The sequence below is a fragment of the Priestia sp. KCTC 13724 genome (assembly GCF_056820425.1).
Genome location: NZ_JBXDLD010000045.1, coordinates 1 through 57,671 on the forward strand (window position 1 = coordinate 1; position 57,671 = coordinate 57,671).

The 57,671-nt window shown below is 38.6% G+C and carries 58 protein-coding genes and 1 pseudogene (1 of these 59 running past the window's edge); 52 read left to right on the plus strand and 7 right to left on the minus strand.

Annotated features, from left to right (window positions below):
- Positions 1-65 precede the first annotated feature (65 nt).
- Both AC1UFB_RS06590 and cls read right to left on the minus strand, forming a co-directional pair.
- Positions 66-155: pseudogene (locus AC1UFB_RS06590) on the minus strand (UV damage endonuclease UvsE); the annotation flags it as partial.
- Positions 156-177: 22 nt separating this feature from the next.
- A complete protein-coding gene (cls, locus tag AC1UFB_RS06595) occupies positions 178-1,374 on the minus strand; it encodes a cardiolipin synthase (RefSeq protein WP_100346561.1) in 1,197 nt (398 codons plus the stop codon).
- A gap of 191 nt (positions 1,375-1,565) precedes the next feature.
- Between cls and AC1UFB_RS06600 the strand changes: the two genes are divergently transcribed.
- The 9 genes from AC1UFB_RS06600 to AC1UFB_RS06640 all read left to right on the plus strand — a co-directional run bounded on the left by AC1UFB_RS06600 (position 1,566) and on the right by AC1UFB_RS06640 (position 14,785).
- Entirely contained in the window at positions 1,566-3,680 is a 2,115-nt protein-coding gene (locus AC1UFB_RS06600; protein ID WP_100346562.1) for a heterodisulfide reductase-related iron-sulfur binding cluster, read from the plus strand.
- 142 nt (positions 3,681-3,822) lie between these two features.
- Complete coding sequence (locus tag AC1UFB_RS06605; protein WP_328100945.1) at positions 3,823-5,001, plus strand: acetyl-CoA C-acetyltransferase; 1,179 nt, start codon at positions 3,823-3,825, stop codon at positions 4,999-5,001.
- Between the two features lie 15 nt (positions 5,002-5,016).
- Positions 5,017-5,871: a 3-hydroxybutyryl-CoA dehydrogenase gene (locus tag AC1UFB_RS06610; protein WP_025908725.1), complete on the plus strand. Its 855-nt coding sequence runs from the start codon at positions 5,017-5,019 to the stop codon at positions 5,869-5,871.
- Between the two features lie 11 nt (positions 5,872-5,882).
- Positions 5,883-6,995, plus strand: coding sequence for an acyl-CoA dehydrogenase family protein (locus tag AC1UFB_RS06615; protein WP_482588821.1), 1,113 nt, complete (start codon positions 5,883-5,885; stop codon positions 6,993-6,995).
- A gap of 16 nt (positions 6,996-7,011) precedes the next feature.
- Entirely contained in the window at positions 7,012-8,151 is a 1,140-nt protein-coding gene (locus AC1UFB_RS06620; protein ID WP_025908727.1) for an acyl-CoA dehydrogenase, read from the plus strand.
- A 22-nt stretch (positions 8,152-8,173) separates the two neighbouring features.
- Entirely contained in the window at positions 8,174-8,803 is a 630-nt protein-coding gene (locus AC1UFB_RS06625; protein ID WP_025908728.1) for a TetR/AcrR family transcriptional regulator, read from the plus strand.
- Positions 8,804-8,821: 18 nt separating this feature from the next.
- The gene (icmF, locus tag AC1UFB_RS06630) at positions 8,822-12,049 is read left to right on the plus strand and encodes a fused isobutyryl-CoA mutase/GTPase IcmF (RefSeq protein ID WP_328100942.1); all 3,228 of its coding nucleotides are present in this window, start codon (positions 8,822-8,824) and stop codon (positions 12,047-12,049) included.
- A 210-nt stretch (positions 12,050-12,259) separates the two neighbouring features.
- Positions 12,260-12,790: a DNA-directed RNA polymerase subunit delta gene (rpoE, locus tag AC1UFB_RS06635; RefSeq protein ID WP_482588824.1), complete on the plus strand. Its 531-nt coding sequence runs from the start codon at positions 12,260-12,262 to the stop codon at positions 12,788-12,790.
- A 387-nt stretch (positions 12,791-13,177) separates the two neighbouring features.
- On the plus strand, positions 13,178-14,785 hold the full coding sequence (locus AC1UFB_RS06640) for a CTP synthase (protein WP_025908731.1): 1,608 nt from the start codon (positions 13,178-13,180) through the stop codon (positions 14,783-14,785).
- Positions 14,786-14,830: 45 nt separating this feature from the next.
- Here AC1UFB_RS06640 and AC1UFB_RS06645 read toward each other — a convergent pair whose 3' ends face one another.
- Positions 14,831-15,361, minus strand: coding sequence for a DUF2529 domain-containing protein (locus AC1UFB_RS06645; RefSeq protein WP_061785348.1), 531 nt, complete (start codon positions 15,359-15,361; stop codon positions 14,831-14,833).
- 237 nt (positions 15,362-15,598) lie between these two features.
- Between AC1UFB_RS06645 and AC1UFB_RS06650 the strand changes: the two genes are divergently transcribed.
- From AC1UFB_RS06650 to AC1UFB_RS06855, 42 genes are all read left to right on the plus strand, one after another.
- Complete coding sequence (locus AC1UFB_RS06650; protein ID WP_100346566.1) at positions 15,599-15,973, plus strand: response regulator; 375 nt, start codon at positions 15,599-15,601, stop codon at positions 15,971-15,973.
- Positions 15,974-16,199: 226 nt separating this feature from the next.
- Complete coding sequence (locus tag AC1UFB_RS06655; protein WP_025908734.1) at positions 16,200-17,057, plus strand: class II fructose-bisphosphate aldolase; 858 nt, start codon at positions 16,200-16,202, stop codon at positions 17,055-17,057.
- 122 nt (positions 17,058-17,179) lie between these two features.
- Positions 17,180-17,824 carry a fructose-6-phosphate aldolase gene (fsa, locus tag AC1UFB_RS06660; protein ID WP_025908735.1) on the plus strand — a complete coding sequence of 215 codons (645 nt, stop codon included), beginning with the start codon at positions 17,180-17,182 and terminating at the stop codon, positions 17,822-17,824.
- A gap of 204 nt (positions 17,825-18,028) precedes the next feature.
- Positions 18,029-19,315: a UDP-N-acetylglucosamine 1-carboxyvinyltransferase gene (locus AC1UFB_RS06665; protein ID WP_025908736.1), complete on the plus strand. Its 1,287-nt coding sequence runs from the start codon at positions 18,029-18,031 to the stop codon at positions 19,313-19,315.
- Between the two features lie 494 nt (positions 19,316-19,809).
- Positions 19,810-21,084, plus strand: a complete 1,275-nt coding sequence (gene rho, locus AC1UFB_RS06670) for a transcription termination factor Rho (RefSeq protein ID WP_025908737.1) — start codon at positions 19,810-19,812, stop codon at positions 21,082-21,084.
- 216 nt (positions 21,085-21,300) lie between these two features.
- Positions 21,301-21,501 carry a 50S ribosomal protein L31 gene (rpmE, locus tag AC1UFB_RS06675; protein WP_025908738.1) on the plus strand — a complete coding sequence of 67 codons (201 nt, stop codon included), beginning with the start codon at positions 21,301-21,303 and terminating at the stop codon, positions 21,499-21,501.
- A 200-nt stretch (positions 21,502-21,701) separates the two neighbouring features.
- On the plus strand, positions 21,702-22,313 hold the full coding sequence (locus AC1UFB_RS06680) for a thymidine kinase (protein ID WP_100348135.1): 612 nt from the start codon (positions 21,702-21,704) through the stop codon (positions 22,311-22,313).
- Positions 22,314-22,429: 116 nt separating this feature from the next.
- On the plus strand, positions 22,430-22,657 hold the full coding sequence (locus AC1UFB_RS06685; RefSeq protein ID WP_482588828.1) for a hypothetical protein: 228 nt from the start codon (positions 22,430-22,432) through the stop codon (positions 22,655-22,657).
- A 44-nt stretch (positions 22,658-22,701) separates the two neighbouring features.
- A complete protein-coding gene (locus AC1UFB_RS06690) occupies positions 22,702-23,088 on the plus strand; it encodes a hypothetical protein (protein ID WP_100346567.1) in 387 nt (128 codons plus the stop codon).
- 86 nt (positions 23,089-23,174) lie between these two features.
- Positions 23,175-24,242: a peptide chain release factor 1 gene (gene prfA / locus AC1UFB_RS06695; RefSeq protein ID WP_482588830.1), complete on the plus strand. Its 1,068-nt coding sequence runs from the start codon at positions 23,175-23,177 to the stop codon at positions 24,240-24,242.
- Between the two features lie 2 nt (positions 24,243-24,244).
- Positions 24,245-25,087: a peptide chain release factor N(5)-glutamine methyltransferase gene (gene prmC, locus AC1UFB_RS06700; protein WP_061785825.1), complete on the plus strand. Its 843-nt coding sequence runs from the start codon at positions 24,245-24,247 to the stop codon at positions 25,085-25,087.
- 80 nt (positions 25,088-25,167) lie between these two features.
- A complete protein-coding gene (spoIIR, locus tag AC1UFB_RS06705; protein WP_061785826.1) occupies positions 25,168-25,935 on the plus strand; it encodes a stage II sporulation protein R in 768 nt (255 codons plus the stop codon).
- Positions 25,936-26,016: 81 nt separating this feature from the next.
- The gene (locus AC1UFB_RS06710; RefSeq protein ID WP_061785827.1) at positions 26,017-26,460 is read left to right on the plus strand and encodes a GNAT family N-acetyltransferase; all 444 of its coding nucleotides are present in this window, start codon (positions 26,017-26,019) and stop codon (positions 26,458-26,460) included.
- A gap of 187 nt (positions 26,461-26,647) precedes the next feature.
- Positions 26,648-27,688, plus strand: a complete 1,041-nt coding sequence (locus AC1UFB_RS06715) for an L-threonylcarbamoyladenylate synthase (protein ID WP_061785828.1) — start codon at positions 26,648-26,650, stop codon at positions 27,686-27,688.
- Between the two features lie 70 nt (positions 27,689-27,758).
- Positions 27,759-28,319, plus strand: a complete 561-nt coding sequence (locus AC1UFB_RS06720) for a manganese efflux pump MntP (protein WP_076512295.1) — start codon at positions 27,759-27,761, stop codon at positions 28,317-28,319.
- Positions 28,320-28,501: 182 nt separating this feature from the next.
- A complete protein-coding gene (locus tag AC1UFB_RS06725) occupies positions 28,502-28,936 on the plus strand; it encodes a low molecular weight protein arginine phosphatase (RefSeq protein WP_076512296.1) in 435 nt (144 codons plus the stop codon).
- Positions 28,937-28,986: 50 nt separating this feature from the next.
- Entirely contained in the window at positions 28,987-29,424 is a 438-nt protein-coding gene (gene rpiB, locus AC1UFB_RS06730) for a ribose 5-phosphate isomerase B (protein ID WP_061785830.1), read from the plus strand.
- 24 nt (positions 29,425-29,448) lie between these two features.
- On the plus strand, positions 29,449-30,000 hold the full coding sequence (locus AC1UFB_RS06735; protein WP_025908749.1) for a TIGR01440 family protein: 552 nt from the start codon (positions 29,449-29,451) through the stop codon (positions 29,998-30,000).
- 122 nt (positions 30,001-30,122) lie between these two features.
- Positions 30,123-31,367 carry a serine hydroxymethyltransferase gene (locus tag AC1UFB_RS06740; protein ID WP_025908750.1) on the plus strand — a complete coding sequence of 415 codons (1,245 nt, stop codon included), beginning with the start codon at positions 30,123-30,125 and terminating at the stop codon, positions 31,365-31,367.
- A gap of 275 nt (positions 31,368-31,642) precedes the next feature.
- Positions 31,643-32,272 (plus strand): uracil phosphoribosyltransferase, encoded by a 630-nt coding sequence (gene upp / locus AC1UFB_RS06745; RefSeq protein ID WP_025908751.1) that lies wholly within the window; start codon positions 31,643-31,645, stop codon positions 32,270-32,272.
- A 24-nt stretch (positions 32,273-32,296) separates the two neighbouring features.
- Positions 32,297-33,445 carry a non-hydrolyzing UDP-N-acetylglucosamine 2-epimerase gene (gene wecB, locus AC1UFB_RS06750; RefSeq protein ID WP_025908752.1) on the plus strand — a complete coding sequence of 383 codons (1,149 nt, stop codon included), beginning with the start codon at positions 32,297-32,299 and terminating at the stop codon, positions 33,443-33,445.
- Positions 33,446-33,513: 68 nt separating this feature from the next.
- Positions 33,514-35,709 carry a S8 family serine peptidase gene (locus AC1UFB_RS06755; RefSeq protein ID WP_482588835.1) on the plus strand — a complete coding sequence of 732 codons (2,196 nt, stop codon included), beginning with the start codon at positions 33,514-33,516 and terminating at the stop codon, positions 35,707-35,709.
- A 319-nt stretch (positions 35,710-36,028) separates the two neighbouring features.
- On the plus strand, positions 36,029-36,250 hold the full coding sequence (locus AC1UFB_RS06760; RefSeq protein WP_025908754.1) for an AtpZ/AtpI family protein: 222 nt from the start codon (positions 36,029-36,031) through the stop codon (positions 36,248-36,250).
- 6 nt (positions 36,251-36,256) lie between these two features.
- The gene (locus AC1UFB_RS06765) at positions 36,257-36,640 is read left to right on the plus strand and encodes an ATP synthase subunit I (protein ID WP_025908755.1); all 384 of its coding nucleotides are present in this window, start codon (positions 36,257-36,259) and stop codon (positions 36,638-36,640) included.
- 6 nt (positions 36,641-36,646) lie between these two features.
- The gene (gene atpB, locus AC1UFB_RS06770) at positions 36,647-37,360 is read left to right on the plus strand and encodes a F0F1 ATP synthase subunit A (protein ID WP_025908756.1); all 714 of its coding nucleotides are present in this window, start codon (positions 36,647-36,649) and stop codon (positions 37,358-37,360) included.
- Positions 37,361-37,451: 91 nt separating this feature from the next.
- Positions 37,452-37,664, plus strand: a complete 213-nt coding sequence (atpE, locus tag AC1UFB_RS06775) for a F0F1 ATP synthase subunit C (RefSeq protein WP_025908757.1) — start codon at positions 37,452-37,454, stop codon at positions 37,662-37,664.
- A 119-nt stretch (positions 37,665-37,783) separates the two neighbouring features.
- The gene (gene atpF / locus AC1UFB_RS06780; RefSeq protein ID WP_482588837.1) at positions 37,784-38,296 is read left to right on the plus strand and encodes a F0F1 ATP synthase subunit B; all 513 of its coding nucleotides are present in this window, start codon (positions 37,784-37,786) and stop codon (positions 38,294-38,296) included.
- On the plus strand, positions 38,293-38,838 hold the full coding sequence (locus AC1UFB_RS06785) for a F0F1 ATP synthase subunit delta (protein WP_025908759.1): 546 nt from the start codon (positions 38,293-38,295) through the stop codon (positions 38,836-38,838). Before atpF ends, AC1UFB_RS06785 begins: the two co-directional genes overlap by 4 nt.
- Positions 38,839-38,853: 15 nt before the next feature.
- Entirely contained in the window at positions 38,854-40,362 is a 1,509-nt protein-coding gene (gene atpA / locus AC1UFB_RS06790) for a F0F1 ATP synthase subunit alpha (RefSeq protein ID WP_025908760.1), read from the plus strand.
- Positions 40,363-40,472: 110 nt separating this feature from the next.
- Positions 40,473-41,330: a F0F1 ATP synthase subunit gamma gene (locus AC1UFB_RS06795; RefSeq protein ID WP_061785834.1), complete on the plus strand. Its 858-nt coding sequence runs from the start codon at positions 40,473-40,475 to the stop codon at positions 41,328-41,330.
- 36 nt (positions 41,331-41,366) lie between these two features.
- Entirely contained in the window at positions 41,367-42,788 is a 1,422-nt protein-coding gene (atpD, locus tag AC1UFB_RS06800) for a F0F1 ATP synthase subunit beta (RefSeq protein ID WP_100346571.1), read from the plus strand.
- A 25-nt stretch (positions 42,789-42,813) separates the two neighbouring features.
- Entirely contained in the window at positions 42,814-43,221 is a 408-nt protein-coding gene (locus AC1UFB_RS06805; RefSeq protein ID WP_100346572.1) for a F0F1 ATP synthase subunit epsilon, read from the plus strand.
- A gap of 479 nt (positions 43,222-43,700) precedes the next feature.
- Positions 43,701-43,940: a DUF1146 family protein gene (locus AC1UFB_RS06810; RefSeq protein WP_025908764.1), complete on the plus strand. Its 240-nt coding sequence runs from the start codon at positions 43,701-43,703 to the stop codon at positions 43,938-43,940.
- Positions 43,941-44,045: 105 nt separating this feature from the next.
- Complete coding sequence (locus AC1UFB_RS06815) at positions 44,046-44,789, plus strand: YwmB family TATA-box binding protein (RefSeq protein WP_100346573.1); 744 nt, start codon at positions 44,046-44,048, stop codon at positions 44,787-44,789.
- Positions 44,790-44,820: 31 nt separating this feature from the next.
- Positions 44,821-46,128, plus strand: coding sequence for a UDP-N-acetylglucosamine 1-carboxyvinyltransferase (murA, locus tag AC1UFB_RS06820; RefSeq protein WP_025908766.1), 1,308 nt, complete (start codon positions 44,821-44,823; stop codon positions 46,126-46,128).
- Between the two features lie 154 nt (positions 46,129-46,282).
- Positions 46,283-47,314 carry a stage II sporulation protein D gene (gene spoIID / locus AC1UFB_RS06825; RefSeq protein ID WP_100346574.1) on the plus strand — a complete coding sequence of 344 codons (1,032 nt, stop codon included), beginning with the start codon at positions 46,283-46,285 and terminating at the stop codon, positions 47,312-47,314.
- A gap of 169 nt (positions 47,315-47,483) precedes the next feature.
- On the plus strand, positions 47,484-48,350 hold the full coding sequence (gene spoIIQ / locus AC1UFB_RS06830; RefSeq protein WP_061785671.1) for a stage II sporulation protein SpoIIQ: 867 nt from the start codon (positions 47,484-47,486) through the stop codon (positions 48,348-48,350).
- Between the two features lie 247 nt (positions 48,351-48,597).
- Positions 48,598-48,861: a sporulation transcriptional regulator SpoIIID gene (gene spoIIID, locus AC1UFB_RS06835; RefSeq protein ID WP_025908769.1), complete on the plus strand. Its 264-nt coding sequence runs from the start codon at positions 48,598-48,600 to the stop codon at positions 48,859-48,861.
- Positions 48,862-49,045: 184 nt separating this feature from the next.
- Positions 49,046-50,047 carry a rod shape-determining protein MreB gene (gene mreB / locus AC1UFB_RS06840; protein WP_482588844.1) on the plus strand — a complete coding sequence of 334 codons (1,002 nt, stop codon included), beginning with the start codon at positions 49,046-49,048 and terminating at the stop codon, positions 50,045-50,047.
- A gap of 114 nt (positions 50,048-50,161) precedes the next feature.
- Complete coding sequence (locus AC1UFB_RS06845; RefSeq protein ID WP_061785672.1) at positions 50,162-50,977, plus strand: flagellar hook-basal body protein; 816 nt, start codon at positions 50,162-50,164, stop codon at positions 50,975-50,977.
- A gap of 31 nt (positions 50,978-51,008) precedes the next feature.
- Positions 51,009-51,833 (plus strand): flagellar hook-basal body protein, encoded by an 825-nt coding sequence (locus tag AC1UFB_RS06850; protein ID WP_100346576.1) that lies wholly within the window; start codon positions 51,009-51,011, stop codon positions 51,831-51,833.
- A 125-nt stretch (positions 51,834-51,958) separates the two neighbouring features.
- Positions 51,959-52,213, plus strand: coding sequence for a hypothetical protein (locus tag AC1UFB_RS06855; protein ID WP_025908773.1), 255 nt, complete (start codon positions 51,959-51,961; stop codon positions 52,211-52,213).
- Positions 52,214-52,246: 33 nt separating this feature from the next.
- Here AC1UFB_RS06855 and AC1UFB_RS06860 read toward each other — a convergent pair whose 3' ends face one another.
- Complete coding sequence (locus AC1UFB_RS06860; protein WP_198511858.1) at positions 52,247-52,669, minus strand: helix-turn-helix domain-containing protein; 423 nt, start codon at positions 52,667-52,669, stop codon at positions 52,247-52,249.
- A gap of 468 nt (positions 52,670-53,137) precedes the next feature.
- Positions 53,138-53,605 carry a YwpF family protein gene (locus AC1UFB_RS06865; protein ID WP_025908775.1) on the minus strand — a complete coding sequence of 156 codons (468 nt, stop codon included), beginning with the start codon at positions 53,603-53,605 and terminating at the stop codon, positions 53,138-53,140.
- A 121-nt stretch (positions 53,606-53,726) separates the two neighbouring features.
- Here AC1UFB_RS06865 and ssb point away from each other — a divergent pair, with 121 nt between their 5' ends.
- Positions 53,727-54,071: a single-stranded DNA-binding protein gene (gene ssb, locus AC1UFB_RS06870; protein WP_025908776.1), complete on the plus strand. Its 345-nt coding sequence runs from the start codon at positions 53,727-53,729 to the stop codon at positions 54,069-54,071.
- A gap of 179 nt (positions 54,072-54,250) precedes the next feature.
- Here the strand turns inward: ssb and AC1UFB_RS06875 are convergent, their stop codons facing one another.
- Together AC1UFB_RS06875 and AC1UFB_RS06880 are read right to left on the minus strand one after the other, a co-directional pair.
- Positions 54,251-55,306 carry a C40 family peptidase gene (locus AC1UFB_RS06875; RefSeq protein WP_482588848.1) on the minus strand — a complete coding sequence of 352 codons (1,056 nt, stop codon included), beginning with the start codon at positions 55,304-55,306 and terminating at the stop codon, positions 54,251-54,253.
- 165 nt (positions 55,307-55,471) lie between these two features.
- Positions 55,472-57,671: the 3' portion of a DEAD/DEAH box helicase gene (locus AC1UFB_RS06880; RefSeq protein ID WP_482588850.1), read on the minus strand. The gene runs 416 nt beyond the window's last position; 2,200 of the gene's 2,616 nt are visible here — the last part of the coding sequence; its start codon lies beyond the right edge, outside the window — the gene reads right to left on this strand; it ends in the stop codon at positions 55,472-55,474.

Here is a 57,671-nt window from a genome sequence, read left to right on the forward strand (position 1 = left end):
AAATCAGTTAACTACGCCAGTTTTGTGGTAATCCTGCGATTACTTTTGTCTAGCAACAAGTCGCACTTACTCCAGCGTGCAAACGTTAACGTTTTTGCAGGTGAGCAGTCCCACAAGGACAAAGCGTGGGAAACATAGCCAAATCTGACATTCATGTCTGTTAACTCCTTTTCATAGCTATAAAAGTGGGGATATAAACGTAGCTACCCCTTGTTTAAATTTATCAAACCAAGTCCGCTTTTTTATATCAGATAAAGAAAGAAGAGGACAGTCGTGTAAACAGGTGTGGAACGTTTCTTTTACATGCTTAATAAAAACAGGGTCAAAGATAAAGCAATTGATTTCTCCGTTTAAAAACAAGCTTCTTTTATCAAAGTTAGCAGTTCCCACATCACAAATTCGCTCATCAGCAATCATCACTTTTCCGTGATAGAAACCATAATAAAATTGATGAATCTGGCACCCCGCTTCGACTAAAGCAGGAAGATAAGAGAAGGCTGCATCGCGAACGAGTGGGTGATCTGCTCTCATTGGGATAAGGATATACACCGTTACGCCTCGTTTACGCGCTTTTAAAATAGCCGCCATTAAAGATTCTGTTGGGATAAAATAAGGAGTTCCAATACAAAGTTCATTTTTTGCTTCATTGATGATGTGCAAGAAATGATCTTCTAAGGAAACACCTTCCGTTGAGCGAAATTGCACGATTTGCATAGAGGGGTCTTTTATTTGTCTGTCAATTACCTCTTCGTGCTGCTCTTCATCGTTCATAGATGAGCTCCAATCTCTTAAAAACTGCGTTTGCAAATCATTTACTGCTTCTCCCGTTACTTTTAAGTGATAATCTTTCCACGTCCCTAATGTGGGATCTAAGCCTAAATATTCTTGGCCAATATTAAACCCTCCAATGTAGCCGATGGACTGGTCGATAATAGTCATTTTTCGATGATTCCTTGCGTTTATTGTATAAAATAAATAAGGGAATTTTAGCCGACGACTAAATGAAAACTTCACTCCGCAAGCCAGAAGGTGTTTTCTCATCTTCCGATTGAGCTTTATGCTACCGATGCGGTCAACGAGTAGCCGAACGTCAACTTGCTGACTTGCCTTTTCGCAGAGAAGATCCAAAAATTTTTTGCTAACCTCATCGTTTTTGACAATATAAAAAGAAATGTGAATGGAATGTTTTGCTTGTTCGATTGATTTAAACAAGTCATTGTAAAACTTCGTTCCATCAGTGAAAAGTTTGAGAGATGCTTGACGCATTGGAAATGTACGCTCTTTTTGCATGAGTTCCTTTTTGCCAACACCTAAATCAATGGCAAACCATGCGACAATCAAAATAACGATTAAAATAATTACAGTAGCCAACATTTCCTTTCCCACCCTCCATTAACCGAATAATTCACGATAATCATCTTATTTCTGTTCTTAGTTTCACCTCGTTTAAATAGAATATGAACAAAAAAGAAAGAAAATATGTTGACTGAATGTTCATTCATTATATAAAATGAAGAAAAGTTCATTATTTTCTAAATTTTCATCAGGGAGAAGGAGGGAATTATGTGTCAGCTTTATTGTGGGTCAATTTAATTTTATTTCTAATTGTAACCGCTTACGCAGGGTCGTTGTTTATTTACTTAATTCGAACGAGGTTAATGTACATCCAATTAGGTAAGAAAGTGGAGTTTGATCAAAAACTAAAAGAAAGACTGAACAAAGTATGGGTAAATGTTTTTGGCCAAAAAAAATTATTAAAAGATAAGAAAAGTGGAATCATCCACGTTCTTTTTTTCTACGGATTTATTCTAGTTCAGTTCGGTGCGATTGATTTTATTTTAAAGGGGTTAGTTCCTGGAGCGCATCTGCCATTAGGTCCGCTATATCCAGGCTTTACATTCTTTCAAGAAATTATAACTGTCTTGATTTTAGTTGCGGTTATATGGGCTTTTCACCGCCGTTATGTTGAAAAGCTTGTTCGATTAAAAAGAGGGTTTAAATCAGGTTTGGTTCTTTTGTTTATTGGTAGCTTGATGCTTTCAGTACTAATTGGAAATGGGATGTCACTAATCTGGCACAACCATGACTTAGCGTGGACTGAGCCAATTGCATCATCCGTTGCCTTTCTTTTGAATGGAATTGGCGAAACCGCATCTATTGTCATCTTCTATGTAGCATGGTGGATTCACTTACTTGTTTTATTAGCATTTTTAGTTTACGTACCGCAGTCTAAGCATGCCCATTTAATTGCAGGTCCAGCGAACGTGTTTTTCAATCGCGTTTCTAAGCCAGGGAAGTTAGAGAAAATCGATTTTGAAGACGAGTCTCAAGAAACATTTGGTGTAGGGAAAATTGAAGATTTTACACAAAACCAACTCATCGACTTATATGCATGCGTAGAGTGTGGACGATGTACAAACATGTGTCCAGCGACTGGGACAGGGAAAATGCTTTCACCGATGGATTTAATTTTGAAACTACGTGATCACTTGACTGAAAAGGGTGCTGTCGTAACGTCCAGAGCGCCTTGGGTGCCTACGTATGCTTTTGCCAATACAAAAGGAAACCAGCTTGCGGTCATGGGAGCAAGCCAAAGCAGCAGCGAAGTAGCAGCTACTTTGGAATACAACCCGTCTTTAATAGGAGAAGTCATTACAGAGGAAGAGATTTGGGCGTGTACGACCTGTCGTAATTGTGAAGATCAGTGTCCAGTAATGAACGAACATGTGGATAAAATCATTGATCTTCGTCGCTTTTTAGTTTTAACAGAAGGGAAAATGGATCCGGATGCTCAAAGAGCGATGACGAACATCGAGCGTCAAGGAAATCCATGGGGATTAAATCGTAAAGAAAAAGAAACTTGGAGAGAAATGCGAGAAGATATTCATGTACCGACGGTTAAAGAAATGAAGAAGAGTGGAGAAGAATTTGAATATTTATTTTGGGTCGGTTCGATGGGAGCTTACGATAATCGAAGTCAAAAGATTGCGCTTGCTTTTGCAAAACTGCTAAATGAAGCAGGAGTTAAGTTCGCTATCTTAGGAAACAAAGAGAAAAACTCTGGAGATACGCCGCGTCGATTAGGAAACGAGTTCTTATTCCAAGAGTTAGCTTCTAAGAACATTGAGGAATTTGAAAAGAACGAAGTGAAAAAGATTGTCACGATTGATCCTCATGCATATAACATTTTCAAAAATGAATATCCAGACTTTGGGTTAGAAGCAGAAGTGTATCATCATACGGAGCTTTTAGCACAGCTTGTGAAAGAAGGAAAGTTAAAGCCCAAATTTCCAATTGAAGAAACCGTTACGTTTCATGATTCCTGCTATTTAGGCAGATATAACGAAGTATATGACCCGCCGCGTGAAATTTTAAAAGCAATTCCAGGAGTGAAAATGGTTGAGATGGCTCGAAATCGTGAAAGCGGAATGTGTTGTGGTGCAGGAGGAGGGCTCATGTGGGCAGAAGAGACCTCTGGTCAACGAATCAACGTCGCGCGTACAGAACAAGCCCTGGAAGTAAACCCAGGCATTATTAGCTCTGGCTGTCCGTACTGTTTAACGATGATTAGCGATGGTACAAAAGCGAAAGAAGTTGAAGAAAAAGTAGGAACATATGATGTAGCAGAGCTCTTAGAAAAATCAATTTTTGGCATAAACGAAGCAAAACAACCTGTATGATAAGGGAGTTTATTACAGAAGGATGAAGGTTTAAAGCCCCCAAATGCTACTAAAAGAACGGGGGCTACAACCTTGTAAGAGATAGAGATTTTGTTTGTCATCAAATTGAGCAAACGTTCAATAGGAAAAGGGGGAGTTATAGATGAGGAGATCTGTCATTGTCAGTGCTGTGCGTACGCCTTTTGGTAAATTAGGAGGAGCTTTAAGCTCACTAACTGCCTCAGAGCTCGGTGGCCACGCTATAAAATCCGCGGTTCAGCATGCTGGTGTAGAAGCGGAAAACATTGATTCGGTTATTATGGGCTGTGTGCTTCAAGGGGGGCAAGGACAATTGCCATCTCGTCAAGCGTTGCATCATGCTGGTTTACCTTGGAGTGTGCAAACAGAAACCATTAACAAAGTATGTGCATCAGGAATGAGAAGCGTGATGTTAGCAGATCAGTATATTCGTTTAGGAGAAGCTTCAGCGGTTGTGGCCGGAGGAATGGAGTCTATGAGCAATGCACCATATCTGTTACCAAAAGCAAGATGGGGCTTTCGAATGGGAGATGGCCAAGCGAAAGATTTGATGATTCATGATGGCTTAACATGTAGCTTTACAGGAGTTCATATGGGGACTTACGGAAATCGATTGGCAAGTGAACTGAATATTTCCCGGGAAAAGCAAGATGAATGGGCATTGCGTAGTCATCAGCTGGCCGTTCAAGCTGAGAAAGAGGGGAAGTGGCAGGATGAGCTTGTGGCCATTGGTGTAAAGACGCGTAAAGGAACAGAAGTAGTTAAGCAAGATGAAGGGCCTCGTCATGATACTTCATATGAGAGACTTAGCACACTGCGACCAGTATTCAATCATGACGGAACAATTACTGCGGGAAACGCACCTGGTGTAAATGATGGCGCAGCAGCTCTACTTGTAATGGACGAAGAAGAAGCAAAGAAAAATGGTTATCAACAAATGGCAACAATTGTAGGTCATACATCATTAGCTGTTGAGCCACAAAACTTCCCTATTACGCCAGGGTTAGTAATAGAGAAGTTGTTAAAGCGTTGCAATAAAACCGTTCAAGATATTGATTTATTTGAGATTAATGAGGCTTTTGCAGCCGTAGCGCTTATGAGTATGCAGGTAGCGAACTTACCCGCTGATAAAGTGAACGTAAACGGAGGAGCTATCGCACTTGGCCATCCAATTGGAGCAAGCGGAGCGAGGATTCTAGTTACTCTTATTCACGAACTAAAGCGCCGTGGGGGTGGCTTAGGAATTGCGGCAATTTGTAGTGGCGGTGGCCAAGGGGACGCTGTGATGGTAGAAGTACATTAAAAAGGGGAGAAGGTCATGGATATTAAGAACGTACTTGTAATCGGAGCAGGACAAATGGGACTAGGAATTGCTCAAGTTTTTATGACGTCAAATTACCACGTTTCACTTTACGATATGTCAGAAGAACAGATCAAAAAAGGAATCGCATTTATCGATAAGCAATTAAATCGTCAAGTAGAAAAAGCAGCTATGACAAAAGTTGAAAAGGATGAAGTTATGAATAGGCTTTATCCAATTTCGTCTCTTTCTAATGCAGCGCAAGTGGATTTAGTAGTGGAAGCCGTCGTGGAGAAAATGGAGGTTAAGCAATCACTCTTCAAAGAGCTAGATCAACTTATGCCACCTCATACAATCTTGGCTACCAATACATCTTCACTGCCTATTACAGAAATTGCAGCCGCAACGAGCCGACCTCAACAAGTCATTGGAATGCATTTTATGAACCCAGTACCTGTGATGAAGTTAGTTGAAATTATTCGAGGGTTAGCTACAAGCGATGAAGTGTATAAAGTGATTCACGAAACGTCTGAGCGCTTAAATAAAGTTCCCGTAGAAGTAGAAGATTTTCCTGGATTTGTATCAAACCGAATTTTGATGCCGATGGTTAATGAAGCCATTTATACGTTATATGAAGGTGTTGCAAGGAAAGAAGATATTGATGCAGTGATGAAGCTTGGCATGCGCCATCCAATGGGACCGCTGACGCTAGCTGATTTTATTGGCTTAGATACCTGTCTATTTATTATGGAAACACTTCACAAAGGATTTGGAGACGATAAATATCGACCGTGTCCGTTGCTAAGAAAATATGTAAAAGCAGGTTGGCTAGGAAAGAAAGTAGGCCGTGGCTTTTTTACATATGACAAGTAAGGAGTGGTGAGATGCTTGCTTTTACGGATAAACAGCTCAGCTTTCAACACCTCATTCGTAAATTTGTTGCGGATGAAGTGATAAAAGTGGTTCCAAAAATGGAAAACGGAGAGTTTCCAAAAGAGACCTTAAAAGTAATGGGAGATGCAGGCCTACTTGGGATTCCCATTCCAAAGGTTTACGGTGGTCAAGAGCTCGATTTTATTTCATATACCATGGCAATTCATGAAATATCCAAAGTAAGCTCTGCTTTAGGCGTTATTTTATCCGTTCATACGTCCGTTGGTACTAATCCAATCCTTCGTTTTGGAACGGATGAACAAAAGCAGAAGTATGTCACGAAATTATCCCGAGGAATATATTTAGGCGCTTTTGCTTTAACCGAACCAAATGCAGGATCTGATGCATCTAGTCTAAAAACAAATGCTGAGAAACAAGGAAACCACTATATTGTAAACGGTTCCAAAGTTTTTATTACAAACGGCGGAGAAGCAGATACGTACATTATGTTTGCAAAAACTAACAGCAGCTTAGGTTCCAAAGGAATCACGGCTTTTATTGTAGAGAAAAATATGGTTGGGTTTCACGTTGGAAAAGATGAAAAGAAGATGGGCTTGCATGGATCTCGTACTGTGCAGTTGCACTTTGAAAATATGAAAGTGCCAGTTTCTAATCGCCTTGGGAATGAGGGAGAGGGCTTTAAGATTGCGATGGCCAACTTAGATGCAGGGAGAATTGGCATTGCAGCGCAGTCCCTGGGAATTGCAGAAGGAGCCCTTTATGAAGCGAACAAAAATATAGTATTCACGGAAGAAAAGGAGAGTATTCTTCAACAAGGAAAGCTTGCTGATATGGAAACTCAAGTGGAAGCAGCTCGGCTACTCGTTTATCGCGCAGCTTATTTATATCAGCAAGGCATGAAGTGTACAAAACAAGCTTCAATGGCAAAGCTTTTTGCTTCGCAAGCTGCAATGAATCTTACGACGGAAGCCATTCAACTTATTGGAGTTGGAGCAGTGATACAAGGAAATGTTGTAGAACGTTTATTCCGAGATGCAAAGGTATGTGAAATTTATGAGGGAACAAGTGAAATTCAGCGTATCGTAATCAGTAAATCTTTATAAACTGGGGGAGTTTAACATGTATTTTAAATTATCAGAAGAGCATGAAATGATTCGTAAAATGGTTCGAGATTTTGCTAAGAATGAGGTAGGACCTACAGCTGAAGAGAGAGATGAAGAAGAGCGTTTTGACCGAGAGATTTTTCGAAAGATGAGTGAGTTGGGATTAACTGGCATTCCGTGGCCTGAAGAGTATGGGGGAATTGGAAGTGACTATTTAGCGTATTGCATAGCTGTTGAGGAGCTATCACGCGTATGTGCATCAACAGGGGTGACACTGTCAGCCCATACATCTCTTGCTGGGTGGCCAATCTTTAAGTTCGGGAGCGAAGAGCAAAAGCATAAGTACTTAAAGCCCATGGCGCAAGGAGAAAAAATAGGTGCTTACGGACTTACTGAGTCGAGTGCAGGATCTGATGCGGGAGGCATGAAAACGACCGCTGTAAAAGAAGGCGATTTCTATGTATTAAACGGCTCGAAAATCTTTATTACAAACGGTGGAGAAGCGGATATTTATGTCGTATTTGCCCGCACAAATCCGGAAGAAAAACAAAAAGGAACGAGCGCATTCATTGTGGAGAAGGATATGGAAGGATTCTCTGTTGGAAAGAAAGAAAAGAAGCTAGGCATTCGTTCATCGCCCACAACGGAAATTATTTTTGAGAACTGCCGAGTGCCAAAAGAGAACCTACTGGGTAAGGAAGGAGACGGCTTTAAAATTGCCATGATGACGTTGGATGGTGGTCGAAACGGTATTGCTGCTCAAGCGGTAGGGATTGCTCAAGGAGCTCTAGACGCAGCAGTTGCGTACGCAAAAGAGCGTCACCAGTTTGGTAAACCAATTATTGCACAGCAGGGAATTGCGTTTAAGTTAGCTGATATGGCAACCAGTATTGAGGCATCACGCTTATTGACGTATCAAGCAGCTTGGCTAGAAGGAGAGGGGCTACCTTACGGAAAAGAATCAGCCATGTCGAAACTCTATGCAGGTGATACTGCTATGAAAGTCACGACAGAAGCTGTTCAAGTATTTGGTGGATACGGATATACAAAGGATTATCCAGTTGAGCGATATATGCGTGATGCGAAGATTACCCAAATTTATGAAGGGACTCAAGAGATTCAGCGTTTAGTTATTTCTCGTTACCTTTCAAAATAAAGAGCGGAGAAGGTGGATGTTAATGAGCAAAAGGGAAGTGCTTACCTCTATTAAGGATGAGCGGTTAATTGAAGAAAGACGGACGCAGATGGTGAAAGGCGCAGTTAGTCTTTTTAAAGAAAAAGGTTTTCATCGAACGACCACGAGAGAAATCGCAAAATCATCAGGTTTTAGTATCGGTACGCTTTATGAATACATCCAGTCAAAAGAAGATGTTCTTTATTTAGTTTGCGACAGCATTTATGAAGAGGTAAGAGAGCGCTTAGAAGAAGAGATGCACCTCGAAGGCTATACGGTTCAATGCTTAGAAAAGGCAATTACGCATTATTTTAAGGTTATTAACGAACTTCAAGATGAAGTCCTTGTTATGTACCAAGAAGCAAAATCATTATCAAAGGATGCTCTTCCTTATGTATTAAAGAAAGAGCTTGAGATGGTGGGAATGTTTGAGACATTAATCCGTGGTTGCATCCAAAGCGAGCAATTCCTTCTAGATGACAAAGAGATAAAGCTGCTATCCCATCATATTTTTGTCCAGGGGCAGATGTGGGCATTTAGACGTTGGTGGCTGCAGCAACACTATACGCTGGAAGAATACACAAACATACAGCTGAAGTTTTTGCTAAAAGATTTTTCAGTCCAATCTGTTTAATGGGGAGGCATTATTATAATGGAGCAAAAGAAAAGAGTACGTTTTGTAACGGCGGCTAGCTTATTCGATGGCCATGATGCGTCCATTAATATCATGAGGCGTATTTTGCAATCGTTAGGAGTGGAAGTCATTCACTTAGGCCATAACCGATCTGTTGAAGAGATTGTGAACGCGGCCATACAGGAGGATGTTCAGGGAATTGCTGTTTCGTCATACCAAGGAGGTCACGTCGAGTACTTTAAATATATGTATGATTTGCTAAAAGAGAAAGGCGCTTCCCACATTCGTATTTATGGAGGAGGTGGTGGGGTTATCATTCCAAGCGAAAGAGAAGAGCTTCACCATTACGGAATTGCTAAAATTTTCTCTCCAGAGGATGGGCGCTTAATGGGGCTGCAAGGCATGATTCAATATATGGTAGATGAGTGCCAGAAGATAGTTTTGCCTGAAATACCTTCGGTCGATCAGTTGGGAAAAATCAACCATCAAGCCATTGCTCAGTATATTACAGTGGTTGAGAACGCGCTTTTAAATGGGGCTATGCAAGAACAAGCGGCAACCCTAGAAGCTATTAAAAGAGATTTAAAACAGGCGTCCAATATTCCTGTTCTAGGTATAACAGGAACAGGAGGAGCTGGTAAAAGTTCTTTAACGGACGAATTAATTCGTCGCTTTTTAGAAGAAGATGAATCCCTTCATATTGCCGTATTATCAATTGATCCAACCAAGCAAAAAACAGGAGGAGCGCTGTTAGGAGATCGAATTCGAATGAACAGCGTTTCATCCAATCGAGTTTATATGAGAAGCTTGGCAACACGTTCTTCTAAACATGAGCTATCAGCAGCTGTTAAAGATGCAGTTGATATTGTAACGGCAGCTGGTTTCGACATGGTTATTGTCGAAACGAGTGGTATTGGGCAAGCGGATGCGGAAATTAAAAATCTGGCCAACGTATCCATGTACGTCATGACGAGTGAGTTTGGTGCCCCATCGCAGCTTGAAAAGATTGAGATGCTTGATTATGCCGATTTTGTTGTTATTAATAAATTTGAGAAAAAAGGGTCTGAAGATGCGAAGCGCCAAGTTCAAAAGCAATACCAGCGCAACCATGAACGTTTTGAAGACTCACTAGATGATATGCCTGTTTATGGCACAATTGCAAGTCAATTTAACGACCCGGGAACAAATCATTTATATAATGAGTTGATTCGTACGATTAATCAACAGTTCAATATTCAGCTTAAGCCAACCCTATCTACAGATGAAAAACAGTCACATACCATTATTCCTCCAGATAAACAGCAGTATTTACAGGAGATTGTAAATACAGTGCGAGATTACCATAACTATGCAAAACAGCAAGGGAATTTTGCGCATAAAACTCAGCAAGTAAAAGACGTTATCAATAAGGTCAAACATAAAGACAGTCAGCATGAACTGAAGGGACTCTTGCAAAACTATGAAAATCAGCTATCCAAAGAATCAAAAGAGAAGTTAGAAAGGTGGGCAGACTTAAAGAATGATTATCGTCAGCCCGTCTTAAGGACATATGTGCGAGGAAAAGAAATCAAAACAGATTTACAAATTGAGACATTGTCAGGGTTAAAAATTCCAAAGGTAGCGTTGCCTACATTTCGAGATGATGGAGATATCTTACATTGGTTATATCGAGAGAACGTTCCAGGTGAATTTCCATTTACAGCAGGAGTTTTTCCATTTAAGCGAAAAGGTGAAGACCCGAAACGACAATTTGCCGGAGAAGGCACACCAGAAAGAACGAACCGTCGCTTTCATTATTTGTCCAAAGATGATGATGCGAAGCGTTTAAGCACGGCTTTTGATTCGGTGACGCTATACGGTGAAAATCCAGCGGAACGGCCTGATATTTTCGGTAAAATTGGTGAAAGTGGCGTTAGCGTATGTACATTAGATGATATGAAAAAGTTGTATGAAGGCTTTGATTTATGTGCACCTTCTACATCTGTTTCCATGACCATTAACGGGCCGGCTCCTATTATATTAGCGATGTTCATGAACGTAGCGATTGCTCAGCAAGTGAATAAAAGGGAGACAGAACTAAAGCGTCAGCTGAGTCTAGAAGAATATGAAACGGTGAAAAGCAAGGCGTTGAGTACAGTTAGAGGAACTGTCCAAGCAGATATTTTAAAAGAAGATCAAGGGCAGAATACATGCATTTTCTCTACAGAGTTTGCGTTGAAGATGATGGGGGATATCCAAGAGTATTTTACGAAGCATCATGTGCGTAACTACTATTCTGTATCTATTTCTGGCTATCATATTGCAGAGGCAGGAGCTAATCCAATTTCTCAACTTGCGTTTACGCTTGCTAACGGATTTACGTATGTCGAGTACTACTTAAGTCGCGGCATGAATATTAATGATTTTGCACCGAATCTTTCCTTCTTTTTCAGCAATGGACTTGATCCAGAATATACGGTAATTGGTCGCGTAGCTCGTCGTATTTGGGCTATTGTTATGCGTGATAAATATGGAGCAAACGAACGGAGTCAAAAGTTAAAGTACCATGTACAAACGTCTGGTCGCTCACTTCATGCTCAAGAGATTCAGTTTAACGACATTCGTACAACATTACAGGCATTAATGGCTCTTCACGATAATTGTAATTCCCTGCACACGAACGCGTATGATGAAGCTATTACAACACCTACGGAAGAGTCGGTGCGCCGTGCGATGGCTATTCAATTAATTATTACGAAAGAAAATGGATTGACAAAGAATGAAAACCCGCTTCAAGGCTCTTTTATTGTAGAAGAGTTAACAGATTTAGTAGAGGAAGCGGTTTTACAAGAGTTTGAACGTATCAACACACGAGGTGGAGTGTTAGGTGCTATGGAGCTACAATATCAGCGTGGCAAAATTCAAGATGAGTCAATGGAATATGAAATGAGAAAGCATAATGGTTCTTTGCCAATCGTTGGAGTAAATACGTACCGTAATCCCAATGAGCAAGGTGATACAAATGTTAATGATATGCAGCTTGCTCGTGCATCTTGGGAAGAAAAGAACTATCAAATTGAGCAGTTAAAAGCGTTTCAAGAAAAACATGCTGACAATGTAAAGCCAGCGCTTGAAAGGTTAAAAAAAGCTGCCAACAACGGAGAAAACATTTTCGCAGAGCTCATGAATACCGTCCAGTTTGCAAGTTTGGGTGAAATTACACAGGCGCTTTATAAATGTGGTGGACAGTATCGTCGAAATATGTAAATCGGTTTAGAAACAGAAACTATTAGCCATATGGCGCTAGTAGTTTCTGTTTCATTTTGCAATTTCCAAGAGATTTTTAGAATCGAGGCTAGCATAAATGTATTGAATTTGTTTATAATGAATGGTATGTATTTATTCGTGTCCATCATTTGAACTTATGATGAATTGATTTAATAGATTTTAGATATACATAGAAAGGGCGTGTCACCTTTGAGTTTAGAAAAGTACTCAAAAGAAGAATTAAAAGAGATGTCAATGATCGAAATTGCGTATGCGCTGTTAAGTGAGAAAACAGACCGTCAAGCTATTTCATTTCAAGAAATTATTGATGAAATCGTAAAAGCAACAGAGATGTCAGATACAGAATTAAAATCAAGAATTGCGCAGTTCTATACAGATATTAATATCGATGGTCGATTCCTAACGGTTGGTGAAAACTATTGGGGGTTAAGGGGTTGGTATCCTTTTGATCAGGCAGAAGAAGATATTGTGCCAGCAGCTAAGCCGAAGAAGAAGAAAGCGAAAAAAGCTGTTGTAGACGAGCTGGATGATTTTGATGATTTAGAAGAAGAAGATCTAGATTTCGATGATCTTGATGAATTAGCTGAAGAAGATGACGGTGATTTTGAAGATTTAGATGAAGAAGATGTTATTGAAGAAGAGGAAGAAGACTTTGACGATTTAGATGAAGATCTAGATGAAGAAGAAGCAGATGAAGAAGCCGAAGAAGACCTTGAGTAGAAGACCTTGAGTATGAGGATGAAAAATAATCTATCATAATGGTTCTTGACTTTTGTCATTGAAATATGTAGAATCTTTTTTGGGCTCTTTAAACGAGTATTTAAGAAGTTTAAACATATTATATAGAACATTGCTCCCAATCCTGTTATGGCATTGGGAGCAATTTTTTTTTAAAACTTGGCACCTTGGAGCTAGAAACCATACAGGCTCATCTTGCTGTCGAGTTTTTGCTTTTTCGTACTGAACAGTTGAATTCTTATTCTTCTTCAATAAGCATTCCCAATAATGCTTTTAATAATTTCATGCATGATGATGAATGAATTGTGATTGTTTATGTAAAAACTTTTAGTATTGTACACTTTAACAAATTTAGAGGGGGAAGACCAAATGACAAAATATATTTTCGTAACAGGTGGCGTTGTATCTTCTTTGGGGAAAGGGATCACTGCTGCTTCTCTAGGTAGACTATTAAAAAATCGTGGATTAAACGTAACTATTCAAAAGTTCGATCCATACATTAACGTAGACCCAGGAACAATGAGCCCATACCAACATGGTGAAGTATTCGTTACGGATGATGGTGCAGAAACAGATTTAGATTTAGGGCACTATGAGCGTTTTATCGATATTAACTTAAATCGCTATAGTAACGTAACAACAGGGAAAGTTTACTCAACTGTATTGAAAAAAGAGCGTCGCGGTGACTACTTAGGTGGAACAGTTCAGGTAATCCCTCATATTACAAATGAAATTAAAGAAAAAGTATTCCGTGCAGGTAAAGAGACAAACGCAGACGTTGTTATTACGGAAATCGGAGGAACGGTAGGAGATATCGAATCTCTGCCATTCTTAGAAGCTATTCGTCAAATTAAAAGCGATATCGGTCGCGATAATGTAATGTACATTCATTGTACATTAGTGCCATACTTAAAGGCTGCAGGCGAGATGAAAACAAAGCCAACACAGCATAGCGTTAAAGAACTTCGTAGTTTAGGAATTCAACCAAACGTTATTGTTGTACGTACAGAAATGCCAATTTCTGAAGATATGAAAGAAAAGCTAGCTCTATTCTGTGATATCGATAAAAAAGCAGTTATTGAATGTGCAGATGCGGAGACATTATACGAAATTCCACTATCGCTACAAGACCAGCACTTAGATCAAATCACGTGCGATCACTTAAAATTAGATTGTAAAGAAGCCGATATGACGGAGTGGAAAGAGCTTGTAGCTAAAGTAAAAGGCTTATCTAAAACAACGAAAATTGCTCTTGTTGGTAAATATGTAGAGCTTCAAGATGCTTACATCTCAGTTGTTGAAGCAATGCGCCATGCTGGTTATGCATTTGATGCAGATGTAAACATTCAATGGGTTAACTCAGAGCACGTTACGCAAGAAAACGTAAGTGAACTATTAGGTAATGTTGACGGTATCTTAGTACCAGGTGGATTTGGTGACCGCGGTATCGAAGGTAAGATTGTAGCTACTCAATATGCTCGTGAGCAAAAAGTTCCATTCTTAGGTATTTGCTTAGGTATGCAACTTGCATCTGTAGAGTTTGCTCGCAACGTATTAGGTTTAGACGGAGCGCACTCTGCTGAAATTGCTCCAAGCACAAACTATCCAATCATTGACCTATTACCAGAACAAAAGGATGTTGAAGATTTAGGTGGAACACTTCGCTTAGGATTGTATCCTTGTAAGTTAACAGAAGGTACATTAGCTCATCAAGCATACCAAGATGAAGTTGTTTACGAGCGCCATCGTCACCGTTACGAGTTCAACAACGAATATCGTCAAGAGATGGAGAAGAAAGGCTTTATCTTCTCAGGTACAAGCCCAGACGGTCGTTTAGTGGAAATCGTTGAGTTAAAAGACCATCCATGGTTCTTAGCAGCTCAATTCCACCCAGAGTTCACGTCTCGTCCAAATCGTCCACAACCTCTATTTAGAGAATTTATTCGTGCATCAATTGAATTAGGACAACAACAATAAAAAACAACAAAAAAGACGCGGTGACAGACAGCGTCTTTTTTGTTGTTACTCATTTTCATCCATGATTTCTTTTAATGTAAAGGATAAGCCATAATACGCATAAAGAGTAGTCATAAGAGCTGGAAAGCCAAAGCGTTCCCCGCTATCATCAGGGATAAGTGGCTGTAAAAGATACGTATTAATATGCACATCTGCTAGTTCATGAATACTGTCACCTTGAACCTCTTTGGGAATAGCTCCAATGCTAACAAACGGAATTCCTTGTTCCAGTAGAGTATGTGCTACTTGAACTGCTTTTTCGTCTGTAGAAAACCTTGTAACAATGAGTACTCGATCTACGGATGTTAAGCTGCTAATGTCATTGAGCTCTAGAGATTTTGCATGAGCTAACGGCTCTGCACTCTGCGTCGCTTCGTACATCACGGCTTGCATTTCATTTACTCCATAAATATAAATGTTTCCTTCTCCAATGGCTGCTTGAGCTAAAATACGAGCACCATCTTCCAAGTTGAATTCTTCTTTTTCGCCTATGCGTTTAAAATAGCTAGACAATTGTGTTGTGAAAATTTTAAGCATGATAAAGTCACCTTTCTCTTTCTCAAGAGTGTTTGCTAATCATTATATCGAAAAAATATATCCATATTCTAGTGTAAAACAAGTTATAATAAAAAAGTATGGAAAAACAAAGTAAGAATAATGACTAAAATTCCTGTATTTTGTAAGATTTCCTTAAATGAGCAGGGATTTGTCGCTTTATAACGAAATACATATGTTAGTTTTGTCTCAACAAGAGGCTGTATAGAAGGTGGGATTATGTTGACTGAAAAAATCTTAATTGTAGATGACCAGTACGGAATTCGTATTTTACTAACAGAAGTATTGCAAAAGGAAGGGTATCACACTTTTCAAGCAGCGAATGGGTTTCAAGCGATTGACATTGCAAAAGAACAACAACTTGATCTTGTCTTGCTTGATATGAAGATTCCAGGGATGGACGGAATTGAAATTTTAAAACGATTAAAAGGGTATGATAAGACAATAAAAGTAATTATAATGACTGCTTATGGTGAATTAGATATGATCCAAGAAGCAAAAGATTTAGGTGCGTTAACGCATTTTGCAAAACCGTTTGATATTGATGAAATTAGACAGGCTGTTAGGGAATATATACCATTAAAGTCTAAGTAAGTGCTTACAATTAGGCGTGTTTCTAAGAAATTTTCAATATTAACCTAAAAATCTTGCTGTTTTGTTTTTAAGTTGGTATCCTAATTACTGTATTAATCATTCGACAACATATTGTGTGCAGATACACCGCATTTCTACATGGAATGTCAGATTCAAGAGCATACTACTTTTAGGTAGGCTTTTGGTTAGTATCTAACTCACATAGATTATTAAGGAGGATTTCAACATGCCTTTAGTATCAATGAAAGACATGCTTATCAAAGCAAAAGAGGAAGGCTACGCAGTAGGCCAATTTAACCTAAACAACTTAGAGTTCACTCAAGCTATCTTAAAAGCAGCTCAAGAAGAAAACTCTCCAGTTATCCTAGGTGTATCTGAAGGTGCAGCACGTTACATGGGCGGTTTCAAAACTGTAGTATCAATGGTTAAAGGTTTAATCGAAGACTACAACGTAACAGTGCCAGTTGCAATTCACTTAGACCATGGTTCAAGCTTTGAATCATGTGCAAAAGCAATTCATGCAGGATTCACTTCTGTAATGATTGATGCTTCTCACCACCCATTTGAAGAAAACATTGCAACTACTGCTAAAGTAGTTGAACTAGCACACTTCCACGGTGTATCTGTAGAAGCTGAGTTAGGAACTGTTGGTGGACAAGAAGATGACGTAATCGCTGATGGTGTTATCTACGCTGATGCAAAAGAGTGTGAAGAGCTTGTTAAACGTACAGGTATCGACTGCCTTGCTCCAGCATTAGGTTCAGTTCATGGTCCTTACAAAGGTGAGCCAAACTTAGGCTTTGCTGAAATGGAAGAAATCGGTCAAATTACTGGTTTACCATTAGTATTACACGGTGGTACTGGTATCCCAACAAAAGACATTCAAAAAGCTGTTTCTTTAGGAACTGCTAAAATTAACGTAAATACAGAAAACCAAATTGCTTCAGCTAAAGCTGTACGCGAAGTACTAGCTGCGCAACCTGAGCAATATGACCCACGTAAATACTTAGGACCAGCTCGCGATGCAATTCAAGCGACAGTTCAAGGGAAAATGCGTGAGTTTGGTTCTTCAAACAAAGCATAATTACCATTCCACATTAAGTGATTAATGATGAGATGGTGCAAAGCCGCCTTGCTCAATAGTTGTAAGGCGGCTTTATTTTAATTATAATTTTCATATAATTAAGAAAAAAGGGGATAGGACAGATGAAATTTTTCATTGATACAGCTAACTTGTCAGAAATAAAGGAAGCGCATTCATTAGGGGTTATTGCTGGTGTTACAACAAATCCAAGTTTGGTAGCAAAAGAGAATATCACATTTGAAGATCGTCTTCGTGAGATTACAGAGCTAGTTGAAGGGTCAGTGAGCGCCGAAGTCATTTCTTTAGATGCAGAAGGAATGATTCGAGAAGGTAAAGAGTTAGCGGCCCTTGCACCAAATATTACGATTAAAGTACCGATGACTCCTGATGGTCTAAAAGCAGTAAACGAATTTACGAGTCTTGGAATCAAAACCAACGTCACGCTTATCTTTTCTGCTAATCAAGCATTATTAGCTGCAAGAGCTGGTGCAACATATGTTTCACCATTTTTAGGTCGCCTTGATGACATTGGATTTAATGGTATGAACTTAATTTCAGATATTGCAGAGATTTTTGCTATTCACGATATTCCAACTGAAATCATTGCTGCTTCTATTCGTCACCCAATGCATGTAACGGAGGCTGCTAAGCAAGGAGCTCATATTGCAACAATTCCTTATAAAGTAATTATGCAGCTTTTCAAGCATCCTTTAACGGAAGCAGGAATCGAACAGTTTCTAGCAGATTGGGAAAAACGACAAAAATAATGTAAATAAGATGGTATGGCATTTGCGAATAAATTGAGTAAATGCCATATTTTCTTTAAAATTGTCGAAATTATACATGATTTTTGGATTTTCGTGTACACTAGTAGATAAGAGGAAAAATACAAGTAGTCTACATAGTTGTAGTTCCAATTTTTTCCTTAACTACAGAGTCGAAAACTTTCTTTCGCTGGAAGGGAGCTATAAATGGAAAAGCTGAAAATACAAGGTGGCTTTACTCTAAGTGGAACAGTTCGTGTAAGCGGTGCTAAAAATAGCGCTGTGGCGCTGATTCCAGCTACGATTTTAGCGGAGTCACCTGTTACAATAGAGGGGCTACCTCGTATATCAGATGTTGAATTGCTGAGTGATTTAATTGAAGAAATTGGTGGCACTGTCACAAGTGATAATGAAGAATTAACGGTAAACCCAACTCATATGACGGCCATGCCTTTACCAAGTGGAAAGGTAAAAAAGCTGCGTGCTTCTTATTATTTGATGGGAGCAATGTTAGGGCGTTTTAAAAAAGCTGTTGTTGGTCTTCCAGGCGGCTGTTATTTGGGACCGCGCCCAATTGATCAGCATATTAAAGGTTTTGAGGCACTAGGTGCTACTGTTACAAATGAACAAGGTGCTATTTATTTACGTGCTGAAGAATTAAGAGGAGCTCGTATTTATTTAGACGTGGTAAGCGTTGGTGCAACCATTAATATCATGCTAGCTGCTGTCAGAGCAAAGGGACGTACTGTTATTGAGAATGCAGCTAAAGAACCTGAGATTATTGATGTTGCGACGTTGCTAACGAGTATGGGAGCAAAAATTAAGGGTGCTGGAACAGACGTTATCCGCATTGATGGCGTAGATACTTTACATGGATGCCGTCATTCAATCATTCCAGATCGTATTGAGGCGGGCACTTACATGGTAATGGGTGCTAGTATGGGGAAAGAAGTGATTGTGGATAATGTGATTCCACAGCACTTGGAATCTTTGACGGCTAAAATGAGAGAAATGGGTATTCATATTGAAACAAGCTCAGACCAAATTTTGGTTGCTACAAGAGAATTATTAAAGCCTGTAGACATCAAAACATTGGTTTATCCAGGATTCCCAACAGATTTGCAGCAACCTTTCACTACTTTATTAACAAAAGCATCTGGTACAAGTGTAGTAACAGATACAATTTATGGAGCTCGGTTTAAGCATATTGATGAGCTAAGACGTATGAATGCTTCGGTTAAAGTAGAGGGTCGCTCTGCAATTATTAATGGGCCAATACAGTTGCAAGGTGCGCGTGTTAAGGCTTCTGATTTACGAGCAGGAGCAGCTCTAGTAACAGCTGGTTTAATGGCTAAAGGAATTACTGAAGTTACTGGATTAGAACATATTGATCGAGGATATAGTCACCTCGTGGACAAACTATCAAGTTTAGGCGCAATGATTTGGCGAGAAGAAATGACTGAAGAAGAAATTGAACAATTCCAAAATTCTTAATCACAAATTTTCTCATCATGTCATCTACTAGACATTACGTGAATTTCGTCTATAATAGAGTAAGTTGAAAATCAGTGAGGGAAATCCCTCACTGATTATTTATTCGTTATAAATAATAAATCGGTGTGTGCAATGCATTTGTAGCTATCATTTCTTATTTAATATGAATTGAAAAGGTTTTCAGTAGAAGCTAGTAAACTATAACATGTTTTTTGTTGAACGCTATGCGTCAAAAAAAGATTGATTAAAAAGATAGAAAAAGGTTAGAATATAAGTTGCTACATTAAACAATTCGTGGTTTTTGCCACTTCGTTATGAAAGTAACCTGTTTTTTCTTCTAATAAGTGTATAATTATAATTGATTCTACTTATGTATACTTCTAGATTACCTTCTCCATCTTTAACACATTGTTCCGACCGTATCATTTTCTAATAGATAGTAACTTAATATGGAAGGAAACTCAAAAATTATTCATTAAAAGCGTGGTGTCCTAATGAACTTAACATTATCCAGTTTAGAAAATATGAAATTAAAAGAGCTATATGAACATGCGAAAGCATATAAAGTTTCTTATTATAGCAAGCTAACGAAAAAAGAGCTTGTTTTTGCAATTTTAAAAGCACAGGCAGAGCAAGACGGTCTGCTTTTCATGGAAGGTGTCCTTGAAATTATTCAATCGGAAGGGTTTGGGTTTTTAAGACCAATCAACTATTCTCCAAGCTCTGAGGATATTTATATTTCCGCGTCTCAAATTCGCCGTTTTGATTTACGAAACGGAGATAAAGTATCTGGTAAAGTTCGTCCCCCTAAAGAAAACGAGCGTTACTATGGCTTACTACATGTAGAAGCAGTTAATGGTGAAGATCCAGAGACATCAAAAGAACGCGTGCATTTCCCAGCGTTAACGCCTATTTATCCAAATGAGCAAATGCGTTTGGAAACACAGCCTAGAAGTTTCTCAACTCGAATTATTGACCTTATCTCACCGATTGGTTTTGGTCAAAGGGGATTAATCGTTGCACCACCTAAAGCTGGTAAAACAATGCTTCTAAAAGAAATTGCAAACAGTATTACAACAAATCATCCAGAAGCAGAGCTCATTGTTCTCTTAATCGATGAGCGTCCTGAAGAAGTAACAGATATTGAAAGATCTGTTGATGGGGATGTTGTAAGTTCAACGTTTGATGAGGTACCAGAAAACCATATTAAAGTCGCTGAGCTTGTGCTCGAGCGTGCAATGAGATTAGTGGAGCATAAAAAAGACGTTGTCATTTTAATGGATAGTATCACTCGTCTAGCTCGTGCTTATAACCTTGTTATTCCGCCAAGTGGAAGAACATTGTCAGGTGGTATTGACCCAGCTGCTTTCCATCGTCCAAAGCGATTCTTTGGTGCTGCCAGAAACATTGAAGATGGCGGAAGCTTAACAATTCTTGCAACAGCTTTAATTGATACAGGCTCTCGTATGGACGATGTAATCTATGAAGAGTTTAAAGGAACTGGAAATATGGAGCTTCACCTTGATCGTTCACTTGCGGAAAAACGTATTTTCCCGGCAATTGATATTCGTCGTTCAGGTACACGTAAAGAGGAGCTTCTTATTCCAAAGGAGCAGCTTGATCATTTATGGGCTATTCGTAAGTCAATGGCTGATGCGCCTGATTTTGCTGAAAAGTTCTTAAAGCGTCTTCGTCAAACAAAATCAAATGAAGAGTTTTTTGCTTTGTTAACTGAAGAGAAGAAAGCTCTATTAGCTAATAAACGATAACAGAAAACATATGTAATTGGTTTTATAAAGATTTTAAATGAAGTGTCAGTTGATGGAAAAAGATGTTTTGAATAGGTGGTTGCAAAACGAAACAACCCTTGTTATAATTTCATCATGTGTGTTGATAAGATACACGATGGTGCGATTATGCTCATCATTTTTTCTTATCAATAAACTCTGTTTCAGAATGATTCAGGGCGGAAGGAGATGAAAAGAATGAAAACAGGAATTCATCCAAAGTACAACAAAATCATGGTGAAATGCAGCTGTGGTAATGAGTTTGAAACTGGTTCTGTAAAAGAAGAGATGCGCGTTGAGACTTGTTCACAATGTCACCCATTCTATACGGGCCGTCAAAAATTCGCTGAAGCTGGTGGCCGTGTTGATCGTTTCAACAAAAAATACGGTCTTAAATAATCAAGATTGTCGAAGCAAACAGGCAAGTAGCTTATCTCTTGCCTGTTTTTTTACTTTTAAAAATACGGAATAAGTAAAATATTTCCACTGTGGGTGGAGAAATCTTTTTATATACATGTTCTACATAATTAAAGGTAGACTAGATAAAGTTAGTAGCGGTTCGCTCATAATGGAGTGATAGGAAGGGAGAGTCCCGCATGGTGTACGTAATGAAACAAAGCGGTTGGATTGAAGTAATTTGTGGAAGTATGTTCTCAGGGAAATCAGAAGAATTAATTCGTCGTGTTCGTCGCACGCAGTTTGCCAAGCAAAATGTGCAGGTGTTTAAGCCAGCAATCGATGATCGATATAGTGAAGAAGCGGTTGTATCACATAATGGAACATCAGTTATTGCCCATCCTATATCTATTTCTACTGACATTTTAGATATAGTTAGCGAAGCTACAGATGTAGTGGCGGTCGATGAGATTCAATTCTTTGATAATCAAATTGTTGAAGTTGTACAAGCTCTTGCAGATAAAGGGTTTCGTGTCATTGTAGCAGGACTTGATCAAGACTTTCGTGGTGAGCCTTTTGGACATGTACCTCAGCTGATGGCAATAGCTGAATCGGTTACAAAACTGCAAGCTGTTTGTGCATCATGTGGATCTCCAGCAAGTCGTACTCAACGTTTAATTAACGGAGAGCCAGCTTCTTATGATGATCCCATTATACTAGTGGGCGCATCAGAATCTTACGAACCTCGCTGTCGCCATTGTCATGTGGTGAAAAGTTCAAAAGCAGCAAGTAACTTTCAAGAACTAACCAAATAAAAAAGAGACTGGGACATAAGTAGTTCAGCCTCTACTATACCTGAACGATTGAGAGTTCATAACTTTTAATCGTTCAGGTTTTTTTGGTTGATTGTGAAAACAATGTTGGAAACAGGGTGGAATGGAGCGTAGGACACTCGACTCCTGCGGGAAAGAGAGGGAAAACGGAGATCCCGCAGCGCAGCGAGGAAGTTCAGGTTCCTCCCCGCGGAAAGCGAGTGACCGTAGCGCAATGGAACGAATGTGTTGAGACAAATCAAAGAGATGGGAACAGCTATTGTTTGTCTTTTAGAAGCCATCATTTTGTTATGTCCCAAACTCTTTTTTTTTATGGAACTGGATGAAAAGGGAGGAATGTGGAAAACTAACAAGATAGGAGGGGGATAGTATGAAACACTTAATTGCAATACTGTTTACCGCTTTTCTTTTAGCCGCATGTAACCAAGGAGACCAGCACCAAGACACTCAATCAAAAAAAGAGCGAGCTGAGCTTGAAAATTATGAAGAATTTACGGATCAAAACCCTAATTTTTTAAATACAACCAATGAACAAACTGCAGTAAAAGATGATGCTACCAAAATTGAAGAAATTATTAACGTCAAAACTCCTTATAAGGCTGGAAATATTGTTATTAGTGGAAAAGATGCGTGGGTGACAGTATACGTTGGAAAAGAATATAGCGCTCGCGAGAAAAACAAGATTATAAAAGATCTCAATGAGGTTTTCTATGAAGGTTTGCCTAGACTTCAATTTCATGTAAACGTCAAGCCATAATCCTTGGTAAAACTCACTTTGTTTTGACTGAATCCATGAGCTATACTATAATTAGAACGTTATGGATAAAAAATGAGGTGAATGACGTGTTTGATCGTTTAGAAGCCGTGGAGGCACGCTATGAGAAGTTGAATGAGCTTCTTAGCGACCCTGAAATCGTAAATGACCCATCTAAATTAAGAGAGTATTCAAAAGAACAATCAGATATACAAGAAACCGTTACGTGTTATCGAGAGTATAAAGAAGTAAAAGAGCAGCTGCAAGATGCAAAAGCAATGCTCGAAGAAAAGCTTGATGCTGATATGCGTGAGATGGTTAAAGAAGAAATTCAAGAGCTAGAGCCGCAAGCAGAAGAATTAGAAGATAAACTTCGCATTCTGTTAATCCCGAAAGATCCGAACGATGACAAAAACGTTATTATGGAGATTCGTGGTGCTGCAGGAGGCGATGAGGCAGCCTTATTTGCGGGTAACCTATACCGCATGTACGCACGCTTTGCCGAGGCTCAAGGCTGGAAAATTGACGTAATGGAAGCTAATACAACAGGTGTTGGTGGATATAAAGAAATTATTTTCATGATTAACGGTAAAGGTGCTTATTCAAAAATGAAGTTTGAAAACGGCGCACACCGTGTTCAACGTGTACCTGAAACGGAATCAGGTGGACGTATTCATACTTCAACAGCAACAGTTGCATGTCTACCGGAAGCTGAAGAGGTAGAGGTAGAAATTCATGAAAAAGATATTCGTGTTGATACGTTCGCATCTAGTGGACCAGGTGGACAAAGCGTAAATACAACCATGTCAGCTGTTCGTTTAACGCATTTACCTACGGGAACAGTTGTATCGTGTCAAGATGAAAAGTCACAGATTAAGAATAAAGAAAAAGCAATGAAGGTATTACGTGCACGTGTTTATGATAAGTTCCAGCAGGAAGCTCAAGCTGAATACGATGCAAATCGTAAGCAAGCAGTAGGTTCTGGGGATCGTTCAGAGCGTATTCGTACGTATAACTTCCCTCAAAACCGTGTAACGGATCATCGTATTGGTTTAACAATTCAAAAGCTTGATCAAATTCTAGAAGGTAAGCTAGATGAAATCATTGATGCATTAATCATGGAAGATCAAGCGAGAAGAATGGAAGATTCGAATTAACAATGAAAGTTTTTGAAGCCCTAAAATGGGCTTCTTCTTGTTTAAAAGAAGCGCAAAGAGATGAAAATGCTGGTGAGATGTTGTTGCTTCATCACCTTGGCATGACTCGAACTTACCTACTTGCTTCATTGCAAGAAGAAGTCCCAACGGAAATCATGCAAAAATTTCAGCATGATGTTAAAAAACATGTAGCTGGGATACCAGTACAATATCTCATTGGTTCGGAAGAGTTCTATGGAAGAACGTTTCAAGTAAATCAGGAAGTGCTTATACCGCGTCCGGAAACTGAAGAGCTTGTATTAGGCTTAATTGATCGTATGAAACAAAAGTTTGGACACGCTCCAATTCAGGCTGTTGATATTGGAACAGGTAGTGGTGCAATAGGTGTTACACTTGCTTTAGAAGTTCCAACGATAAAAATGACGTGCACAGATATTGCAGAAGAATCGCTAGCAGTAGCCAAAGAAAATGCTAAACGCTTGGGTGCGAAGGTTCAATTTTTACATGGAGATTTATTAAAGCCTTTTATTGAGGCATCTCAGCGATTTGATGTTGTCGTGTCTAACCCTCCATACATTCCTGATAGTGACGAACTATCAACCGTTGTGAAGGACTATGAGCCTAATCGAGCTCTTTTTGGTGGTCAAGACGGTTTGAATTTCTATCGACGTTTTATGGAAGAGCTCCCGCTTGTTATTAACAAACAGGGAATTATTGCATTTGAAGTAGGGTTTGGACAAGCTGATGCAGTATCAGATATGTTAAAAAAGCAGTTCCCTAATGCAAAAGTTGAAGTTGTTTTTGATATCAATGGAAAAGATCGAATGGTATTTGCTTCTTTATAAAAATAATAGATTTTAATAAGTTGCTAGTTTAGGATAGAAAATCATTGTCCATACTATCTTGTGAAGGGATGGTGGACATAATGAAAAAACAAGCAATTATTTATTTTCTTTTACTTATTATTGGAGCGAATATCCAAATTCTATATACAAATCAAAAGGTCGAGGCTACTGAGCCGATGGTTATTCCAGATGAAGCAATTCGTTTACGTATTCTTGCAAATAGCGATAGTAAGAAAGACCAGCATGTAAAACGATTAATTAGAGATGAAGTAAATGCACAAATTACTACATGGGTTCAAGAGTTAACGTCAGTGGAAGATGCAAGAGATGTAATTAAAAGCAACTTACCCACATTAGAAGCGATTGCTAAGAAAGTTATGAAAGAACAAGGTATGGATCAGATTATACACGTTGATTTTGGAAAGGTGAGCTTTCCAACCAAGCTATATGGTCAATTGCTTTATCCAGCTGGTGAATATGAAGCAGTTTTAATTACGTTAGGTGAAGGTGAAGGAGCAAACTGGTGGTGCGTACTGTTTCCACCTATGTGCTTTTTAGATTTCTCAAACGGGGAAGCTATTGAATCACCAATGCCTGAAGAAGAGCAGCCTGTGGAAAAGAAAGAAATGATAAAAGCGGTAGCTGAAGAAGTAGAGAAAGTAGATGCTAATCACACTGACCATTCAAACCTTGTTGCATCAACTTCAAATCTGGCACAAGAAGTAGCTGTAAAAGAAGCGAAAAAAGAAAAGCAGCAGGAGCAGTCTAGTAAAAAAGTACAGGAGAAAGAAGAAGAAGTAGAAGTGAAATTCTTTATTGTAGAACTAGCTTCATCTTTATTCAAATGATAGAAAATAAAAGTATACAGTTCTATTTGTTTCTCATATTTCATAGTTTTGTTACTAGAAACTAAAATGAGGTGATGAGAAATGAAGGAACAATTAAAGTTAGCAGAAGTGAAAGATTGTGGGCGAATTCAATCATTCTTAACAAAAGCAGGTATTAGTTCAGAAGGTGTAGCAGAAAGCATTCATCATTTTGTTATTATGGAAGATGAGAATGACGAGCTGTTAGCAACTGTTGGATTTGAAAAAGATGGAGAGCATGGGTTATTACGTTCTCTTGTTGTTTCACCTTCCCTCATGCGATCGGACATTCTATTGTTATTCAAAAGCATTGTACAGCTAGCTAAAAAAAATGATGTTCATCAATTATATTTAGTGACGAACAAGGCTTCGTCCGTACAGTTTTTTTCAATGATGAATTTTCAGCAAATCAGTTACGAAAATTTGCCAGATGGCTTGAAGTATCATTCTTATCTACGAAATCTTTCAAGCTTAGAGCAAGTATATGTAATGGCTTATCAAGATTGAATTTCACAAATGTGGATAAAGATAATCCACAAAGTTATTAACAAACAAACAAGCTTTATCCACATTTTGTGGATAAAGCTTGTTTGTTGCAACCGTCTATTGATAAAATAAATTAAAATCTTGTATAAATAGTAGGTAATAGAGATGTTTTTACCTATATATAGTTGTACCAATAGGAGTGAATGAAATGAACACAAAAATCTGGTCTGTGGATAAAGAAATGAAAAATCAAGATAGTTATCCACAGATAGAAGAAGCATCTTTGTTGTTAAGAAACCAAGAAGTCGTTGCGTTTCCTACAGAAACAGTCTATGGGTTAGGGGCAGATGCAACCTCTGAACAGGCTGTGGATAAAATTTTCAAAGCGAAAGGTCGTCCGAGTGATAACCCGCTTATTGTACACATTGGTGACGTGGAACAGTTAGATAGTATTGTAGCCGAGGTGTCAGAAACGGCTCGGGAAATAATGAAAGCTTTTTGGCCAGGACCTATTACGCTTATTTTTCCTAAAAAAGGATTTGTAGCAGAGAACGTTACGGCAGGTTTGGATAGCGTTGCCGTCCGAATGCCTTCGCATCCCGTAGCTCTAGCTTTATTAAAAAAAGCAAGTGTACCAGTAGCTGCACCAAGTGCAAACCTATCCGGAAAGCCAAGTCCAACAAGTGCTCAGCATGTTATGAACGATTTGGAAGGTAGAATTAGTGGAATTGTTGATGGTGGAACGACCGGAGTTGGTCTAGAATCTACGGTACTGGATTGTACGGAAGACATCCCAGTCATTTTACGTCCTGGTGGCGTTACAAAAGAACAATTAGAAGCTTTAATTGGAGAAGTAAGGGTAGACCAAGCTCTTAAAGATGAAAAGGAAGCGCCAAAATCTCCAGGAATGAAGTATACACATTATGCTCCTAATGCGCCGCTCATCATTGTGAAAGGTTCAGAGAAATTTTTACAGGAGCAAGTTGAGTATTTTCAAAAACAAGGAAAGAAAGTTGGAGTTTTAACAACCCATGAAAATAAAAACTCTTATCATGCAGATCAGATTTTAACTTGCGGCTATCGAGATAAGTTAGAAACGGTTGCGAGTGAACTTTATCATGTTTTACGTTCTTTTAACGACTATGACGTAGACGTTATTTTAAGTGAAAGCTTTCCTGAGCATGGAGTAGGTCAGGCTTTAATGAATCGGTTAGTGAAAGCGGCTGGTCATCAGTTTATTGTTCAATAATTTTAGATTCATCTTCTAAACCATTTCGTGCGTGCATAAGGTGAAATAGGCACGTCCGAGGAGGTTGAAGATGGATATTTCAGGATTAATTAGTGAACTGATTACATTAGTTATTATGGCATTTGCGTTAGGAATGGACGCCTTTTCGGTCGGACTCGGAATGGGTCTAGTCCGTTTACGCTTTCGCCAAATTTTTTACATCGGAGTAATAATAGGTCTTTTCCATATATGGATGCCCCTTTTGGGTATGTTTATTGGAAAACTGTTGTCTGATAAGCTGGGAATGTTAGCTACATATGGTGGAGGCGTATTACTTCTCATATTAGGAATACAAATGATTTACTCATCCTTCAAGCGTGACGAAGAGCCGTTTATTAAACCTGTAGGATGGGGATTAATTATCTTTGCATTGAGCGTTAGCTTAGATAGTTTTTCTGTGGGCTTAAGCCTTGGGATTTTTGGAGCAAGAACATTTTTAACAATTATGATTTTCGGCGTAGTAAGTATGCTGTTAACATGGTTAGGTCTTTTGCTTGGAAGACGTGTTCAAGGTTGGTTAGGTTCGTACAGTGAAGCGTTAGGGGGAAGCATTCTCCTTGCATTTGGAATCAAGCTTCTTTTTCAATTATAAATAGCTTATTAATTTAATACTCTAAAAAAGCAAGCTCTATTAGCATAGAGCTTGCTTTTTTATGCTTACATTTAATGAAAAGTATCATAGGTCATGGGTGTTGAACTCTTCTATCTATTAAGGATAAAATAAAGGAAATGTAAAAAGGGATTATTAGTAGTAAGATAAGGAGGGATTTTAGATTGAAAAAAGTCTTATTTGTTTGTACAGGAAATACATGTCGAAGTCCTATGGCGGCAGCTTGGTTAAGCAGTCAAAAAAAGCGTGGAATAGAAGTAAAATCAGCGGGTTTATTTGCAATGGACGGTCAACCGATTTCTGCGCATGCAGCAGCAGTTTTAGCGCAGCAAGGTATTGATTCATCGCATACATCATCTAGTATTACAAGAGAAATGTTAGATTGGGCAACTCATATTTTTACTATGACAAGTAGTCATAAACAGATGCTGGCAAACCAAGCTCCAGATACTATAGACAAGCTGTTTACGCTAAAAGAATTTGTAGGTGAAAATGGAGACGTTGTCGACCCTTACGGAGGCGATTTATCTGTTTACCAAATGACATTTGAAGAAATGCAGCAGCTTATTAATCGAGCTGTTAAAAAATTAGAAAATTAAAAATGCTAGCTATAAAAGTTACTTTTAATAGCTTATAAGGAGGATCCAATATGAAAGTAGCGATTGCATCAGATCACGGTGGTATAAATATTCGAAAAGAAATTATGCAGTTAATGGAAGAACTAAATGTTGAGTATGTTGACTTAGGCTGTGAGTGCAGTGATTCAGTAGATTATCCAGACTATGCAATTCCAGTTGCTGAAAAAGTAGCAGGTGGAGAGGTTGATAAAGGAATTCTAATTTGTGGAACAGGAATTGGAATGAGTATTGCTGCGAATAAAGTAAAAGGTGTTCGCTGTGCACTTGTCCACGATACGTTTAGCGCAAGGGCGACCAGAGAACATAATGACACAAATGTACTAGCGATGGGTGAGCGTGTAATTGGCCCAGGTTTAGCTAGAGATATTGCTAAGATATGGTTAACAACGGATTTTGAAGGCGGACGTCATGAGAATCGTGTCAACAAAATTAAAGCATATGAAAAGTAAATGATGTAAAGGAGGCGCTTTAGAATGTCTAATGCTCAAGATTGGGCTCGGGAATTAGAAGTTGTGCTAGCAGATTTTTCACAACAGGTAACACTTCAGCAAGATAGTTTGTTTGTAGTTGGGTGCAGTACAAGTGAAGTTGTTGGAGAGCGAATCGGAACATCAGGAACTGAAGAAGCAGCTGAGGTAATCTATGGTAAGCTTCAAGAGTTTGCAAAGGAAAAAGGCATCGATTTAGCGTTTCAATGCTGTGAACATTTAAATCGAGCGCTGGTGGTAGAACGAAAAACCGCGTTAAAGCAAAACTTAGATCTTGTAACGGTTATCCCAGTTCGAAAAGCAGGTGGAGCAATGGCTACGTACGCATATCATCATTTCAATGACCCTGTTATTGTTGAATTTATTAAAGCCGATGCAGGTATTGATATTGGGGATACGTTTATTGGTATGCACTTAAAGCATGTGGCTGTTCCTGTTAGGTGTTCCCTTAAACAAATTGGCCAAGCGCACATGACTATTGCTTATACTCGACCAAAACTAATTGGTGGACCTAGAGCTATTTACGAACGATTGTAAATAAATATATTAATATAATGCACATTTTTTGTTTTTTATTCTAAATAAACCATGTTACAATGTAGATGAATTAATAAAAAACGAACATTGTTCATACGAAACGAAACGAGGAGAGGATTTCGATGGAGAAAAAGTTAGTGCAGCAAGATCCAGCAGTTTATAATGCAATTCAAGATGAATTAGGGCGTCAACGCACAAAAATTGAGTTAATTGCATCAGAAAACTTCGTTACAACGGCAGTAATGGAAGCTCAAGGTTCTGTACTTACAAATAAATATGCAGAAGGTTATCCAGCAAAGCGTTATTATGGTGGCTGCGAGCACGTAGACGTAGTGGAAGACTTAGCTCGTGACCGTGCAAAAGAAATCTTTGGTGCGGAGCATGTGAACGTTCAACCTCACTCAGGTGCTCAAGCAAACATGGCTGTATACTTTACAATTTTAGAGACAGGAGATACGGTTCTTGGTATGAACTTATCTCACGGTGGACATTTAACGCACGGTAGTCCGGTAAACTTCAGCGGTGTGCAGTACAATTTCATAGAATATGGTGTAGATGCAGACACACATCGTATTAACTATGAAGATGTATTAGAAAAAGCACGCACTCATAAACCAAAGCTGATCGTTGCTGGTGCTAGTGCGTACCCTCGTGAAATTGACTTTAAGAAATTCCGTGAAATTGCAGATGAAGTGGGAGCATATTTAATGGTAGACATGGCTCACATTGCTGGACTTGTAGCAGCTGGCCTTCATCCAAACCCGGTTCCACATGCTCATTTCGTTACAACAACTACGCATAAAACATTACGCGGGCCACGTGGTGGAATGATTTTATGTAAAGAAGAATTTGCAAAAGCAATTGATAAATCAATCTTTCCTGGAATCCAAGGTGGACCATTAATGCACGTTATTGCTGCTAAAGCAGTAGCGTTCGGTGAAGCGTTACAAGCTGAATTTAAGCAGTATGCACAAAATATCATCGACAATGCAAATCGCTTAGCAGAAGGGCTAACAAAAGAAGGCTTTAAGTTAGTTTCTGGCGGTACAGATAACCACCTCGTTCTAATTGATGTAAGTTCAATGGGATTAACGGGTAAAGTTGCTGAAAAAGCGTTAGATGAAGTTGGAATTACAACGAATAAAAACACGATTCCTTACGACCAACAAAGTCCATTTGTAACAAGTGGAATTCGTATCGGAACAGCTGCTGTGACAACTCGTGGATTCGGTGCTGAAGAAATGGATGAAATTGCTGCTATCATTGGCTTAACACTAAAGAATATTGATAATGAAGAAAAGTTAGCGGAAGCAACAGCTCGTGTAGAAGCATTAACAAGCAAGTTTGAAATGTATGCATCTTTATAATCTATAAGAAATAGTAAAATGCGAAAAGAAAAGTTGGGGATTTACCCAGCTTTTCTTTTTGTGTCAACGTTTCAAGATGAATGATGTGGTTACACTATTGTTATAGAAAAATATCTATTTTTGGATTAAGCTTGAACTCAAAAATAATTTTCTGTAAAATAGATGCAATGCTTAAGTTATGTTAACGTTATCGTTTTTTTTAAAAAGTAGGTACCATTCAAGCGCTTGAATGGTATTTCAATGTGGACATTTTTAAATTCAAAGGAGAGATTTCAGTGGGCAAAGTATACGTATTCGATCATCCTCTTATTCAACACAAATTAACATACATACGTGATGTAAAAACGGGAACAAAAGAATTCCGTGAGTTAGTAGACGAAGTAGCAAGCTTAATGGCTTTTGAAGCAACTCGTGATTTACCTTTACAAGATGTGGAAATTGAAACGCCAGTATGCAAAACGACTTCAAAAGTAATCGCTGGTAAAAAACTAGGGATTGTACCAATTTTACGTGCAGGTATCGGAATGGTTGATGGTTTCTTAAAATTAATGCCGGCAGCAAAAGTGGGGCATGTTGGCTTGTACCGTGATCCAGAAACACTTCAACCAGTGGAATACTATGTTAAATTACCAAATGATGTAGAAGAGCGTGATTTTATTGTTGTAGATCCGATGCTTGCAACGGGTGGTTCAGCAGTAGAAGCTATTAATTCATTGAAAAAGCGTGGCGCAAAAAACATTAAATTTATGTGCTTAATCGCTTCTCCAGAAGGAGTAGAAATCGTAAAAGAAGCACATCCAGATGTTGATATTTATATCGCAGCTTTAGATGAAAAATTAAATGACCATGGTTATATCGTTCCAGGTTTAGGAGATGCGGGAGACCGTTTATTTGGTACAAAATAATTTCTCAGATACGGGTGATAAATAATGAAGCAACCAGTTAAAGTAATGACGATATTTGGTACTAGACCGGAAGCTATTAAAATGGCGCCACTTGTTCTTGAGCTAAAGAAGCGTCCCAAGGAATTTGAAGCAATTGTGACCGTTACTGCTCAGCACCGTCAAATGCTGGATCAAGTGCTATCCATTTTTGATATCGAACCAGATTATGACTTAAACATTATGAAAGACCGTCAAACATTAATGGATGTAACAACTAGAGGATTAGAAGGTTTAAACGATGTGATGCAAAAAGTAAAGCCGGATATTGTGTTGGTTCATGGAGATACAACAACAACATTTATTGCTGGACTAGCAGCGTTTTATAACCAAATTCCTGTAGGCCATGTAGAAGCAGGTCTTCGCACATGGAATAAATATTCACCTTATCCTGAAGAGATGAATCGCCAGTTGACGGGTGTACTAGCAGATTTACACTTTGCTCCAACAACGAAGTCTTCTGTTAATTTGAAAACAGAAAACAAGAATGAAGAAAACATTTTTGTGACAGGAAACACAGCTATTGATGCGCTAAAAACAACTGTAAAAGATTCGTATGAGCATGAAGTCTTACGTAATCTTGGCAGCGATCGCCTTATCTTATTAACCGCTCACCGTCGTGAAAATTTAGGTGAGCCAATGAAAAACATGTTTAGAGCGGTAAAGCGTATTGTAACTGAACATGATGACGTACAAGTTGTCTATCCTGTGCATCTAAATCCTGTTGTACGTGAAACAGCTAATGATATATTGGGCGATGATGATCGCATTCATCTTATCGAACCGTTAGATGTAATCGACTTCCATAACTTTGCGAATCGAGCACACCTCATTTTAACGGATTCCGGTGGCGTTCAGGAGGAAGCACCTTCTCTTGGTGTACCCGTATTAGTATTGCGTGATACAACGGAGCGTCCAGAGGGCATTGAAGCAGGAACGTTAAAGTTAGCTGGCACAGAAGAAGAAACTATTTACAACTTAGCTAAAGAGTTATTAATCGACAAAGCTGTTTATGAAACAATGTCTAAAGCATCTAATCCTTACGGAGACGGCCATGCCTCTGAGCGTATTTGCGATGCGATTAGCTACTACTTTAAACATCGTGAAGAAAGACCTGAAGAATTTAAGCCACTATAAAAAATAAATCTAACACCTCTCACATGAATGCGGTCTCTTTGTGACACGCTATGTAGAGAGGTGTTTTTATGTGGAAAATAACCATTTTATTACTGTCAATTTTTGGAATAAACAGCACAAGCACGTACGGTGAAAGTGTAGAGTTTCCAGATATTCAATCATTTGAAAAACAGGTGCAAAAAACATACATTCTCATGCTGAACGAGCAGAATGTAGCGATTGCCAAACAAGAAATAAAAAAAAAGTATCCAAATGTGAGCATTAACCACGAGTTTCGGGAGGTATTTACAGGGCTCTCCGTATCGGGGACTTTATATGACTTACAAAGACTTCGAGAAGAACCTTATATTGATAGTTCGCATGCTTCTGTTTCGTATCATGCAAAAAATGAAGGAAGTGCATCCTACATTGGCAGTGAAAAGGTAAGGGGCATGTTTGATAAGAAAAACCAGCGCTTGACGGGTCGAGGGATAAAGGTTGGAATAATTGATACTGGAATTGACTTTAATCATCCTGATTTAAAGTCAAATTATCGAGGTGGCTATGACGTTGTGGACCAAGATTATTCTCCAATGGAAACAGTAAGCAAGCAAGGAGAACCTACGCTTCATGGTACCCATGTGGCCGGTATTATAGGAGCAAACGGGAAGATGCGCGGAGTAGCACCCGAAGCTGAAATTTATGCCTACCGAGCCCTAGGTCCGGGTGGGTCTGGCTCGTCTGAAAATGTTATTCTAGCTGTTGAAAAAGCAATTCAAGATGGGGTCGATGTCATTAACTTATCGTTAGGAAATGACATTAATGGTCCAGATTTACCTACAAGCTTAGCGTTAAATAAAGCTGTTGAAAAAGGGATTGTAGCAGTAACTTCTAGCGGTAATTCAGGGCCTGGTTTGTGGACCGTAGGCTCTCCTGGAACGGCTCAACAAGCTATTTCGGTTGGTGCTTCAGTTTCTCCGACACGTATTCCATTTATAAAAATGGAAAAGTTATCACAGCAAATTTCTCTATCTCCTTTACCAAATGCCGCGAAGTGGGATATTGATCAGACAATTGTATTAACGGACGCAGGAAGCGGAAGGGAAGTGTCATATTTTGGAAACAAAGTTGTCCTTATGAAAACGGGAGAAATCTCTCTGTCGAAAAAAATCAGTAAAGCTGAAAAAGCTGGAGCTAAAGCTGTAATTGTATACCATGCTATTAATGGAGTGGTAGACGAGAGTGTAAGTGAATCGTTTTCAATTCCAGTAGTGATGGTTTCGAGTGATGTAGGAGAATCCATAAAGAAAGAAATTCAAAAAGGGAACGTGTATGCATTCGCTTCTATGAAAACTGTAGAAGACATCATTACTCCTTTTAGCTCCAGAGGTCCAGTTACGAGCACCTGGGATATCAAACCTGATGTGGTAGCACCAGGTTACCAAATTAGGAGTACGGTACCGAACGGGTATGAGCCTTTAAATGGAACAAGCATGGCAGCACCTCACGTAGCGGGAGCCTGTGCGTTACTTTTACAGGCTCACCCCAATTGGTCTCCAGAACAAGTAAAAGCGGCACTTATGAGTACGGCAAAGCCAATTCGTAACTTAAAGGGTGAGCTCTATCACTCGTATGAACAAGGAGCAGGAAGAATTCAAGTGGAACGTGCTGTAAAGGCAACAACGCTGTTATCACCTAGCACGCTGTCGTTTGGAGTTTTTGAAGGACAAAGTAACAAAAGGATTAAAATGCGTATTTTTAATGAGGCGAATTACAAAAACGTTTATCATGTTACGCCTCCAACAAAAACGTTTGGAGAAATTTGGAGAGTGCCGCTTTCTTTCACATTGAAGCCGAAAGAAACGAAGACCATTGCAGTTGATCTTCAGGTAAACAGCCATCAAAAGAAAAAAGGCATATATGATGGGCGTTTAGAAATTCGTGATTCACGTGAAACAATATCAATACCCTATTTGTATATGGTTGAAAAGCCAAATTATCCTCGTGTTATGGGACTACAGGCCGTACAGGGAAGTGACGAAAAAACGTATCTATACGAATTGTTTTTGCCTGAAGGAGCAGATGAATTTGGCATTGCTGTTTATGACATAGACACCCTTCGGTTTGTCTCTTATTTAGATGTAGATAAAAAACTAGAAAGAGGGATGTTAAAACGGAAAATTCAGCTGCAGGAAGAGTTGCCTAAAGGTGAGTATAAAGTGTTCGCATACGCTAAAAAAGATGGTAAAACAGAGGTAGCAAACGCAGGGCTAGTAATTGAGTAAAAGGGCGTAAAACCAAGGTTTTACGCCCTTTTACATTGTTCTTATTTAAATATGAAATATGTGTGGCAAAAATGTGAACATCCCTTTTTAGATTGTGAAGTTTTTAGCTTAAACACATTGACATTAAATATGCGCTATTGTATGCTAACAATGGATATAAATGATAAGGTTTTCAACACTTGAAAATCAAGGTTCGCTTGTGTTTTTGACTAACTGTTTTTAACTTTTTTTGGTAATTTATACATAAGCTCGCATATTTTTAGAGTAGAGTATGTAGATTTTTTTGAAAAAAAGGATTTACCAAAAAGGGGTTTTCTAAATGACTAAGCAAAAACGGCATTCATTACAAGCGATTGCATTGATGTCCACCATTCTTTCTCAGTTAGCAGGTTCCGTATTAATCGGTCTATTTGGTGGCAAATGGATTGATGGAAAAGTTGGGACTGAGCCACTTTTTTTAGTTTTAGGCCTTCTTTTAGGGCTTGCAGTTGGCGTCTATGCCATGCTGCGTACAGTCCGACAATTTTTTTCAGGAGATTAATAATCCATGCAAGAATTGCAACATTTATTTCCAAGACTTCGATCCTACATATTTTATTTACTAGCACTATACGTTCTCGGATGGGGATTTACTCCGTATCAAACCGTGTTTTTAGGCCTGATTTTAGGTACAGCACTCAGTTTGTATAACCTTTGGGTTTTAGTAAGAAGGGCTAAACAGTTTGGACAAGCGCTGGATGAAGGAAAACGACCTCGTTCAGTAGGAACATTTGCAAGGTTTGCAACCGCTGCTCTAGCAGTTGTAATTACAATCTCTTATCCAAATACTTTTCATATTATTGGTGTAGTTATGGGATTAATGACATCCTATCTTGTCATTATCATAGATTTAGTTGTTCAAAATATACGCAGGAGATGGGAAGAGAGGTGAATATAGTTGGGTCATGAATCACCAACTCAAGATTTCTTTGGTCTTACGTTTAATCTCAGTAACATGTTGATGATTACCGTGGCGTCAGTCATTGTGTTTTTAATTGCAGTTTTATGTACTCGTACTTTAGCAATGAAGCCTACAGGTATGCAAAACTTCCTGGAATGGGTATTAGACTTTGTAAAAGGCCTCATTAACAGCACAATGGATTGGAAGACGGGTGGTCGTTTCTTAACATTAGGTGTAACGCTACTAATGTATATCTTTGTCGCCAATATGTTAGGATTACCATTTGCCGTTGTTGTCGATCACGAATTATGGTGGAAATCACCGACTGCTGATCCGACGATTACATTGACTCTAGCAGCAATGGTCGTTGTCTTATCACATTATTATGGTATTAAGATGAAGGGATTTGCAGAATATGGTCGAGATTACTTCAAACCAATGCCTTTTCTATTCCCATTAAAGATTATTGAAGAGTTTGCAAATACGCTAACGCTTGGTCTACGTCTTTTCGGGAATATCTATGCAGGAGAAATTCTGTTAACTTTATTAGCAGGGCTTGCTACAAGTGGTACTGCTCTTGGATTATTTGGGGCAGTTGTGCCAACATTGGCATGGCAAGGCTTCAGTATTTTCGTAGGTGCAATTCAAGCTTTTATCTTTACAATGTTAACAATGGTTTACCTGGCACACAAAGTGAGTCAAGACCATTAATTTATAAAACCTTCGCTCAAGCTTTACCCGTTTTGAGCGAGTTTAAAACATGTTGAAAAAATTCTATTTCACTAAGGGAGGACTTTATAAAATGGGTTTATTAGCAGCTGCAATTGCAATTGGTTTAGCGGCACTAGGTGCTGGTATCGGTAACGGTCTTATCGTATCAAAAACAGTAGAAGGTATCGCTCGCCAACCAGAAGCACGTGGTACATTAACAACGACAATGTTCATCGGGGTTGCATTAGTAGAGGCGATTCCTATTATCGCTGTAGTAATCGCGTTCATGGTTCAAGGTCAATAATCAGTAACTTAAAACGTTTAAAAGTGGCGAAGATCATTCGAAAAGAACCTTCGCCATTGCTTTATGTCTTTAATGAGCAAAATCATAGATGTTAAGTCTTTGAAGGGAGTGAAGCAGCCGTGTCAAATACGTTTGTATTAGGAGCATCAGGCTTTAACGGTGGAGATATTTTATTCCAATTAGTAATATTCCTTATCTTGCTAGCATTGTTACGTAAGTTCGCGTTTGGTCCAGTAATGGGTATCATGAAACAGCGTGAAGAGCATATTGCAAGTGAAATTGATTCAGCTGAACAGCAGAATCAACAAGCACAGAAGCTTGTTGAGGAGCAGCGCGAGCTGTTAAAACAGTCTCGTGAAGAGGTTCAAGTTTTAATGGAAAACGCAAGAAAATCTGCTGAAGAGAAAAAAGAAGAAATTGTTGCTGCTGCGCGTGAAGAGTCTGAGCGTTTAAAAGCATTAGCAAAACAAGAAATTCAGCAAGAAAAAGATCAAGCAGTTACTGCACTTCGTGAGCAAGTTGCATCATTATCTGTATTAATCGCGTCGAAAGTGATTGAAAAAGAATTGTCAGAGCAAGATCAAGAGAAGTTGATCAATGAGTACATTCAAGAAGTAGGGGATGTACGATGAGTCAGTCGGCAGTCGCGAAGCGTTATGCATTAGCTCTTTTTCAATTAGCTTCTGAAAAGCAATCAATCGATGCTTTACAAGAAGAGTTAGACGTAGTGGAAGCAGTTTTCGCTCAAAACGATGATTTAATTGAAGTGTTAACGCATCCAAAAATTTCAACCAACCGAAAAAAAGACTTAGTTCGCCAAACTTTTTCAACGTTGACAGAAACGGTTCAAAATACGCTCCTTTTATTATTAGATCGTCATCGCATCCAAGTAGTAGGGGAGATTACTCGTGAGTATCGTGCTCTTGCAAATGAAGCACGAGGTGTAGCTGCAGCTACAGTATACTCTGTAAAAGCATTATCTTCAGATGAAGAGCGTGCTATTTCTGAAACATTTGCACCAAAAGTAGGAAAGCATTCATTATATATTTCAAATGTAATCGATAAGAGCCTAATCGGCGGCGTGAAGCTTCGCATCGGCAACCGTATTTATGACGGAAGTATTTCCGGAAAATTAGAATCGGTACATCGCGAACTTCTTGCACATAGATCGTAGATAGGGGTGAAATTCATGAGCATCAAAGCTGAAGAAATTAGTGCGCTGATAAAACAGCAAATTGAAAACTATCAGTCTGAGATTAAAGTGAGTGATGTAGGTACTGTTATCCAAGTTGGGGATGGTATCGCACGTGCTCATGGCCTCGACAATGTCATGGCTGGAGAGTTAGTTGAATTTTCAAATGGTGTCATGGGTATGGCACAAAACTTAGAGGAAAACAATGTCGGTATCGTTATCTTAGGACCTTACACTGGAATTCGTGAAGGGGATGAGGTACGTCGTACAGGAAGAATCATGGAAGTTCCTGTAGGGGAACAATTAATTGGTCGTGTTGTAAACTCATTAGGTCAACCTGTAGACGGCTTAGGCCCAATTGGAACAACAAAAACACGTCCAATTGAAAGCCAAGCTCCTGGCGTTATGGATCGTAAATCTGTACATGAGCCACTTCAAACAGGTATTAAAGCGATTGACGCTCTTGTACCAATTGGTCGAGGTCAGCGTGAGCTTATCATTGGTGACCGCCAAACAGGTAAAACATCTGTAGCAATTGATACAATTTTAAATCAAAAAGACCAAGATATGGTTTGTATTTACGTAGCTATTGGGCAAAAAGAGTCAACAGTACGTAACGTAGTAGAGACATTGCGTAAGCATGGAGCGCTTGATTACACAATTGTTGTAACAGCATCTGCTTCTCAACCAGCACCAATGCTGTTCTTAGCACCTTATGCCGGTGTAACAATGGGTGAAGAGTTCATGTATAACGGCAAACACGTACTTGTTATCTATGATGATTTAACAAAACAAGCATCTGCATACCGTGAACTTTCATTATTACTTCGTCGTCCTCCAGGTCGTGAAGCATATCCAGGGGATGTATTCTACTTACATTCTCGTTTATTAGAGCGTGCTGCAAAATTATCAGACGCTAAAGGTGGAGGGTCATTAACAGCTCTTCCATTTATCGAAACACAAGCAGGAGACGTATCTGCTTATATTCCAACAAACGTAATCTCGATTACGGATGGACAGATTTTCTTGCAGTCTGACTTATTCTTCTCAGGTGTACGCCCAGCGATTAACGCAGGTCTTTCAGTATCACGTGTAGGTGGATCAGCTCAGATTAAAGCGATGAAGAAAGTAGCTGGAACGCTGCGTTTGGATTTAGCATCTTATCGTGAGCTTGAATCATTTGCTCAGTTTGGATCAGACCTTGACCAAGCTACACAAGCAAAGCTTAACCGTGGTGCACGTACAGTAGAAGTATTAAAACAAGGCTTACACAAGCCGCTTCGTGTAGAAAAACAAGTAGCGATTTTATATGCGTTAACAAAAGGCTTCTTAGATGATGTGCCAGTTGCTGATATCACTCGTTTCGAAGATGAGTACTTAGCATGGTTAGATTCAAATCGTAAAGAAGTTCTTGAAACAATTCGTACAACTGGTGGACTGCCTGAAGATGGTGCATTTGAGTCTGCTCTTGAAGTGTTCAAGAAAACATTTGTAGCATCTGAGTAATCGTTAATTTTGTCAAAATGGTATGTTAAGACAAGCTTTTATTAAGGTAAAGGTGAACTTATGTTCACCTTTCATACCACGTGATCTTCTAAAACAAGGTGGTGAAACCTGTGGCATCATTACGTGATATACAAACGAGAATTACATCAACGAAAAAAACGAGTCAAATTACAAAAGCAATGGAAATGGTTTCAGCTGCAAAGTTAAACCGTGCCGAGCAGAACGCTAAGTCTTTTGTTCCTTATATGGAAAAGATTCAAGAAGTAGTTGCAAGCGTAGCAGGAGGCAGTAAAGGCGCTGCACATCCAATGTTAACGGCTCGTCCTATTAAGAAAACGGGATACATTGTCATTACTTCGGATCGTGGCTTAGCAGGAGCTTATAATAGTAACGTTTTGCGTGCTGTCTCACAAGCAATTGAAAAACGTCATACATCTCCAGATGAGTATGGTGTAATTGCAATTGGGAAAGTCGGGCGTGACTTCTTTATAAAGCGTGGTATTCCAGTGTTTTTAGAAATTACTGGTTTATCCGACCAACCATCTTTTGCTGATATTCAAGGAATTACTTCGCAAACGGTGCATATGTTTGCGGACGGTACATTTGATGAATTGTATTTGTACTATAATCATTTTATTAATACAATCTCTCAAGAAGTAACGGAAAAGAAGCTGTTGCCGTTAGCTGACTTAGCTCCAACAGGAAAGCTTGTATCATATGAGTTCGAGCCTTCTCAAGAAGAGATATTAGAAGTGCTATTGCCGCAATATGCAGAAAGCCTTATTTATGGTGGCTTACTGGATGGAAAAGCAAGTGAGCACGCAGCGCGTATGACAGCGATGAAAAATGCAACGGATAATGCAAAAGACCTTATTAATAATCTTACCCTATCATATAACCGTGCTCGTCAAGCAGCAATCACGCAAGAAATTACGGAGATTGTTGGTGGAGCAGCGGCTCTAGAATAGAAATAAGACTTGAAAAGCAAGTTAGGAGGGAACACGATGGCAAAAGGACGCGTTACTCAAATCATGGGTCCAGTTGTAGACGTAAAGTTTGACAGCGGACACCTTCCAGCAATCTATAACGCCCTTAAAATTTCTCATAAACCTGTTAGTGAAAGTGAAGTAGCAATCGAATTAACATTAGAAGTTGCGATTCACTTAGGTGATAATACAGTTCGTGCAGTAGCAATGTCTTCAACTGATGGATTAGTTCGTGGACTAGAAGTAGAAGATACAGGAGCACCAATTTCTGTACCAGTTGGTGATGTAACTTTAGGTCGTGTGTTTAACGTATTAGGTGAGCATATCGATTTAGATGGACCAATCAGTGCGGGAGTTCGTCGTGATCCCATTCACCGCGAAGCACCAAAATTTGAAGACTTATCTACACAAGCTGAAATTCTCGAAACAGGAATTAAAGTAGTTGACCTTTTAGCTCCTTATATTAAAGGTGGTAAAATCGGTTTGTTCGGTGGAGCCGGTGTAGGTAAAACTGTACTTATCCAAGAGTTAATCAATAACATCGCACAAGAGCACGGCGGTATCTCAGTATTCGCAGGTGTAGGTGAACGTACTCGTGAGGGGAACGATCTATACCACGAAATGACAGATTCTGGCGTTATTAAAAAGACGGCGATGGTATTTGGTCAAATGAACGAACCACCTGGAGCACGTCAACGTGTTGCATTAACTGGTTTAACAATGGCTGAATATTTCCGTGATGAGCAAGGACAAGACGTTCTGTTCTTTATCGACAACATCTTCCGCTTTACACAAGCCGGTTCAGAAGTATCAGCCCTACTTGGTCGTATGCCTTCAGCGGTAGGTTACCAACCTACACTAGCAACGGAAATGGGTCAATTGCAAGAGCGTATCACATCTACGAGCGTTGGTTCTGTAACATCAATCCAAGCGATTTATGTACCAGCCGATGACTATACGGATCCAGCTCCTGCAACGACGTTTGCTCACTTAGATGCAACAACTAACCTAGAGCGTAAGCTATCTGAAATGGGTATTTACCCAGCGGTAGATCCATTAGCTTCGACTTCTCGTGCGCTTTCTCCTGAAATCGTAGGTGAAGAGCATTATAATGTTGCACGTCAAGTTCAGCAAACATTACAGCGCTATAAAGAATTACAAGATATTATTGCAATCCTAGGTATGGACGAGTTATCTGATGAAGATAAACTTGTTGTACAACGTGCTCGTCGTGTTCAATTCTTCTTATCTCAAAACTTCCACGTTGCGGAGCAATTTACTGGTCAGAAAGGTTCATATGTACCAGTTAAAGAAACGGTTCAAGGATTTAAAGAAATCCTTGAAGGTAAATATGATCATTTACCAGAAGATGCTTTCCGTCTAGTAGGACGTATTGAAGAAGTAGTTGAAAAAGCGAAAAGCATGGGAGTAGAAGTATAATATAGGGACATAGGAGGTTTTTTGAATGAAGACAATCCATGTCAGTGTAGTCACTCCTGATGGCCCAGTTTACGATTCGGAAGTGGAAATGGTCAGTGCCAGAGCCCAAAGTGGTGAACTCGGTATCTTACATGGACATATTCCGATGGTAGCTCCATTACAAATTGGAGCCGTCCGCTTGAAAAAAGGAAGCAGCAGTGATGAAGTTGTAGCTGTTAGTGGAGGCTTTCTTGAAGTAAGACCTGACAAAGTAACAATCTTAGCACAGGCAGCAGAAACGTCAGATATGATTGATGTTTCTCGTGCAGAAGAAGCAAAAAATAGAGCGGAAACACGACTGCAAAGCAAGCAGGATGACGTTGATTTTAAACGTGCTGAGTTAGCTTTAAAGCGTGCTTTAAATCGCATAGAAGTTACTAAACAGAAAATGTAATAACAAAGAGACTGAGACATAAGTAGTTCAGCCTCTACTATACCTGAACGATTGAGAGTTCATAACTTTTAATCGTTCAGGTTTTTTTGGTTGATTGTGAAAATAATGTTGGAAACAGGGTGGAATGGAGCGTAGGACACTCGACTCCTGCGGGAAAGAGAGGGAAAACGGAGATCCCGCAGCGCAGCGAGGAAGCTCAGGTTCCTCCCCGCGGAAAGCGAGTGGCCGTATAGCGCAATGGAACGAACGTGTTGAGACAAACTAAAGAGATGGGAACAGCTAGTGTTCGTCTTTTAGAAGCCATCATTTTGTTATGTCCCAAACTCTTATTATATAAACAAGAGGGTTAATTTAGTTAAAATATGTAAATTAAGTTATATAGAGGTAAACCTTTGCACATTGCGCTCGACTGTGATTAAATGAAATAGTGGCTCTTCTTTGTTGTTTATCATTTATCATTATGCTAAGGAGGTGTGATCATGCTAATTGGTGGTATTGGTCCGCAGGCGCTATTAGCGATGGTTTCTCACCTTATTTTTATTGTAATTACATGGTATGCGCTTCAAGGTTTTCAGATTGAGAAATTAATGAAGCCAAATCGTGTAGTACAAGCAAGAATCATGTTAATCTTGCTTACCATTACAATCGCGTCCACGGTTAGTAATTTCTTTTTGGATTACTTATTCTGGTCGCAGCGAATTCCTTCCTTATTTCAATAGAAAATAGTTCTTCCCTCTTAAAAGGCTGTCTAAAAATGACGACGAAACAGGTGTATTCATCTGGTTAATTTGGACAGGCTGATAGTAAGAAGAGGGAGTGAGGAAATGGGAAAAAAAATTAGTGTCTTTTTGGCTATTTTCATTGTAGGTGTAATCGTATATTATGGAAGTTACGTGACCAATGCACAAGCTTCAAATTCAACGCTTGAAAAAATGGTTAACGTCTTAAATAAAGAAGCTGTAGAGATGAAAGAATGGTCATTGTATGCACGTGAAGAAGCTACAGAAGTTACTAGTCTAGTAAACTTCCAAATGAAATCAAAACAGCTTCAAACTAAATATAAAGGTTTTAAATGGGACATTAAAAGGGAAAACGGTGTATGGAAAGCTAAAGGTACAAGACAAGCGGGATCTGTGAAAGAATTGATTATGTTAACCTATACGGGAGATAAAAAAAGCACAGGTGGATATATCTCATATGAGTTAATAGGACAAGAATTCACGACTCAAAATGTCAGCGATGCCGAGGGGATTTTTAAAGACAATTATGAGAAACTTTTCCTAACAAATCCATTAATTTTCTCTTGTATAAAAGGTGAAATAAATGATAAGATGGAAAGTGTTTTGTCTTTACAAGTCAAGCAATTACTAACAGCATTCAATGCCCAGCAGATTGAATCGCTAATGGAAGAGTCATTTGTATCAGTATCAGCATATACTGGACTGTGGGAAGAAGCTCTTTCAAGTCAACAACAGGAAATGAACTTACAAATTGCATTACGCAAGACAGGAATGGGCGGCCAAACAACCCTGGTTGTTGGCACACCTATTATTACGTCTGAATATTAATATATAGAAAATGGACGCGGAGGGGAATACCTTGGAAAAAATCATCGTCCGCGGTGGAAATAGATTAAACGGTACAGTAAAAGTAGAAGGTGCAAAGAATGCCGTTTTACCTATTATCACTGCAACATTATTAGCTAGTGATGGAAAAAGCATTTTAAATGATGTACCAGCTCTCTCCGATGTATTTACGATTGGCGAAGTTTTAAGACATCTGAATGCAGAAGTGGATTTTGAAACAAATCGTGTAGTTGTAGATGCATCAAGAGAATTAGAAACAGATGCACCTTTTGAGTATGTAAGAAAAATGCGAGCATCTGTATTAGTAATGGGTTCTTTATTAGCCCGTACTGGTAAAGCGCGTGTTGCATTACCAGGTGGATGTGCAATTGGTTCTCGTCCAATTGATCAGCACCTTAAAGGCTTTGAAGCAATGGGAGCAAAAGTTACGGTTGGAAACGGCTTTATCTATGCTGAAGTTGAAGGAAGATTACAAGGTGCAAAGATTTATTTAGATTTCCCAAGTGTAGGTGCTACTGAAAATATCATGATGGCAGCAACGCTTGCTGAAGGTACAACAATTATTGAAAACGTAGCAAAAGAGCCTGAAATTGTGGATTTAGCAAACTTCTTAAATGCGATGGGCGCGAAAGTACGTGGGGCTGGAACTGGTACAATCCGAATTGAAGGTGTTAACAAATTATATGGTGCCGAACATTCAATTATTCCGGATCGCGTTGAAGCGGGTACGTTTATGGTAGCAGCGGCAATTACAGGTGGAGATGTGCTTGTACGCGGTGCTGTATCTGAACATTTGAGCTCGTTGATAGCGAAGATGGAAGAAATGGGTGTCAAGATTATTGAAGAAGGCGATGGACTGCGTGTTATTGGGCCAGAGAAATTAAAGCCTGTTGATATTAAAACGATGCCACATCCTGGCTTCCCAACAGATATGCAATCTCAAATGATGGCATTATTATTAGCAGCTGAAGGCACAAGTATGATTACAGAAACAGTTTTCGAAAATCGCTTTATGCATGTCGAAGAGTTTCGTCGTATGAATGCAGATATTAAAATTGAAGGTCGTTCTGTTATTATTAATGGTCCTTCAAAATTACAAGGCGCTGAAGTGGCAGCAACGGATTTACGTGCAGCAGCAGCATTAACGCTTGCTGGCTTAGTAGCTGATGGCTATACGCGCGTTACTGAATTAAAGCATCTAGATCGTGGCTATGTGAACTTCCACCAAAAGCTAGCAGGATTAGGTGCTGATATTGAACGTGTAAATGATAAAACGCATCAAGTTGAAATATCGCAACAAGTATCTGATGTAAATATGTAAAAAAAAGTATCTCGCTTTGTCGAGATACTTTTTTTTATGGACAAATTTAGAAAAGGTTTTGGAGTGTCATAAAAGCTTGTCCCTATCCATAAATATGAACTATAAGGATTGTTGAGTTCCTTGATAAATTCATAGATATGGAGGCTCTGTATACATGAAGCAAATAAAGCCAATGATTATTCTCGCAGCGATCTTCTTTCTCGTCATTCTTTTAATTCCAACTTTATTGGTGATACCTTTTATTGAAAAGGAAAGCGAGCCATTAACGAATGAAGAGAATAAAAAAGCGGAGCAGTCTGAGGTACATAAATCACCTGGCTCACAGTTAGATGTTGATGTGGGCGTATACCGCTCTCAGTCAGAGCAGGTAGAGACACTACCTCTAGAAGAGTACCTAGTGGGCGTGGTAGCGGCTGAAATGCCTGCAGAATTTGAATTGGAAGCATTAAAAGCGCAAAGTCTAGCAGCACGCACTTACACTGTTCAAAAGCTTATGAATAGAGCAAATGCGGGCTTACCGGAAGGTGCAGACATTACAGATACTGTTAACGATCAAGTATATTTAAGTGAAAAAGAATTAAAGAAGCATTGGGGAAAAGAATATGAGTGGAAAATCAAAAAAGTGAAAGAAGCGGTTAAAAAAACGCAAGGACAAATCTTGACGTATAACAATAAGCCCATTGATGCCACGTTCTTTTCAACTAGCAATGGCTATACAGAAAACTCAGAGTCGGTGTGGTCAAATTCTATTCCTTATTTAAAGAGCGTAGAGAGTCATTGGGATACGAAATCACCTAAGTTTAAAAATGAAAAGATGATGTCTATTTCAGAGTTTGAACAGAAACTAGGCGTCAATATTTCACAGTCTACTGATATAGGTGATATTATTTCAAAAACGCCTGGAAAAAGAGTAGACTATGTGAAGGTTGGCGATAAAAAGATAGCTGGGACTGTGGTGCGTAATAAACTAAACCTGTCTTCAGCTGATTTTACATGGAAACGTGAAAATGATCATATTGTCATTGAAACCAAGGGGTATGGACATGGGATTGGTATGAGTCAATACGGTGCTAACGGTATGGCTATAGAGGGTAAATCTTATAAAGATATTGTGACACATTATTATACAGGAGTAGCAATTGCAGGTTCAGACCAGTATGTTGCACAGTTAACAGCTAAAAAATAAACAGTAAAGTTTACTTTAGGCAAAAATCTAGAGTAAGCTTTTTTTTAGGGAAAATAAATCACTGTGTGTATATTTTTAAAACCTTTGTCGAAAAATAATCGAAAAAAACTTTTAGGTTGTGTATATATTCTTAAAATTGTGTTCAGACTGATTGCTGAGGTGATGATACATGAGAGAGGAAGAAAAGAAACGTACTTCTCAACAATCAAAGGTTCACAAACTTTTTAGAAAGCGTTGGATTTTTCCAGCAATCTATCTGGCAAGCGCAGCAATTATCCTTACAGCCGTTCTTTGGTTTCAAGCGAATGGAAATAATAACCTAAGCGAAGATGCTAAAGATCGTTATGGACAAGATGGAACTGCATATACAGAAGATGCCATGGAAGTAAACGCATCGCTTGAGAATTTAAAAATGCCACTTGTAAATGATAAGGATGCTGTTGTAAAGAAACCATTTTACGATGATCAAGCATCAAAGAAACAACAAGAAGCAGCACTCGTATTTTATAATAATACGTATCACCCAAACACAGGCGTTGATTTAGCTATAGAAGGTGATAAATCATTTGATGTAACAGCAGCAGCAAGTGGAACTGTTACAAAAGCAGAAAAAGACCCGTTACTTGGATTTGTAATTGAAGTGGATCACAAAGATGGACTTGTTACCCAATATCAATCTTTAGATGAAGCAACTGTTGAAGTAGGAGATGTTGTGAAACAAGGTCAAGTACTTGCCAAAGCTGGAAAAAACTTATACAACCAGGAAGCGAATAACCATGTTCACTTTGAAATTCGCAAAGATGGTGTTGCTATAAACCCTAGCGATTACTTTGGTAAATCAGTCGCTTCTATTAAAGAAGTGAAAGCTGCTGAGGTTACAGAACAACAACCTACTACAGCTGAAGAGCCATTAAAAGATGAAGAAACATCAAAGGATAAAGAAGAGTCAAAGCAGGAAGATAAAACTGGTGACGAAGCACCTAAAGCTCCTGAAAATAAAGAGCAATCAGCAGATGAATCAAAATCAAATGCATAATATAAACCACTAGAAGCCTTCTTTCTCTTAAGTTCAATTCTGGATTAAGAGAAGAAGGTTTTTTCTCTATTTTTTAATAAAATAGATGAAATTTTAAAAAAAATAAAATAAATCACTTGTCCCTCTTGACTTTTATAGCATATATCTTCAAATAAGCTAATACACTGTTACAAACCTACAAAGAGAATGGTGGAAAAATATAGAATTTTTTTATCATCTCACATCCAATTTAGGGAGGGCGAGTAGAGTGCACGATTACATCAAAGAGAGAACTATCAAGATTGGGAAGTATATCGTGGAAACTAAAAAGACCGTTCGTGTAATTGCGAAAGAGTTTGGAGTTTCTAAAAGTACTGTCCATAAAGATTTAACAGAAAGATTACCTGAAATAAACCCTGAACTAGCAAATGAAGTAAAAGAAATACTTGATTATCATAAATCAATTCGGCATCTGCGTGGAGGGGAAGCAACAAAATTAAAATACAAAAAAGAAGAAGAAATTGTAAAATAGCACGATTCCCCTTTACTATCAGAGAAACAGGGTAGGAAAGGGGGATTTATATTGGTTAAAAAAGTAAAAAAATAAAATTTTTTATTAATAAATACATACATATACAATTTGTGATAAAATAGTAAATTAGGAAAAAAGAATGGTATGCATGCAATTATATGTAAACTGAAGGAGGATTTAAGGTATGTTAGCAAAAGACATCGGTATCGACCTTGGTACGGCTAACGTCTTAATTCATGTAAAAGGCAAAGGAATCGTATTGAATGAACCGTCGGTTGTAGCAATCGATAAAAATACAAATAAAGTGTTAGCAGTTGGAGAAGAAGCACGTCAAATGGTTGGGCGTACACCTAGTAATATTGTAGCAATTCGTCCGCTTAAAGATGGTGTAATCGCAGATTTTGATATTACAGAATCTATGTTGAAATACTTCATTAATAAACTAAATGTGAAAGGTTTTTTATCAAAACCTCGTATTTTAATTTGCTGTCCTACGAACATCACATCTGTAGAACAAAAGGCAATACGTGAAGCAGCAGAGAAAAGTGGCGGCAAAACAATCTATTTAGAAGAAGAGCCAAAAGTAGCAGCCATTGGTGCGGGAATGGATATCTTTCACCCAAGCGGTAATATGGTAGTAGATATCGGTGGTGGAACAACTGATGTGGCTGTTTTATCAATGGGTGATATTGTAACAGCTTCGTCTATTAAAATGGCTGGAGATCGTTTTGATGCTGAAATTTTACAATATATAAAAAACAAATATAAGCTGTTAATTGGTGAGAGAACAGCTGAAGAAATTAAGGTGAAAATTGGAACGGTTTTCCCTGGCTCAAGAGAAGAAGAACTTGATATTAGAGGTCGAGATATGGTGTCAGGCCTTCCTCGCACGGTTACAGTAAAATCTCATGAAGTAGAGGAAGCGCTAAGAGAATCTGTTAGCGTCATTGTACAAGCATCAAAAAGTGTTTTAGAACGTACACCTCCAGAGCTTTCTGCCGATATTATAGATAGAGGTGTTATCTTAACAGGCGGAGGAGCTTTACTACACGGTATAGATCAGCTGCTAGCAGAAGAACTAAAAGTTCCCGTACTGATTGCTGAGAATCCAATGGGTTGTGTTGCAGTTGGTACAGGTATCATGCTAGACAATATCGATCGACTTTCTCGCCGAAGTATTATTTAATAATGAAACTCTTATCATACGCTTTTTCTGAAAAGCATAAATAAGATGATAACTCCTCTTTGTAAAGTATTACAAGGGGAGTTTTATTATTTCGAAAAGTGTGAGGTGGACAAGTTGTTTAAAGGCTTTTATACAGCGACAGCAGGGATGCTATCCCAGCAGAGAAGAACGGATATGCTTACAAATAATATTGCGAATGCAAATACTCCCGGCTTTAAGGAAGATCAAGGAGTCATTCGAGCGTTTCCAGAGATGTTACTGCAGCGTATCGAAGAGCAGCAAAACGGAAAAAGCGTAACTCGCTCTCAAGAGAATATTGGGAGCTTAAATACAGGAGTATACTTACAAGAAACGGTTCCTAATTTTGTGCAAGGAGATGTCCAGCAAACTGATTACCAAACAGATTTAGCTCTGTTACAAACGAGCGTGCCAGACAAGGAAGGTGGCTTATTTTTTGCAGTACAAAGCTCTGAAGGTAACCTTTCTTATACCCGAAATGGTAACTTTACAGTAGACCTGGCAGGATTCTTAACCACTAATAATGGTGAATATGTGCTCAATACAAATAATGAACCAATTAACGTCCAAAATGAGGAATTCAAAGTAGATAATCAAGGCAACGTAACGGTTAACGGTGAAGTAGCGGGGCAATTAAATATTGTTTATGCTAACTCAATGGAAACAGTAATTAAAACAGGAAACGGACTATATCAAACTGAAAACGGTCAGCCGTTGCCTTCAGCTGTTGGAAACGGTGAAGCTTCTTATGACATTAAACAAGGCTTTGTGGAGCGCTCTAATGTAAATATGTCACAAGCTATGACGGAACTACTTACTGCTTATCGTACATTCGAAGCAAATCAAAAAGTGATGCAAGCTTACGACCGTAGTATGGAAAAAGCAGCCAACGAAATTGGTAAAGTAAGATAAGCAATGTACTAAACAATTGGAGGAATAATATGTGAATCGCTCGATGATTAATGCTACAAACACAATGACTCAATTACAACAGCGTTTAGATTTAGTTGGAAGCAACTTAGCAAACATAAATACAGTTGGTTACAAAAAGCGTGATGCATCATTTAGTGATATGTTGTATCAACAAATTAATAATCAATCGGATGAAGCAAGCGAACCAGGAAGAAAGACACCGCTTGGCATTCGTCAAGGGGCAGGAGCGCTTCTTAGTCAAACGAAACTTGTTACCACACAGGGCTCGCTTCAAGAAACAGGGCGACAATTAGATGTTGCATTAACCAACCCAAATACTTTCTTTCAAGTGCAGAAGGATAATGATGGTACAGTAGAAACGTACTATACAAAGAACGGTTCCTTACACCTTACACCACTTGGAAACGGAGAAGTACAGTTAGTGAACACAGATGGGAATCCAGTCTTAGATAGTGAAGGTAATACCATTTCCTTTAGTACGGATTTTCGTGAGCTTCAAATCAATAAAGCTGGAGAATTAACCGTTGTTAGTAATGAAGGGAATGAGATCTTTGCTCTTGGCTTAACTCGAGTAAATCGTCCCCAGTCACTAGAGGCAGTGGGCTCATCTTTATTTAGGGTTCCAAATGCCCTAAATCAAGAAAATGGCGTACAAAATTTACAGGGTGATGAACGTGCCGGAGCCGGTATTCAACAAGGGTTTTTGGAACAATCGAATGTTGATATGAGCAAAGAAATAACGGATATGACATTGACCCAAAGAGCTTATCAGTTTAATTCCCAATCCATTTCAATTGCTGACCAAATGATGGGACTTGTAAACAGTATACGTTGATTATTCGTATTATTTTTGAATAAATTAGTAAATTTTATCTTATCTTTAAATTTGGTCATAGACTATACCTTCACGTGGCATTCTAAGTACGTAAACTTAATTTATGTAAAAGGAGAGTTGCTACGATGAAGAAAAAAATACTTATGGGCCTGGGCTCAGCTGTGTTTGCACTTACAACATTAGGAGCTTGTAATACACAAGACCCGCCACCAGAAGAAGAACAAATGGAAGAGCAAGAGCAAGAGATGCAAGACGAAAATGATATGAACAACATGGATGATAACCAAAATCCAAACGATGATGAAAACAACGAGAATGACCAAGAAGACCCAGTAGAAGATATGGAGGATATGGAAGATAAAGATCGTAAAGATGAATAGAATGAGTGTAAACAAACATGTCAGCGCACGTTGTCATGTTTGTTTTTTGTTTGAAAGCGTATATAGGTACCGAAATAAAGGGGTGATGATATTTAATAGCTCTTTTTGAGGTCCTTCTGGCAAAGCGTGCAGCTTTTGTAAAGCCTTTTTTAAATCAGGGTATTTTTGAAAGAGTATAAGTAGAGTGTGAACATCGCTGTCGTACACATGATAAGTAGCAGGTGAAGAGTTGAGTTTATGAGGTTGTTTAAGGTGAGGTGTAGATTCCAAAAACTCATCGAGATTGATTTTGAAATGACTTTTAAGCAAAAGGCAGTCTGCTATATCGGGGTATTGAATGGAAGTTTCCCATTTTGAAACTTTGGAGCGAGAAATATTCAGTAATTTTGCAAACTGGTCTTGAGTCAAACCTGCATTAGCACGAAGCATCTTAATCTTAACAGCAATTTCTAACATAAGTACCACTTCTTTCTTCATATAGATTATGTTCGGAATTAGGTCTAAAGGCATGAAAAACGGGTAATATTCGAACTTAATTAAAAAAATACAATAAAATTACAGAAAATTCAAGATAATATTCGTGTATTTTTAAATTAAATGAAATAAGATAGAAATTTATGAAGGAAAAAGCGGTGAAAAAAAATAAAGAAAAACTGATAAGAAAAAAAGTGAAGAAAAAGTTGTTGAATCATGGTAAAAAATGTATTAGTATACATAATATAAACGAGAAAGGAGTAGAGAAATGACGAAATATTACTTGAAACGTAATCAAATTAATCATCGCAAAAGAAAGAGCGGCCGGACAAATGATTTACCTTTATTTCTGGGCAAGCGAGAGTTTAAGCCTATTAACCCTTTACCCTCCAACCATAACCTTCACCGTATGACTCAACACCCTTTTAAATAATACAAACTTTTTATTCTTCACGTATTTTTTATATTTTCTTTTTCATCAGCAGGAAGAGGTTTTGTACTTCGGTTTTTATTATGAAGCTGATATTTAAATTGTGTTAATAAATCAGAGCCTGTTAAACCTTGTTCGATAAGGTTAGCCAGAATCATTTCAGCAAAGTGTAGTTTTCTTTCAACTAATGTACCTTTCATTAATACGCTTATTTGCTTATCGTTAATTGCTTTTACTGAAACCACTTGAACAGAAAACAAAGCGGGGTCATTGGTTGGTTTTGAGATAAGCGCTTCAATTTGTACAGGTTGGTGATCTTTTAGTGGAAGCTCAAATAAATTTGTAAATTGCTGGTCAATGACAGCTTCGAGAATCCAATGGTTGTCTGTGTCTTCTTTATTAATAATTAACCCTTTGTTTAATTCTAAGTTATGTTTTTCTCCTTCATGATCAATTAGTTGTAGGCCGACTAATCGAAATGTTTTCATGCGAAAGTTTCCTCCTTTAACAAATATGTTATTCGTATATCACTATTATAACATGAGATATAAGAATATTCTTATTATTCAACCTTTTGGTTGTGTAGAAATCGAAGAAAGAGGTGGTCAATTGATTAATGAAGTAGTGCTAGTAGGGCGTTTGACACGAGTTCCTGAACTGAAATATACATCCGAAGGAATTCCTTTTTCCCATATTACAGTAGCTGTGAACAGAAACTTTCGTAACCAGGAAGGAGAAGTGGAAGCTGATTTTGTATCAATTACGTTATGGAGAAAAAATGCTGAAAACATGACGAAATACTGCGATAAGGGATCGATTATAGGAGTCGTAGGACGTGTGCAAACGCGTACGTTTGAAAACAATTTGCAGCAGCGTGTTTATGTGACAGATATTATCGCAGAATACGTTCGGTTTTTAAGCGGTAAGCCTTCCTCACCTGAAAATCAGCCATGATGCTTTTCGGTAATATACGCTAAGAGTAATTGTTTCATCATCTCTTTTACCTTAGATCAGAAAAATTTACTTTCCTCTCTTTATTATAATCCCCACTTTACCATTGAACTCCCATCAATGGTTCTTTTTTGTGAAAAACCCCCTCTAGCTGCATATAACAGATAGAGGGGGTTTGACTTTTATTTTGAGAAACGCTTCGATCCTAGATAACGCTTGCTCCAATAGCTATTATCTAAGCTCGAAATAGTTACTCCTGTTGAAGAACCAGCATGAATGAACTGGCGATTTCCTAAGTAAATTCCTAAATGTGAAGGTCCCGGCGCATATGTAGTAAAGAACACCAAATCTCCAGGCTGTGGCTGACTCACAGACTTTGAAGCATTCCAAAAGCCCATTGTTGTATAGCGAGGCATTGACACTTGTTGTTTCATTACATAGTAAATAAATCCACTGCAGTCAAAGCCAGATGGTGTTGTACCACCCCATTTATAAGGAACACCCATATATTTTTTCGCATCAGTAATCATTTTAGAAATGTTTAGCTGTCCATTAGTTGGCGTTGTAGTTGGAGGAGTTCCAGCATTTGGTGTAGATGGTGCTGCCCCAGATGTAGTTACTTTTAAGACCTGATTTACATAAATAATATCAGATTTTAAGTTATTTGCTGTTTTAAGAGCAGAGACGCTCATCTTAAACTGAGCTGCAATCTTAGAAAGCGTGTCACCTTGCTGAACTTTGTATGTACCATTTGTTGAAACCGTAGGTGTTTGTGGCTTCGTCACTTCCGGTTTAGGGTTGGAAGGTGTAGCTTGTCCACTCACCTTTAATTTTTGGTTGACATAAATAATGTTTGATGAAAGTGAGTTCAAACGTTTTAAATCTGAAACACTCATTTTAAATTTAGCTGCAATTTTATAAAGCGTATCCCCACTTTGTACTGTGTAAGTAGAAGCAGTGTTTGGCGTAGCAGGTGTTGGCTTTGCTGTGTCAACAGGCTTCACAGGCGATGCACTAGACGAAATCACGAGTGTTTGTCCTACATGAATAACATCTGATTTTAGGTTGTTTTGAGTCTTTAAGTTTTGTAAACTTGTTTGATATTTAGTAGCTATCGACCACAAAGTATCCCCTGTCTTTACCTGAATAGAAGTAGAAGCAGCGTCAGCAGATGTGTGGAAGAGTGCAATTCCTCCTAATATTGTTCCTAGAGACAGGACGATTTGCTTTTTTTTCACCAATAGGTCCCCCTTAATATATGAATCTTTTAGACTATTTTCGACTTGCTTTTATCATAATCTAAAAAAAAAGAAGAAGTAAAGGGTATTTTGTCACGCAAAACACCTTTTTTTCTTCTTCAAGCCTTGAATTTAATACGGAGATAGCTTTTTCTTTATTTATTATTAATTGTATTGAAGCAATTCTTGGAGTTCTTGCTGTGACAATTCTGTGATCCACTTGTCGTTTTGAACCAACTGTTCACTTAGCGCGTATTTTTTCGTCATCATATCATCAATTTTTTCTTCAATTGTCCCTAAGGAAAGGAGCTTATGGATATGGACAAATTTTTGTTGGCCAATTCGATATACGCGATCCGTCGCTTGATTTTCGACTGCTGGGTTCCACCAACGGTCAAAGTGAATAACATGATTTGCAGCCGTTAGGTTCAAACCAACTCCACCTGACCGCAATGATAGGATGAAAATGGAATGTTGCCCAGATTGAAAGGATGCTACCATGTCGTCACGCTCTGCTTTTGATAAGCCACCGTGTAAAAATAATACGTCTTCTTTTAAAGCTCTTTTCAAGATGCGTTTTAGCATGTTACCTGTTTCAAGGTATTGAGTAAATATTAAGCAGCTTTCGTTTTGTAGTTTAATTTGCTTCAGTAGCTCAACTGTCTTTTCAAGCTTAGGTGATCGAGTAATCGTTTGTTTATTAATGGGCTCTTTTAGCAACAAAGCAGGGTGGTTACAAAGTAGTTTGAGCTTTGTTAGAAGTTGAAGCACTTGACCGCTTCGCTCAATCCCTTTTTGTTCTTTAAGGCTGTTAAGAGTCGAATGAACAAGCTCTTCGTACAGCACTTTTTGTTCAGCTGTCAACTCAATATGCACTTTCTCTTCTTGTTTATCAGGTAGGTCTAAAGCAATTTTTTTATCTAATTTAGTACGCCTTAATAAAATGGGAGAAAGCAGTGCTTTTAGCTGCTCTGCTTTTTTTAGATTTTGTTCTTTTTCAATTGGAATAACAAACTCTTTCTTGAACCTGTCTAAGCTATCTAAATAACCAGGGTTCAGGAAGTCAACAATAGACCACAGCTCTGTTAATCGATTTTCAATTGGTGTACCTGTCAGAGCGAATCGATGAGTTGTATTCAGTTTCTTAACTGCTTTTGCTTGTTTGGTATGAGGGTTTTTAATATGTTGAGCTTCGTCTAAACATATCGTATCCCACGCTCTCGTTTGAAAAAGCTCAGGTTCTTGAGCAACCAGTTGATAAGTTGTAATGATTAGATCATAAGCACTTGCTTCATCTGGGCTTGTTGTATCTTCTACCGATAGTCGATTTCTACCATAGTGAGTATACACTTTTAGATAAGGTGCAAATTTATCGAGTTCTTTCTCCCAATTCCCAATCAGTGCGGTTGGACAAATAAGTAAAAATGGTTTTTGTGCAGAGCTTAGTTCATTTGCCTTTGTAAAATAACTAATTAATTGAATCGTCTTACCAAGCCCCATGTCGTCTGCTAGTAAGCCGCCTAGTCCTATTTTACGCAGGTGTAATAGCCAGTTTAATCCTACCTGCTGATACTGGCGCAGTCTTCCGTTAAATGCAGAAGAAAGCCTTATAGATGGAAGCGTGTGAGCTTGTTTTAATTGACTTACAATTGATTGAGAGTATGAATTTAAATGATATTCAATAGAAACGTTATTGCAATCACTATCAAATGAAAATGGCTGGTTTAGGTGAGCGCGTAATACTTGATATATACTAACGCCTCGCTGCTGCGCTTCTTTTAACAGTTTTTTCGCTTTCTTGATGAGCATACTGTCTACATGTATCCATTGCCCATCTAATTTTAGCAGCTGTTTTTTCTTTTTAATTAGCTCGTTTAGTTCTTTTTCCGTTAACGTATGTGAATCGATGGAAACAGACCATTTAAAGTTTGTTAGAGCTTCAATGCCAAATGCGGAAGTTTGATTATCTTCATGGACAGCTTGCACTTGAATTTGGCCTTTTTTAATTTCTTTCCACCAGCTAGGTAGCTGCATATGTACACCTTTTTGAAGTAATTCATTGCTTTCCTTGGTTAAAAAGCTCCATAGCTCTTCATCAGATAACGTAGGTAACTTTCTTGATAAAGCATTTCGTAAAGTAGGTGATAAGTGCTTAATTCGTTGAACCTCATATAAAATTGTTTTTCCATTTTTATATTCATGGATCATTTCATCTCGAATAAGAAAAGGGTCTTGATCGCTATCTGTCGGAATTGCTACTAGCTGAATTTCCCAAACAGAACCTTCAGATAATGGCTCTTCAAATCGTACGGATACGGTATAGTCACTTTGAGGATAAGGGATATTAGCTTCCTCGAGCAGCTGG

What these genes read in the sequence shown, in the direction of transcription:
- cls (WP_100346561.1), bottom strand. Translation starts at nt 1,374, where the DNA reads ATGTTGGCTACTGTAATTATTTTAATCGTTATTTTGATTGTCGCATGG.
- AC1UFB_RS06605 (WP_328100945.1), top strand. Translation starts at nt 3,823, where the DNA reads ATGAGGAGATCTGTCATTGTCAGTGCTGTGCGTACGCCTTTTGGTAAA.
- AC1UFB_RS06610 (WP_025908725.1), top strand. Translation starts at nt 5,017, where the DNA reads ATGGATATTAAGAACGTACTTGTAATCGGAGCAGGACAAATGGGACTA.
- AC1UFB_RS06615 (WP_482588821.1), top strand. Translation starts at nt 5,883, where the DNA reads ATGCTTGCTTTTACGGATAAACAGCTCAGCTTTCAACACCTCATTCGT.
- AC1UFB_RS06620 (WP_025908727.1), top strand. Translation starts at nt 7,012, where the DNA reads ATGTATTTTAAATTATCAGAAGAGCATGAAATGATTCGTAAAATGGTT.
- AC1UFB_RS06625 (WP_025908728.1), top strand. Translation starts at nt 8,174, where the DNA reads ATGAGCAAAAGGGAAGTGCTTACCTCTATTAAGGATGAGCGGTTAATT.
- icmF (WP_328100942.1), top strand. Translation starts at nt 8,822, where the DNA reads ATGGAGCAAAAGAAAAGAGTACGTTTTGTAACGGCGGCTAGCTTATTC.
- AC1UFB_RS06640 (WP_025908731.1), top strand. Translation starts at nt 13,178, where the DNA reads ATGACAAAATATATTTTCGTAACAGGTGGCGTTGTATCTTCTTTGGGG.
- AC1UFB_RS06645 (WP_061785348.1), bottom strand. Translation starts at nt 15,361, where the DNA reads ATGCTTAAAATTTTCACAACACAATTGTCTAGCTATTTTAAACGCATA.
- AC1UFB_RS06650 (WP_100346566.1), top strand. Translation starts at nt 15,599, where the DNA reads ATGTTGACTGAAAAAATCTTAATTGTAGATGACCAGTACGGAATTCGT.
- AC1UFB_RS06655 (WP_025908734.1), top strand. Translation starts at nt 16,200, where the DNA reads ATGCCTTTAGTATCAATGAAAGACATGCTTATCAAAGCAAAAGAGGAA.
- fsa (WP_025908735.1), top strand. Translation starts at nt 17,180, where the DNA reads ATGAAATTTTTCATTGATACAGCTAACTTGTCAGAAATAAAGGAAGCG.
- AC1UFB_RS06665 (WP_025908736.1), top strand. Translation starts at nt 18,029, where the DNA reads ATGGAAAAGCTGAAAATACAAGGTGGCTTTACTCTAAGTGGAACAGTT.
- rho (WP_025908737.1), top strand. Translation starts at nt 19,810, where the DNA reads ATGAACTTAACATTATCCAGTTTAGAAAATATGAAATTAAAAGAGCTA.
- rpmE (WP_025908738.1), top strand. Translation starts at nt 21,301, where the DNA reads ATGAAAACAGGAATTCATCCAAAGTACAACAAAATCATGGTGAAATGC.
- AC1UFB_RS06690 (WP_100346567.1), top strand. Translation starts at nt 22,702, where the DNA reads ATGAAACACTTAATTGCAATACTGTTTACCGCTTTTCTTTTAGCCGCA.
- prmC (WP_061785825.1), top strand. Translation starts at nt 24,245, where the DNA reads ATGAAAGTTTTTGAAGCCCTAAAATGGGCTTCTTCTTGTTTAAAAGAA.
- spoIIR (WP_061785826.1), top strand. Translation starts at nt 25,168, where the DNA reads ATGAAAAAACAAGCAATTATTTATTTTCTTTTACTTATTATTGGAGCG.
- AC1UFB_RS06710 (WP_061785827.1), top strand. Translation starts at nt 26,017, where the DNA reads ATGAAGGAACAATTAAAGTTAGCAGAAGTGAAAGATTGTGGGCGAATT.
- AC1UFB_RS06715 (WP_061785828.1), top strand. Translation starts at nt 26,648, where the DNA reads ATGAACACAAAAATCTGGTCTGTGGATAAAGAAATGAAAAATCAAGAT.
- AC1UFB_RS06720 (WP_076512295.1), top strand. Translation starts at nt 27,759, where the DNA reads ATGGATATTTCAGGATTAATTAGTGAACTGATTACATTAGTTATTATG.
- rpiB (WP_061785830.1), top strand. Translation starts at nt 28,987, where the DNA reads ATGAAAGTAGCGATTGCATCAGATCACGGTGGTATAAATATTCGAAAA.
- AC1UFB_RS06735 (WP_025908749.1), top strand. Translation starts at nt 29,449, where the DNA reads ATGTCTAATGCTCAAGATTGGGCTCGGGAATTAGAAGTTGTGCTAGCA.
- AC1UFB_RS06740 (WP_025908750.1), top strand. Translation starts at nt 30,123, where the DNA reads ATGGAGAAAAAGTTAGTGCAGCAAGATCCAGCAGTTTATAATGCAATT.
- wecB (WP_025908752.1), top strand. Translation starts at nt 32,297, where the DNA reads ATGAAGCAACCAGTTAAAGTAATGACGATATTTGGTACTAGACCGGAA.
- AC1UFB_RS06755 (WP_482588835.1), top strand. Translation starts at nt 33,514, where the DNA reads ATGTGGAAAATAACCATTTTATTACTGTCAATTTTTGGAATAAACAGC.
- AC1UFB_RS06760 (WP_025908754.1), top strand. Translation starts at nt 36,029, where the DNA reads ATGACTAAGCAAAAACGGCATTCATTACAAGCGATTGCATTGATGTCC.
- AC1UFB_RS06765 (WP_025908755.1), top strand. Translation starts at nt 36,257, where the DNA reads ATGCAAGAATTGCAACATTTATTTCCAAGACTTCGATCCTACATATTT.
- atpE (WP_025908757.1), top strand. Translation starts at nt 37,452, where the DNA reads ATGGGTTTATTAGCAGCTGCAATTGCAATTGGTTTAGCGGCACTAGGT.
- AC1UFB_RS06785 (WP_025908759.1), top strand. Translation starts at nt 38,293, where the DNA reads ATGAGTCAGTCGGCAGTCGCGAAGCGTTATGCATTAGCTCTTTTTCAA.
- atpA (WP_025908760.1), top strand. Translation starts at nt 38,854, where the DNA reads ATGAGCATCAAAGCTGAAGAAATTAGTGCGCTGATAAAACAGCAAATT.
- atpD (WP_100346571.1), top strand. Translation starts at nt 41,367, where the DNA reads ATGGCAAAAGGACGCGTTACTCAAATCATGGGTCCAGTTGTAGACGTA.
- AC1UFB_RS06805 (WP_100346572.1), top strand. Translation starts at nt 42,814, where the DNA reads ATGAAGACAATCCATGTCAGTGTAGTCACTCCTGATGGCCCAGTTTAC.
- AC1UFB_RS06810 (WP_025908764.1), top strand. Translation starts at nt 43,701, where the DNA reads ATGCTAATTGGTGGTATTGGTCCGCAGGCGCTATTAGCGATGGTTTCT.
- AC1UFB_RS06815 (WP_100346573.1), top strand. Translation starts at nt 44,046, where the DNA reads ATGGGAAAAAAAATTAGTGTCTTTTTGGCTATTTTCATTGTAGGTGTA.
- spoIID (WP_100346574.1), top strand. Translation starts at nt 46,283, where the DNA reads ATGAAGCAAATAAAGCCAATGATTATTCTCGCAGCGATCTTCTTTCTC.
- spoIIQ (WP_061785671.1), top strand. Translation starts at nt 47,484, where the DNA reads ATGAGAGAGGAAGAAAAGAAACGTACTTCTCAACAATCAAAGGTTCAC.
- mreB (WP_482588844.1), top strand. Translation starts at nt 49,046, where the DNA reads ATGTTAGCAAAAGACATCGGTATCGACCTTGGTACGGCTAACGTCTTA.
- AC1UFB_RS06855 (WP_025908773.1), top strand. Translation starts at nt 51,959, where the DNA reads ATGAAGAAAAAAATACTTATGGGCCTGGGCTCAGCTGTGTTTGCACTT.
- AC1UFB_RS06860 (WP_198511858.1), bottom strand. Translation starts at nt 52,669, where the DNA reads ATGTTAGAAATTGCTGTTAAGATTAAGATGCTTCGTGCTAATGCAGGT.
- AC1UFB_RS06865 (WP_025908775.1), bottom strand. Translation starts at nt 53,605, where the DNA reads ATGAAAACATTTCGATTAGTCGGCCTACAACTAATTGATCATGAAGGA.